The organism is Paraburkholderia sp. Ac-20336, assembly GCF_017105025.1.
In the GTDB taxonomy this organism is placed as follows: Bacteria; Pseudomonadota; Gammaproteobacteria; order Burkholderiales; family Burkholderiaceae; genus Paraburkholderia.
Window position 1 is genome coordinate 287,979 of record NZ_JAAGPS010000001.1, and the last position, 57,671, is coordinate 345,649.

The window sequence follows — 57,671 nt, forward strand, 5'->3', positions numbered from 1 at the left end:
TTGCCGATCAAGGTCAACGACGTCCTGCACGTCAGGTTTCGCGTGAGCAACATGCGCGCGAGCAAGAGCCGTCCGGACTGGGGCATCGTCGTGCTGCCGTCTGAGCTGATCAATCAGGACGGCCAGGTGGTCCAGCGCGGCGAACATCGCCTGATGGTGCCGCGCCGCCCGGGAGCGAACTGATGCAGGCCCGTCCTCTCGAAGGTATTCGCGTCGTCGACTACAGCCACTTTCTCGCCGGTCCCTATGTGGGCCGCTGTCTCGCGGCGCTCGGTGCCGAAGTCATCAAGGTCGAGCGTCCCGGCAGCGGTGACGCCGGCCGGCAGCATGCGACCCTCCTCGACGACCAGCAAAGCGCCTACTTCCTGCAGCTCAATATGGGCAAGCGCGGCGTCAGCGTCGATATGAAAGATGCGCGCGGCAAGGAGTTCATGCGGCGCCTGTGCGATTCGGCCGATGTATTTATCGAAAACTATCGACCCGGCGCGCTGGACAAGCTCGGCCTCGGCTATGCCGCGCTGTCCGAGCGTAATCCGGGCCTCGTGTACTGCTCGATCTCGGCATACGGCCATACAGGACCCGACGCGCATCGCGCGGGCTTTGGCCTGATCGCCGAGGCGAAGAGCGGCATCATGCAGATGATCGGCAATCCCGGCGAGCCGCCCCCGCTGATGCGGATTTCGCTCGGTGACATGTACACGGGCATTCATGCGGTGGCCGCGATCAACGCCGCGTTGCTCGGCCGCGTGAAGAGCGGCCGCGGCCAGCATATCGACATGGCGCTGTACGACACGCTGGTGTCGATGCACGAATACGCGGTGCAGTGCTACACGATGCAGGGCGTGCTGCCCGAGCAGACGGGGCACGACATGCCGACGTCGACGCTGTATGGCGTGTTTCGCGCGGCCGACGGCGATCTCGTGATCGCCGCGCAGGTCGACGATTCGTGGGCGCGCTTCGCTGCGCTCGTCGAACAGCACGGCGGTCCGGCCGGCTTCGGTGCCGACGCGAGATTCCACGCGCTGAACGGACGCAACGCCCATCGCGAGGACATCCTCGCCGTCGTCAAGCCGTGGGTGGCCGCGCGGCCGGTGGCCGAGGTGCTGGCGCTGCTTGACGGAGTCGACGTGCCATGCGCGAAGGTTCAGCGCATCGACGAGGTGGTTGCCGATCCGCAGATCGTCGCACGGGGCATGGTGATCGAACAGGACCATCCGCGCTTCGGAAAACTGCGTCTGCCGAACCTGCCGTTCCGTTTCTCCGACTGCGATACGTCGATCCGCGAAGTCGGCCCGGACCTCGGTCAGCACAATGCTGAAGTTGCACAGTCGCTGGGTTTCGACGCTGCGCAGATCGACGCCATGCAGGCCGACGGCGTGCTGTTTTCGAAGAGGGCTGCATGATGGCTGATTTATATGCGGTGATCGGCCATCCGATCGGACACACGAAATCCCCGCTGATCCACGGCCTGTTTGCGCAGGAGACCGGGCAGGACATCACCTATACGGCGATAGAAGGGCCGCTCGAGCCGGCCGGCGCGTTTGCCGAAACGGTCAGGGCGTTTATCGCCGCGGGCGGCAGGGGCTTGAACGTCACCGCACCGTTCAAGCTGCAAGCCTTCGCGATGGCTGACGAGCGCAGCGAACGCGCGGCGCTTGCCGGTGCCGTGAACGCGATGAAGTTCGAAAACGGCCGGATCGTTGCCGAGAATTTCGACGGCGTCGGCCTCGTGCGCGACATCGAAGTCAATCTGAACCGGCCGATGGCGGGCAAGCGCGTGCTCGTACTGGGCGCGGGTGGCGCGGTGCGCGGCGCCTTGCTGTCGTTTATCGCGGCGCGGCCGGCGGAGCTGGTCGTTGTGAACCGGAACGTAGTGAAGGCCGAGGCGCTGGTGGCGCAAGTCGCAACGAGCTGTCCGTTGATCGCATGCGGTTACCGGGATCTCGATGCGATGGAGCCGTTCGACCTCGTCGTGAACGCGACGTCGGCGAGTCTTGGCGGTCACTTGCCGCCTGTTTCGCCCGGCGTATTCAGTCCGGCTGGTGGCGCGTACGAACTCGCCTATGGGAAAGGGCTCACGCCGTTTCTGCGGCTTGCGCGCGAGGCGGGCGTGCAAGGTATCGCCGACGGTGTCGGCATGCTGGTCGAACAGGCGGCCGAAGCGTTCGAATGGTGGCGCGGCGTTCGTCCGCAGACGCGAGCAGTGATCGACCGGCTGACCGTGCCGCTCGATTGACGCTGATCCGCGCGACGCCGGCTCCATCACGTTTAGCACTGGCGAGCCGGCGCGCGAAAAATGCAGCGAGGGGCGTAGCGAAAAATGCATCGAAAAGCGCTTCGAGGCATGCAACATCACAGGGATTGAATTGAAGCGCCAGATTACGTTCCCCATGACCGCCGAGTTCGGCATTGCGATGATGGTCGCGACGACCGCCACGTTTGCCGCGAGCGATTCGGTGGTCAAGGCCATCGGCGCTTCGGTGCCGCTACTCGCTCTTCTTTTCGGCCGCTACAGCTTTCAGGCCGTCGCCCTCGGCGCCTGGCAGGCGCGGCGCGGTGCCGGGCATTTTCGCAAGGTCGGCGTGCTGAAACTGCAATTCCTGCGCGCCTTTTTTCTCCTCGTCAATTCGGCCTGCACGTTTGCCGGCCTGCGCTATTTGCCGCTTCCGGTCACCACTTCGCTGGCGATGATGGCGCCGCTGATTTCGACGCTGCTGGCGGCCATTCTGCTCAACGAAGACGTAACGAAGAGCAAATGGTCGATGGTCGTTCTGGGCTTTATCGGCATGCTGATCGTCGTGCAGCCGGGCAGCGGCGAATTCAGCTGGGCGGTTGCATTTCCCATTGGTGCAGCCACGACCTTCGCATGTTTTCAGGTCGTATCGAGCCGGCTTTCGACCGCAGGCGACCCGATCACCACCAATCTCATCACCGCCGTGGTCGCGAGTATCGCGCTCGCGGGACTGCTATGGGTCGATCAGGCGGACCTTTTGCCGGCAATCCGCAAAGTGACCGTGGGTAGCTGGCTGATGGTGCTCGCGATGGGCTTTCTTTCGACGCTCGGCCATCTATTGATGCTTCAGGCGTTGCGCCGAACGCCGCTTGCCGTGCTCACGCCATTCGGCTATGCGCAGCTTGCTTTCGCCACGCTATTCAGCTGGGCGTTCTTTGGCAGGGTTCCCAGCGTCTGGACTGCCGTGGGCATGATCGTGATTGCCGTCAGTGGACTAGGCACGATCGTCCTGCATGCGCGTGGTCGTGCGCTGCCGGCATGATCTCTCTTGGCAAGGGCAAGGGCAAGGGCAAGGGCAAGGGCAAGGGCAAGGGCGGCGAGGCGAAGCAGCGTTGCATATCACGTTTGCACAACCGCGGGCAGTGCCGTGCGCGAAGGCGGCGCGGATGCAACGCGCCGGACGTCGAGACCGCTCCACGCGTTACCGCGGGAGCGGTCTCATCCACCCTTAGCGGGCTTGTACCGCCGTCTTCGCGAGCTCCGTTCCGGTGAGCGCTTGCTGCCGGAGCCATTCATACTGTTCCTTCGGGATGGGGACCGCGTTGTCGTCACCGAGGTCTTGCAGCCGTACCCGATAGGTCTCCCTGGCGCTCCATGCAGCCAGCGCGGAAACGACCGTCGCGCCGAACGTCAGCGAGCCGATGAGCATCGGCACATTGTGAGACCCCGGCGGGGCCACTGCCGCGAAAAGGGCGGGGAGCAGCGCGGTGAGGGTCGTGCCGAGATTCTGCGCGATGGCCATCGCCGAGACGCGGAAACGGGTCGGGAAAAGCTCGGGATAGTAGCTCGGGAAGATGGCGTTATAGCCCTGATAGACGACACCCCACATCAGTATCGACATGACGAAGGCAAGCGGCAGATTGTGGATGCTGATGGCGTACAGATATGCAAACGACAGGAGTCCGGATGACAGGGCACCGAAGATCATCGGCATTCTGCGCCCGATGCGATCGGACAGATTGCCGACGAACGGAATGACGATGACCGCCACGATATTGCCGACCACCGGAATCCACAGATACACGCTGGGATGAAACCCGATGCCGTATGAAGGCTGAACGGCATAGGCGGCACCGAAGATCGTCGCGACCACGGGAATCACGTTCATGAACGCCATGAAGAAGACGCGAATCATGTCGGGCCAGCTATATTTGAACGCTTCGAGAATCGGCGCGCGCGCGACCTGGCCGCTTTCGTCTTCCTTGGCGAAGGCTGCCGTTTCTTCGACCTCGCGGCGGATGATGTAACCGGCCAGAAGAACGCCGGCGCTCAACAGGAAGGGGATGCGCCAGCCCCATGAAACGAGCGCATTCTCGGGCATGTAGTACGCGAGCGGCAGAAACACGGCGGCAGCGAGAATCTGGCCCGCCTGTACGCCTTGCAGCGTGAAACTCGCGAAGTAACCACGGTGGCCGAACGGCGCCTGCTCCATGATCATCGAACTGGCGCCCGAAATTTCACCCGCGACGGCGAAACCCTGTACCAGCCGCAGCACGACGAGCAGCGCGGGCGCCAGCAGGCCGACCGATTGATAAGTCGGCAGCAGACCCACGGCCATCGTGGAGAAGCCCATCATAAACATGCAGATCAGCAGTACCGTCTTGCGGCCGTGCGTGTCGCCCCAGTGACCGAGTACGAATGCGCCGATAGGTCGTGCCACGTAGCCGACGCCATAGGTCGCGAGTGAAGCGACGATCGCGATCGTGGGATTGCCCTTGGGGAAGAATATCTGCGGAAAGATCAGGGCGGCGGCTTGTGCGTAGATGAAAAAATCGTAGTACTCGAGCGCCGAGCCGATCCAGCCGCTGGCGGTGGCCTTCTTCGCCTGCTTGCGAGCTTTCGCGTCGGCGGCGTTGTCGCCGGGGCTGCCATGCGATGGCAGTTTGATTTGCATGAGTGTCTCCTGATTCTGGATTGACTGGCACAGCGTCGATGGCTGCGATTCTGGGAGTGGATTGATTCGGCGCCGAGCCCCGGCGCATGGGAATCGCCGCCAACGATACGAGGCGAGGTTCACATGCGCAATGCAATGACTACAATGAGGATATTGCGAGCGACAATAACCTCATGGATCTCACCGAGCTTCCCGATCTGAAACTGCTTCAGCTCTTCGACCTGCTGTATGACGTGCGGAGCGTGACGCGTGTCGCCGAGCAACTGGGGCAAAGCCAGCCGACAGTCAGCATCTGGCTCGGACGCTTGCGCGATCATTTGCGCGATCCCCTGTTTATCCGCACGCCGGGCGGTATGACGCCGACTCCACAGGCGGATGCATTGATCGGCCCGTGCCGCGAAATCCTGGAGTCGCTTCGGCGGTTTGCCGCATGGGAGATCGCCTTCGATCCCGCCACTGCCAAGCGGCGCTTTCGCATCTGCATGACCGACGCAAGCCATGTCACGCTGCTTCCCCGAATCCTCGCGTACGTGCGGGATCAGGCGCCGGGCATCCGCCTCGAAGCGGCAAGGATCGACGGCAATACCGAGCGGGCATTGGAGTCGGGAGAGGCCGATCTTGCGATCGGGTATGTGCCCTGGCTCGGCGCTGGGATGTACCAGCAGCAACTGTATAACCAGGACTGGGTATGCCTGACGAACCGTAATCATCCGCGGGTGCGGACCCGGCTCAGTCTCAGGCAATACCGTGCCGAGGGGCATGTGGTGATAGCGGCCGGCACGGGGGCGCAGCTGCTGGAGCAGGCGTTGCTGCGCGAGAACATCGACCGCGACGTCGTACTTGAACTGCCGGGCTTTTTGGGGTTGGGCTCGATCATCAGGACGACCGATCTGATTGCCACGCTGCCGCGCAACATCGGCGAAACGCTTGCCGAGATGAACGACATCGCGATTCATTCATGCCCGTTTGCGGTCGATGGCTTTGCGGTCCGTCAACACTGGCATGCCAAGTACCATCACGAAGCGGGCAATCGCTGGTTGCGCGGCGTGGTAGCGGAGTTATTTGGCGGAACGCGATGATTTCGACGGCGTTCCACCGAGGCTGGGACGCCGCGCGAGTTCGAGCGGGGTTGCGACCGCGCGGTTATCCGCCGCGCTGCCTTCTCGTGGCATATGGCATTGGTGCGGCCGCAGACACCTGCGCCTTTGCGCGTCAACTTTCGCCGGCATAAGTGTAAGTCCCGCTTTCCTGCTGATCTCCCTGCCTGATCGCGACTGATCGGGCGGAGCCCCCCTCTCATCACCGCGATGCCAGGTGTTGTATCGACCACAACATGGAAACTACTTATTTTTTTCCGATTGCTTGTCAGACAGAATACTATCATTCTACATCCGATCAGCTAGGTATTTGAGCTATAGGAGTCTGTCCGATGCGTCGCCGTACCTTCCTGGCAGCCACCAGCGCTGCCACCGCCGGGATGCTGTTCATGCAGAGCGGCCGGGCCGCCGTGGATACTTCGACCAAACCGGTCAGCGGCGGCACGCTGCGCGTGGCGTTTGCGTCGGACACGAAGACGCTCGATCCGACGTTTTCGGTCAATTTCTCCGAGCGCCAGCCGCTCTACCTCATCTACAACACCTTGCTGTCGATCAACCCCGACGCGTCCATCGGCCCGGAACTCGCCGAGCGCTGGGACACGCTCGACGGCGGCAAGCGTCTCGTGCTGCATCTGCGCAAAGGTGTGACGTTCCATGACGGCACGCCGTTCGACGCCGCCGCGGTCAAGGACAATCTTGACCGGCGGCTCGATCCTGCGGTCGGCTCGCCATTGCGGCCGCAACTGACGCTGATTCTCGACAGCGTGGAAGTGAACGATCCGCAGACTGTCACGCTGCATCTGAAATCGCCGAGCCCGGCGTTGCTCGGCATGCTCGCGCAGCGCGAAGGCTTCATGGCGTCGCCGACGGCGATGAAAAAATACGGCAAGGACTTTGCGACACACCCGGTCGGCACCGGCCCGTTCGTGTTCAAGGAGTGGATTCCGGGCAACTCGCTGAGCGTCGACAGGAATCCGAAGTACTGGGAGCCCGGCAAGCCGTATCTCGATCGCGTCGTATTCAGCGATACGTCCAATCCGATCATCGCGATGCAGCGCTTGCGCACCGGCGAGGTCGACTACATCTCGGCGCTATCGCCGATCGACATCCGCCCGATCGAAAACCAGCCCGGCATCGTGCTCGACGCGGGCCCGGCGAGCCGCTGGTATGCGCTGCAATGGCAGGTCGACCGGCCGCCGTTCAACAACCCATTGGTGCGCCAGGCGGTGGCGTATGCGATCGACCGCAAACGCATGGTCGAGATACTGATGAATGGCAAGGCGCCGATCGCCGAGTCGATCGCGCCGCCGGGCGCGTGGTGGTATGACCCCACGGTGAAGTCGTATCCGTACGATCCGGCCAAGGCGAAGGCGCTGCTTGCGCAAGCGGGCGTCACCAACCTTTCGGTCAGCCTGTCGACGCCGCAGATCATGCTGATGCAGCAGATCAACCAGCTCGTTCAGGAGCAGCTGAAGGCGGTCGGCATTGCGGTGCGGCTCGATCCTATTGCGCAAAGCGACTGGTATCCGCGTCTCTCGCAGGGGCTCATCAACTTCAGCCCGATCCGATGGTCGCAGCGTCCCGATCCGGACGGCCTGTTTCCGCTGCTGCTCGGCAGCACCGGCGCGCAGAACACGACGAAGTACCACAACCCTGACGTCGACAAACTGTTGCAGCAGGCACGCGACGCCTCCGATCAGGCGACGCGCAGGAGGCTCTACGGTCAGGTCGAGGCGATTGTCACGCGCGATCTGCCGTACGTGCCGCTGTTCTTTTCGATTGAATACGCAGCGATGCGCAACAACGTGCACAACCACGTGTGGTTGCCCGACGAGATTCCACGTTTCCGCAACATGTGGAAGTCGCCGGCGTAGCGCGGCGACGCCGAACAGGCCGGGGCGGGCAGGGAGCGCCGGCCGGCGGCGCGGTACGGCAAGCGCATCGTAGCATCGGTCCCGCGCGGATGAGCCAAAGCCGGGCGGGCGTGACGGACTGACGACGTATCTCTCCTGTGTGGGGAGAGGCATCGTCGCGCCTGCATATCGATTAGGTATCCATATGTTGTGATGGATGATGCATAGGTGATCCCAAGCTCCTTCCTATTGGTGAGACAAAATGAAAAAGATTTCCCTGGCAGTCCTGCTTCTCGCGGGCGGTTCCGGCGCGGCGATGGCGCAGAGCAGCGTCACGCTATACGGTATCGTCGATGAAGGTTTGATGTTCAACAACAACGCGCGTACCGGGCAGCAGTTCGCGCTCGCGAGCGGCAGCGAATCGGGTAGCCGCTGGGGCATGCGCGGCGCCGAGGACCTGGGCGGCGGACTGTCCGCGGTCTTTACGCTCGAAGGCGGCTTCAGTTCATCGACCGGCGCGCTCGGGCAGAACGGCGATCTCTTCGGTCGCCAGGCCTACGTCGGGCTGGCGGCGCCGACGTGGGGGCAGGTGCTGCTCGGACGTCAGTATCTGAGCGGCTATGACTACGTCGGCGCGTTGACCGCGGCCGCGCAGTGGGCGCTCGGCGGCGCGGGTTTCGGCGCGCATCCGGCTGATCTGGACAATCTCGACGGCACGTACCGGGTGAACAACGCGGTCAAATACAAGTCGCCGAGCTTCGGCGGCTTTTCGTTCGGCGGCACTTATTCGTTCGGCGGCGTGGCCGGCGACTTCTCGCGCAACCAGATCTACTCGCTCGCGGCCGGCTACAGCATGGGGCCGTTGACCGCTGCTGCCCAATACACGCACGCAAGCAACCCCAATTATTCGCTGTGGGGCAATAAGGCCAATGACAGCAGCACGGGTTCGAACATGTCGGGTCCGGTGATTTCCGGTCTTGCCACCGCCGGTTCGCAGGATGTCGCCGCGGTGGGCGTGAATTACAAGATCGGCGATGCGACCCTCGGCGCCATCTATAGCCACGCGTCTTTCAACAATCTCGGCACCCTGGCGGTCGCGGGCGCGAGCAACGGGCTGCGTGGCACGGCGGTATTCAACATCATCGAAGCGAACGCGAAGTACATGTTGACGCCCGCGCTGCAACTCGGCGCGTCGTACACGTACACGGCGGCGGGCAGCCTGCGCGGACTCTCGGGCGCGCGCTATCAGCAGGTCAATCTCGGCGTCGATTACAACCTCTCGAAGCGCACCGATCTATACCTGGTCGGCATCTATCAGCAGGCATCGGGACACGACTCGACCGGCGCCAACGCAGTCGCGCAGATCGCTTTCGCGACGCAGTCGTCCACGAACCGGCAGGTCGTCGCGGTCGCGGGCATCCGGCACAAGTTCTGAGCCTTGCCGCCTTTCGCGCGCGGCGCCTGCCGTCGCGCGCGAATGCGGACGATCGCCGGCGCCGATCTGCCATCGGCAATTGCCGGTGGCGCCGGCTAAAACACGGCAACTAGGAACGCATTGGAAGATGGTATACAATAAGACATCGCTCGATCAACGTGCCGAGCACTTCATTTCAGCAACGCGAAAGGACTTGTAATGCCGATGGAGTTGCCCCCCTTTCTGGAAGCCGCCGCGACGCAACTGGCTGGCGCTGGTGCCGCGGAGAAGATCATCGGTTATATGCGGCCCGCCGAGTCGATCATGCAGGGTCCGTTGATGGGTGCGATGAAGGCGTCGCGCGTGAGCTTTGCCTATGTGCTCGCGCGCCGCATGATCGACGAGCGCTGGCGCATTGCGCTCGAAACCTGCGAGGCGGACGCAAACGGGCAAGGCCGCCTCGTCTACCGCATCAGCGCACGCGGAATCGACTTCACCTATATCGCGCGCGCATACGAATGGGACGGCAAGGAGAAGGTGGGGCGCCGCTCCGATGGCGCAAACCGCGACATGTTCGGCGCACTGTTTGTCGGAACACCGAACGCGGCGCGCATCGAGCGCGAATTCGCCACGTTCGATCTGAAAAACGTCGAGACGATGCGCACGGATGCCATGGTGCTCGGCTGGACCCCGGCCAATCGCAGCGCGCGCATTTTCGATCACGTCGTCGATGCACTCGTGGCCGGTCATCAGCCGGAGCCGGGCCTGATCGGCAGCGCCTCGGCCTATCTGCTGCGCAACGGTGGATTTCAGGGCAGCGGCCGCAACGGATCGATCTCGTATCAGGGCATCGCCGCCGACCACCCGCTGTGCCATCCCTTCTTCGCGGATCTCTTCGGTCTCTACATGGTTCGGCAGGTGTCGATCGATCTGGTCAACGCGATCGCCCGAGCGCGTAATCCGCGCGCCGCGCAACTCTCCGAAGAGGTTGCGCGTTATCTCGCGGTCGGCAACTCGTCGGGGCAGGGCATGTGCGTGGCGTTGCAGCGTTGGCCGCATTGGGTGTCGACGTGGCTGACCGTGCGCGAAGCCGCCCTCGCATACGCGAAGTCGATGCCCGTCGATGCGGCGAGCCGCGAGCGTCTCGTCAGCCTGGTCGCCCGTGTGGCCGCGTACTGCGACACGGTCCAGGTTCAGTCTGAAGATTATGTCGTGCCGAACAAGGTCATCGCGGCGAACTTGCGCACCATCGTCGGCTGGCTCGATGGGTCCCGGGCTTTTTCTCTCTGGAACGATTTCGCGCAGGCCGCGTCGGCATTCGATGCCGAAACGCAGGAGCAACTGAACTCCGCGCTGATCGATTTGTACCCCGACGTATCGGACCGTTTCGCCGATTACCTCGTGATCGGCGCGGCGCGCGAGCGCGGCGTCGTCGCCGAGATGACGGTCGGCGAGTTGCGCGGCCTGTTGCGCAAGAACTATGCGTGGGCGCTGCGCTACGACACACTGCTGTCGAAGACGCGTCAGCATTTCTGGTATCACTCCGTCGACAACGGCGAGCAACGGCGCGGCGAACGCGTGCTCGATCCTGGCGAGGAGTACGAATCGTTCGTCGATCACATTGGCATCGTGCAGCGCCTCGCCTGCGTCGTTGCGAGCTACGCGGACGATGAACTGGTCGGCGAGCTGATGTTCGCGCATCCGGATCTGGAGATGGCCGTGTCGCGCGTGCAGTATCTCGATGGCCTTCCCTATGCGGAGATTCGCGACAACCTGATCCACAAGGATTTTGTCCCGGCGCAACTGATCCGCTTTTTCCTCGCGTCGCTCGGCATCGAATGCTCGACGCCGCTGTCGATTCGCTATGTGCGAGGCGTCTTCTTCCAGGGGGTTCCGCTGCCGGCCGAAATCGCCGAGGGCACGACGCGCGACTGGCGCTACCCGGCCGAGCCCGCCACCCAGACAGAGATGCTGTCATGACCGAGCCGACCTACACCTCAGCCGCGGTATCGGAAATCACGCGCGTCGCCTGGTGGAGTCTGCGCGCGTTCGGTTGCCCGCTCGGCGCGGTCGAAGCCATGGCGCGCGTGCTGACCTGTTCCGAAGTGCTCGACGGCGATACGCTTGCCGCGCTGCGTCGCAACGAAGCCGCGTTGCTCGCGGCATTCGCGAGCGATGAACCGCGCTTCGATCGCACGAGCGAAACGAGCGGCGTTATCGACGCAGCGGGCCGTTCGATGCTCGATATCGGACCCCGGGCGGTCGATCTGATCACCGGGCTCGCGAGGCGCAGGCGCGGCGCCGTGCGTATCACCGTGAACCACCTCGCGGACGAGATCGGCCTGGCCGGTACGGCGACGATCGCCGCGCAGCGGGGCATCGGGCTTCTATTGACGAATGGCGACCCGCATGGCGCATGGCGGTTCTATACTGCCACGAGCGGCGGCGCGATAACGTCGCTGACCAGCGATCCTGGCGGCGCCGCGATTCATGACCTGATGGTTCTGCTGCACGAAGTCGGCGACGTGCCATCCGCCGCGGCCTTGCTGGCAGCCGATGCAACCGGTGCTGGAACCTCGGCCCTCGAACTCATCGCATTTCCTTTCGTCGCGAGAGACGATCTCGCCGAGCTTGCGGCGCGTCGTTCCGGCATGGTTTGCAAGGATGTGAGCGGTGCGTTGAGACGGGCCTATGCGCACGGAGTCGACGTCGCTACCGCCGACCTCAGGTTCCTGTACGAACTCGAGACACGTACCTGGGCGCCCTCGTCGGAGCGCTCGCGGGCCCAGGCGGGCTTCCAGGCTGCGAGTCCGACACCGTGATCGTAAGACAGTCGTTTTGAGGAGATCAGGATTGGATATCGAACGATTCAATACCGGCGAACGCCGCCGTCGTGATGTGCTGGGCGATGCCTATGTCGATCAGTCGCTCAAGAGTGCTGACGATTTCAACCGGCCGTTCCAGGAGCTCGTCACGGAGTATTGCTGGGGCACGTGCTGGGGCGACCCGACGCTCGTGCCGCGTGAGCGTAGTCTGCTCAATCTCGGCATGATCGCTGCGCTCGGCAAGATGCACGAGTTCGAGCTGCATGTGCGCGGGGCGCTCAAGAACGGCCTGAGCCACGAGGAACTGCGCGCGGCGCTGATCCAGATCGCGGTGTATTGCGGCATCCCCGTCGGTGTCGACTGTTTTCGCGTGGCGCGCAAGGTGCTGGCCGAACTCGCCGCCGCCTCTCAACCTGCTGCTGATCCCAAGGAATGACGATGCCGTTTTCGATTCGCAAAATCGTGGTCTACAAGGAAGCGACCTTCATTGAAGGCGACAAGGCGCTTGCTACGCCCGTTACGCTTGTCGGCGTTGCGGCGGTGATTCGCAATCCGTGGTTCGGGCGCGGCTTCGTCGAGGATCTGTCGCCGGAGCAGCGCGATGGCTGCGGCGAACTCGGCAAGGTGATGGTGGCACGCATGCTCGAAGAGATCGGCGGCAAGCAGGCGATCGAAGCCTACGGCAAGAGCGCGGTAGTCGGTGGAGGCGGAGAAATCGAACACGCGTCCGCCGTGATTCACAACCTGCGCTTCGGCAATCACTATCGCCATGCGGTCGAAGCGGAGAGCTTTCTGTCGTTCACCAACAAGCGCGGTGGACTGAACACGTCGCTGCAGGTGCCGATCAAGCACATTCACGACGGCGCCGCGCGTTCGCACTTCATCACCCTGGAGTTCGCCATTCCCGACGCACCGAATCCCGATGAGATCGTGATCGTGCTTGGCGCGTCGACAGCCGGACGACCGCACGCGCGTATCGGAGACCGGCATCAGGACATGCAGGAGATCGAGCGCGAGAACGCGGCGCATTGAAACCGGCAGGCGCGAGAAAGGCGGCAGTGCCACGGCATGAGGCGGCATGGGCCGCCGCCGCATCACTCCGCGTAGGTCCGGTGGCGCTGTGCTGCTGTCAGCGGCACAGCGCGTGGAGCGTGTCTAGCGATTCGCTTGCCCGTCCTTGAGCAGGGCCGTCGCCGACTGCGCCGATCGCTCGATGAGCGCGCGTATCGTCAAGGCAGCGGCATTGCCGTCGCGCTTCTTGAGCGCCTTGAAAATCTCGCCCATGAGTTCGACCGTTCCGTGACGGCGTTCCACTGGCGAGCGCCGCGTCGTGGTCGCGCGCAGCAAACTGATGCGGGCGCCGAGAAGCTGCATGACGTGCTTGGCGGTCTCGTTGCGCGCGCCTTGATAGAGGATCGCGTAAAAGCGATTCGAAGCGGCGAGGAACGCTTCGTCGTTTTCGACCGGCGTATTCTTCAGCGCATTGAAGGTGTCTTCGAGTTCGGCGAGGTCCTCACTGGTCGCGCGCTGGGCAAAATGCAATGCCGCTTCGGAATCGAGCGCCGCCCGTATTTCATAGATTTCCGTGGCGATTTCGGGCGTCAGAGTTGCAACCACGACGCCCTTGGTATCGAGGCTCTCGACCAGACGCTCCGATTCGAGATTGCGCAACGCCTCGCGGATACTGCTGCGGCTGACGCCGGTCTGTTCGCATAGATCGCGCTCGATCAGCTTCTGGCCCGGCGCGAGCCGTCCCGCAATGATCGCTTCACGCAGAACGTTTAGCGTCTTCATGCGGATCGTCTCGTTTTTGGCGACGCTCAAGCCTACTTGTTGGGCAACCGTTGCGTCTTCTGTCATCGTTCCACCCTATGTTTGAATGCGGGCCGTCATGTGCGGCCCGTGCTGGGTTTTATTCCGGCTGCAGAAACTCGAGCAGCAAGCCGGCAATCAGGTCCGGTGCTTCGAGCAGCACGCTATGACGCAGCTCCGGCAGGATGCGAAGCTGCGATCCGGCGATTTTCTCATGTAACAGGCGCGACATCCGTGGCGACGAGCCGGGGTCGTTCTCGCCGGTCATCACGAGCGTCGGTACGCTGATGCGATCGAATGCGATGCCGCGATCCGCTGCCGCAAACACGCGATACGCGGCCGCGTACGACCGATGATCGTTCTTCACCAGTTGTTCGAGACGGTACGCGACGCGTTGCGGGTTGGCCGCCTTGAACGCCGGCGTGAACCAGCGATCTTCCGCCGCCGCGACGACCGCCGCGATGCCCTCGCGGTCGATCTGGTCGGCGCGTTTCAGCACGCGCGCGCGTTCCTCGTCGGTGCGCTCCGCGACCGAGCTGATGAGCACCAGCCGGTTCAGACGCGCCGAGTTTTCCACCGCGTATTTCTGCGCGATGAGGCCGCCGAGAGAAAAGCCCACCAGATGCGTTTTTTGCACACCGACAGCATCGAGCAGCGCATCGACATCGGAGACGAAGTCATCGAGCGAGCAGCGCGTGATCAGGCTCGATGCGCCGTGGCCGCGCAAGTCCGCGCGTAGCACCGTGAAGTGCGCCTCGAGCTGGCTCGCGATCGCGTCCCAGCTTGCGTGATCCGCGCCGATGCCGTGTATCAGCGTGACAAATGGTCCGGACCCCTGAATCTTGTACGCAAGCTCCAGGCCGTCGGCAGAAACATATTTTTCCACTTGCATCGTCTCCGTTAATCTGTTGGTATACGAGATACTAGCTGACAAAAAATATTTCGACTAGACTGACCTCAACATCTGGCGAATACGGAGACCTCCATCCATGGAGTACGCAAGATTAGGCCGCTCGAGCCTGCGCATTTCCCGCCTTGGCTTCGGCGCGATGGGTATCGGCAACCCGGGGTGGCGCAAGTGGGTGCTCGAAGAAGACGCAGCACGGCCGATCCTGCGCGCGGCGGTCGAGGCGGGCATCAATTTCGTCGATACCTGCGATTTCTATTCGGCGGGTGCCAGCGAGACCGTGCTCGGCAATGTGCTATGGGATTACGCATCCCGCGACGAGATCGTGCTGGCCACCAAGCTCGGTAATCCGATGGGCACGCATCCGAATGCGCGCGGCTACTCTCGCAAGCACATCTTCAGCGCGGTCGATGCGTCGCTGAAGCGCCTGAAGACCGATTACGTCGATCTGCTGCAAACGCATATCTGGCAACCGGACACGGACCTCGAAGAACTCGTCGTCGCCTTCGACGATCTCGTGAAGAGCGGCAAGGTACGCTACGTCGGCGCCACGACCATGCCCGCCTGGGCTTTCGTGCAATGCGTGAATCTCGCGAAACAGATGGGACGTACGCCGTTTGTGTCGATGCAGTGCGAGTACAACGTCTGTCATCGCGAAGCCGAGCGCGAACTGATACCGTTCTGCCGCGCCTACGATATCGCGCTGGTCCCATTCAGTCCGCTCGCGCGCGGCTTCCTGTGCGCGGACCGGCGCGATGCGCGCAACGCGACCGCGCGACATGATTCGGATGACTACACACTGAAGCACTATCACCGCCCGGGCGATTTCGCGGCACTCGAATGCGTCGCGAAGATCGCCGCGAAGCGCGGAGTCGAACCGAGTCAGGTCGCGCTGGCGTGGGCGCTCGCGCAGCCTGGCATCATCTCGCCGATCTTCGGCGCGACGCAGGTTGAGCACGTCGCGAGCGCGGTCGCCGCACTCGATCTGAAGCTCGACGAGGAGGAACTGCGAGCGCTCGCCGGCACCTACGAAACGCGTCCGCTCGGCGCGAAAAGCCACTGAGGCAGCCGCTGCGCGTTTCCCCTCATTTGCTGCACATTCTCAAGGCATGCCAATGAATCAGCAAACCGAAAGTTTCGCGATGTATATCGACGGCGAATTCGTACAGGCCGAGGACGGTCGTACCTTCGAAAGCGTCAATCCGTGGACCGGCCGCGCATGGGCGACGATTCCCGACGCGAGCGCCGCCGATGTCGATCGCGCCGTGCGGGCCGCGCATCGCGCGTTCACGAGCGGCCCGTGGCCGAAGATGACGCCGAACGAACGCGCCGCGCTGCTGCAGAAGCTCGCCGACAAGCTCGTCGAACACAAGGACCGGCTCGGTTATGTCGAGACGCAGGACACGGGCAAGCTGCTGAAGGAAACGACCTGGCAGGCCGCGCACACGGCACGTGCGTATACGTATTTCGCCGGTCTCGCCGACAAGCTGCAAGGCGACATTCCGCCGTCCGCGCCGAACATGCTCAATCTCGTGCTGCACGAGCCGGTTGGTGTTGTCGCGGCGATCATTCCGTGGAATTCGCAACTGCAATTGTCTGCCTACAAGATCGCGCCGGCGCTTGCGACCGGCAACACGATCGTCGTCAAGGCTTCCGAAGATGCCTCGACACCGCTGCTCACGCTCGCGAGGCTCGCGCATGAAGTGGGCTTCCCGCCGGGCGTCATCAACTTCGTATCGGGCCGCGCGAATCCGTGCGCGATCACGCTGACGAGTCATCCGCTCGTGCGCCGCATCGCCTTCACCGGTGGTGTCGAGACCGCACGCAAGCTGATTCCGAACTCCGCGCATAACATCGCGAAGCTCTCGCTCGAACTGGGCGGCAAGTCGCCCGTAATCGTGTTCGACGACGCCGATCTCGACAGTTGCGTCAACGGTATCGTGGCCGGTATTTTCGGCGCGAGCGGACAGAGTTGCGCGGCGGGCTCGCGACTGATCGCGCACGAATCGATTCACGACGCGCTCGTCGAGCGTCTGGTCGAACGGGTGAAGACGATCGCGATCGGCGACCCGATGGAGGCCTCGACCAACATGGGGCCGCTTGCAACGGAGCGGCAGGTCGCCCGCATCGAGACGCTGCTCGCGCAATCGGTCGAGCAGGGCGCGCAGGTCGTCGCCGGCGGCAAGCGTGTTGCGGGGCTGCCGCATAACCAGTGCTTCCAGCCGACGATCGCGCTATGCGATCGCGGCGATTATCCGGTCGTGCGCCAGGAATTGTTCGGTCCCGTGCTGTCGGTGCTGAAGTTCCGCACCGACGACGAAGCGATCGGCATCGCTAACGATAGCGACTATGCCTTCGCCGGCGGCATCTTCAGCCGCGACTTTCCACGCGCGATGCGTACCGCGCGTGCGGTGCAGGCGGGCCGCCTGTGGATCAACACCTATCGCGTCACCGGCGTGAATGTGCCGTTCGGCGGATTCAAGCAGAGCGGCTACGGTCGCGAAGCCGGTATCGACGCGCTCAAGGACTACACTGAAACGAAGGCGGTAATGATCGAAGTCGGGGGCGAGGCGCTCGCCGATCCGTTCGTGATGCGCTAGGCGCAGCCATACGCGCAGCGGCGTTCGCGTACGTGTAGGTGCCATACAGGGACATTCTCTTATGCTGACAGTCATAGGCAGGCGGCTCGTCTGGGCCGCGCCCAATCTGATCTTCGTGACCGTATTGCTGTTCTTTAGCGTCGCGGTGTTCTTCGGCAACCCGGCCGCGTTGATGCTCGGCCAGGATGCGACCCCGCAGGCCGTTGCCGAACTGAGCCATCAGATGGGCTTCGACCGGCCCGTGGTCACGCAATATCTGAGCTGGATGGGCCACGCCTTGTCCGGCGACCTGGGGCGCTCGTACACGACGCATCAGACCGTCGCCGAGATGCTGATGCGTTCGTTGCCGGTCACGGTCGAGCTGGCCGTGCTGTCGATCCTGCTTGCAACCGTGGTCTCGGTGGGGCTGAGCAGCCTGACCGTCGGCCAGCGTGTGATCGGCACGTTCGTCACCGTGCTGTCGATCATCGGCATGACGGTGCCGAACTTCATGCTCGGCATGGTCGCGATCTTCATCTTCTCCGTGAAGCTCGGCTGGCTGCCGTCGGTGGGTTGGGTGCCTTGGGACCACGGTCTTCTCACGCACCTCCAGCATCTGATCCTGCCGACCATCACGCTTGCCGCGTACTACTTCGGCGCGTTCACGCTCGTCTATCGCGCCGAATACCAGGCGGTGCGAGAGCGTCTCTTCGTTCGTGTCGCGCGAGCGAAGGGGCTGTCCGAACACCGCGTGTCATTCCGCCATATTCTGCCCAATTCGATCCTGCCGGTGATTACGTACATCGGCATCAGTCTCGGACAACTGATGGGCGGAGCGGTCGTGACCGAAACGCTCTTTTCGATGCCCGGCATCGGCCAGTTGTTCGTCACGTCGATCCTGTCGCGCGATTATCCGGTGATGCTCGCGATCGGCATGTTCATCATCGTCGCGGTGATCCTGATGAATCTGCTCGCCGACGTCGTGTATACGCTGATCAATCCTCAGATCCGGCTGAACTAGGAGCTATTCATGCGCGAAATCCTGATGCGTCCCAAGGTGCAGATCGGCGCGTTCATCCTGCTCGTCATGATCGCGATTTCGCTATGTGCGCCGCTTATCGCGCCGCATGATCCGACCGCGAGCAGCGTGATGTTTCTCGCGCCTCCCGGCGCGGACAACCTGCTCGGCACCGACGAGCTCGGCCGCGACATTCTTTCGCGGCTGATTTACGGCGGACAATCTTCGCTGATCGTCGGTATCGGCGCGGCGGTGATGGCCGCCATCATCGGCATTCCGGTCGGGCTCGTAGCGGGTTATCTCGGCGGGCGCGTGGACCTGTTCGCGACGCAGATCATCGACATTTTCATCGCGCTGCCTGGTCTGATCCTCGCGCTCATCATCACCGCGATGGTGGGCCCCACGTTATTCAATCTCGTGCTGGTGCTCGGCTTCGTCAGTTGGCCGCGGATCGCGCGGCTGGTGCGCGGGCAGACGCTCGCGCTGCGCGAGTCGGTGTTCGTCGAGGCGTCGAAGGCAGTCGGCGCGCGCGCCGACTGGATCATGCTCAAGCATGTGTGGCCGAACACGATGCGCATCGTTGCCGCGCAGTTCGCGCTGACCGTCGCGTATTCGATTTTCACTTCGGCCAGCCTGTCGTTTCTCGGCCTTGGCATGCCGCCGCCGACCCCCGACTGGGGCGCCATGGTGCGCTCCGGCTTCGACTATCTCGCGATGAATCCCGGTATGAGCCTCGCGCCCGGCGCGGCGGTTGCGGCGACCGTGTTCGGCTTCTACCTGATCGGAACCAGCATCAAATGACGACCACGTTCGAAGATTCACGCGTTCTCTCGGTCGAGCATCTGTCCGTATCGTTCGATACGGGCAAACGCAATACACCGCCGGTCACGGTCGTACGCGACGTGTCGTTCTCGATCGGCAAGGGCGAGATCGTGGCGATCGTCGGCGAATCCGGCTGCGGTAAATCGACGACCGGCCTCGCGCTGCTCGGCCTGAATCCGGGCAGCAACGCGTCGGTGAAAGGCTCGATCAATCTGGCGAAGAAGGGCGGGCAGACCGTCGATATCGTCGGGTTGCGCGAGCGCGAATTGCGGCGCGTGCGTGGCAACGACGTGGCCATGATCTTCCAGGAGCCGATGTCGTCGCTCAATCCGTTGTACACGATCGGCGCGCAGATCGAGGAAGCGCTCAGCGTGCATCGCAGGATGTCGTCGAAGGAACGCGCGGCCGAGGCGCTGCGGCTCGTTTCGATGCTTGGCATTCCGAGTCCCGCCAAATGTCTGAATAGCTATCCGCATCAACTGTCGGGCGGCATGCGGCAGCGGGTCATGATTGCGATTGCGCTGTCCTGCCACCCGGGGCTGCTGATCGCCGACGAGCCGACCACCGCGCTCGACGTCACCGTGCAGGCGCAGATCGTCGAGCGGATGAAGCAGTTGCAGCAGGAAACGCAGATGGCGATCCTGTTCGTCACGCATGACCTCTCGCTGGTCGCGGAAATCGCCAACCGCGCGCTGGTGATGTACGCGGGGCAAATCGTCGAGGCGGGTCCTGTTAGCGATCTGTTCAACCAGCCGCTGATGCCTTACACGCAGGCGTTGATGCGTTCCCGTCCACGTCTTGGCGACGTGCGTCATCGCATCAAGCCGATTCCGGGCGGCGCGCCCAATCCGGCCGCGCTGCCGGCCGGCTGCACGTTTCACAAGCGTTGCGAGCATGCCGTCGCGGGGCGCTGCGATACGCAGGTGCCGTCCCTCGAAACGACCGATGACGGGCTTCGCCAGGTGCGCTGCCTGCGTTGGCGGGAATTGCGGCAAGTACCGCAATGCGCGCCCGTATTGCAAGGACAACCATCATGACGCCGACTTCCACGCAACCGCTGATCAGCGTCAGTCATTTGCGCAAGCTCTACGACATTCGCCGTGGCCTGTTCTCGAAGCTGGTCGGTCACGTGCATGCGGTCAACGACGTGTCGTTCGACATCGCGCCAGGCGAGACGCTTGGCCTTGCCGGCGAATCGGGTTCAGGCAAGACGACGATCGGCCGCTCGGTGTTACGGCTGATCGAACCGACCGACGGTGCGATCCGCTTCGACGGCAAGGACGTGATGGCGCTCAACGCGGCCGGACTGCGGGATTACCGGAAGAGCGCGCAGATCATCTTTCAGGACCCGTTTGCCTCGATCAATCCACGGATGAAGATTCGTGACGTGATCGCCGAGCCGTTGCGCGTGCAAAAGATTCATGCGACCGAACGCGACGTCGATCGGCGCGTCAGCGAACTGCTGGATCTCGTGTCGCTGTCCGACGACTACAAGGACCGGAGTCCTACCGCGTTATCCGGCGGTCAGCGGCAACGTGTCGTCATTGCGCGGGCGCTCGCGGTCAATCCGAAGTTCATCGTGGCCGACGAGCCGATCTCCGCGCTCGACGTGTCGATCCAGGCGCAGATCGTGAGCCTGCTCGACGAGCTGAAGCAGCGGCTGGGCCTCGCGATGCTGTTCATTTCGCACGATCTTGCCGTGATGGAATATCTGTCGGATCGTATTGCGGTCGTCTACCTCGGGCAGATCATGGAGATCGGCCCGGCGAGAGCAATTACGCAAACGCCGAAGCATCCGTACACCGAGGCGCTAATTTCCGCGGTGCCTGACGACCGGCCCGACATGAGACGCAAGCGTGTCGTGCTGCAAGGCGACGTGGCCGATCCGGTGTCGCCGCCAAGCGGCTGCGTGTTCCGCACACGCTGCATTTACGCGAAACCGGAATGCGCGCAACAACGTCCGGTGCTGCGCGAAATTGCGCCGTTGCATTTCAAGGCGTGTATTCGCGACGACGTGTTGTAGGCGCGGTTCTGGTTTCGTTGGCGGGGCTACGCCCGGTACTCACATGTGTTGCAAGCGGCGCAGGCGGAACGCGAGTTCAAGGCTGAATCGAGTCTCTGCGTCGTCGACGTCTTTGCCCAGCACCTCACGAATACGCTCCATCCGATAGCGAATCGTCGTCACATGTACTTTCAGTTCATCAGCGCATTTTTGTAGCCTGCAACCCGAGTCCAGATAAGCTTCGAGTGTCTTCAGCAGATCGCCGCGATTCTGGGCGTCATACTGATCGAGCGCACCGAGCGTGTTGGCGACGAAAACGTCGACCTGCGAGGAAGACAACGCGGAGAACACGAGTCCATAAGGGCCGAAGTCCTCTTCGTGAACGACACCGCTACGTGCGAAACGATCGGAAAGCCGGAACGCGCGCTGGCACGCCTGCCATGCCGGCGCGTAATCATGCGGAGCATGGCATACGGGACCCGGCGCGATGACGCAAGCGCTGCCGGTCAGCCGGTCGGCGAGTTCCAGTGAGCGCCGCATCAGGTCGCGGCGCCGCGCTTCCGGAATGCCCTCGGCTTCGGAGATGAGCGCCATCAGCAACGTTCCCGCGGGAACAACGGTGATGTTGGCGGACCAGGCGTTCGCGAGAGCGGACGAGATCGCACGATGATTGCCGCGCAGTATTTGCCGCGCGCTTTCAGCGTCTCCCCGGATGCCGATCAGCACAAGCCGGTTCGGTGTGCCGAGCGGTAGGCCGCAATGCGCTGCCCGCGACAGCAGGTCGTCGTCGAGGTCGCGCCCCGAGAGCAGGTCGTCGAGGATTTTCGACTGGGACTCCGTGCGCTCCTTGAAGCGGATGACGGTACGCATCAGCATGACCGACAGCGCAAACGCGACTTGCCGGATCAGCAGCTCATCCACCGGATCGAAGCGTTCTTCATCGGTCAGCAGATAGAGTGCGCCGGCCTGCTGGCCGTCGACGCGCAGCACCTCGCGCCGATGCACAGGCGTGGATGTGGGGCTTGTCGAATCGTCGGATGTTTTTGCTTGCCACTGCGCTTCGTCGTTCAACTCGATTCGCAGCATCTCCGCGAGCGCGTTAGCGTATTGCGGATCAGCGGCGCGTTGTCCTTTCATCAAGGCCTGAGCGGGCCGGTCGACCACCGCGATCGGACAATCGAGCAGCGATTCGACGGCGGACAGTACCGCGGTTGGCGCTTCGTCGGACAGAACGCGGCGCATCAGTTCGCTAACCGAATCGATTGTGTGTTTGACGCGCGTGGACAGTACCGTTTCCTCGCGCAGGCGCTGGGCCTTGCCGACCGCGATCGCCGCGAGCTGTGCAATCGCCTTGAGGAAGGCGAGTTCGTCATTGTCTACGTTGAGGATCTCTCGCGACTGCACGGCAAGGATCATCCGTCGCTCGTACTGATCGGTTGCCGGTAGCGGCAGGATCGCTACGGTGTGGTAGTGGCGGGCCAGCGCGTCTTGCTGGTAATGCAAATAATCGGAGCGCTGCGCATCCGGAATGATGAGCGGCCGCTGCTCGTCGAGCACCTTCCTGACCGGACTGGTCGCCAGTTCCCAGCGCGTCGAGGCGCTTGACGGATCGACGAGGAACGGGTCGAAGCGTGCCATCAGAACCGACAGTCCCGCGTTTTCGTCGACGCTCATGATCGAACACATGTCCCATGTCGTGTAACGACAGGTGGCATTGGTGATGCTATCAAGCAACGTGCCTAGATCGCTGCTCTCGTTGACCAGTTTCGCGATGTCGGCGAGGCGTGAGAAATGAGCTTGGGATGACTTGACAGCGATTGAAGCTGGAAAAGTGTTGTCCATGCAGCGGATCGTACTGTGACAAATTTTCAGTTTCAACTTTTCATAGTGCCCGTGCATTGGTGTTAACGATCAGGTGCTTTCATTTCTTTGCCGCGTTTCGTCGAAAGCTCGAATTCGCCACTCGAAAATACTATTTTCCCTAGATGGCAGATCGAAAAGTGACGACCCAGAATGTTTTCACTGAAGGAGACATTCTCGATGAATACGTCACAAGAGAGAGAGGCAAGCCCGTTGGATGTACAAGGGCTACGGAAAGCTTTCGGCAGCTTCGTGACGGGCGTGACCGTCGTTTCGGCTATCGACGACCAGGGCCACTACCGAGGTCTGACCGCCAACTCGTTCACCTCGGTGTCGCTCGATCCGCCTCTGGTGCTGGTGTGTATCGACAACAAGGCGACGACCTGCCCCGTATTCGAGCAGGCATCGAGCTTCGCCGTGAATGTTCTCGCGGCAGGGCAGCGAGACGTTTCGAATACGTTCGCGTCGCGCGCTCCGGACAAGTTTCACGGTGTGCCGACGCACGTTGCCACAACCGGCGCACCGCTGCTCGAAGGCGCGATCGCATGGTTCGATTGCGCGAAAGAACAGTTCGTCACCGCTGGCGATCACACGATGCTGATCGGCCGTGTGCTCGATTTCGGCCATACGGGCGGCGTTCCGCTCGCCTATTGCCGCGGCAGCTACATTGATTTCGGTCTCGAACAGAAGGCGGTCGGTGCCGGCAAATCGTTGAACTACGGCTGTGTTGCGAATCTCGGCGACGCGGTGCTGATGGTCCGTGATCCGCTCAAGGGAAGCTGGACGATCCCGACCGCAGGACACGGCACGGACCAGCACGCACCGGGCGGTCTGCCGGATCTTGTCGCGAAACTTGGCGCAACGGTCGAACTGTCGTTCCTCTACTCGGTGTTCGAGAATGCCGGCGAGAGCTTTATCGTCTATCGCGGCACACTCGCGGATGAGCCGCAATTGACCAAAAGTGCCGCTCTGTTCACGCAGGAAACGATGCCGTGGGATCAGATCGGTTCTTCCCAGACTCGCAATATGCTGCGCCGCTACTTCCTCGAACGCGCCGATGCGCGCTTCGGCATCTATATGGATAGCGCCGACGGCGGCAAGGTCGCGATGCTCGACGGTGCGCTCAAACCTTTCAATCAACTCGATATGGGATCTTGAATGGTATCGATCAGTGTCGAAAGTCTGACTGGCACGCGCACTCGCAACTGGATCGATGGCGCGTGGCACGAACCCGCGAGCGGGACCTATCTCGACAGCTTCAATCCGTTCACCGGCGAGGCCTGGTATCAGATCGCCGATTCGAATGCGGACGATGTCGGGCAAGCGGTTCAGGCCGCCGAACGTGCGCTGCATGATCCCGCGTGGCGGGGGATCACGCAGACCGATCGCGCGAACCTGCTGCGCAAGCTCGCGGAGTTGATCCGCGCCAACGTCGATCGTCTTGCGCGGCTCGAAGTGCACGACAACGGCAAGCTGCTGAAGGAAATGCGCGCGCAAATCGGTATCTTGCCGGATCAATTCCACTATTTCGCGGGCGCGGCAGACAAGCTCGAAGGAACCACCATTCCGGTGAATCGGCGTGACGTGCTTGCCTATACGTCGCGCGAGCCGATCGGCGTCGTCGGTGTGATCGTGCCATGGAATTCGCCGCTCTATCAGCTGAGCTGGACACTCGCGCCCGCGCTGGCCTGCGGCAATACCGTAGTCGTCAAACCGTCCGAACATACGTCGGCTTCTGCCTTGGCGCTGGCTGAACTGATCAAGGAAGCGGGCATTCCCGACGGTGTTTTTAACGTCGTAACGGGTTTGGGCGCGAGTGCGGGAGAAGCATTGACGCGTGATGCCCGCGTGGCGAAGGTCGCGTTCACCGGCAGTACCGCGAGCGGCCGCAAGGTTGCACATGCGGCTGCGGATCACTTTGCGCAATGCAATCTGGAGCTCGGCGGCAAGTCGCCCAATTGTGTGTTCGACGATGCGCCCTTCGAGCGGGCACTCGATGGCGTCGTTGCGGGAATCTTCGCGGCGGGCGGGCAGACATGCGTGGCGGGGTCGCGGATCTACGTACAGCGGACCATCTTCAATGCGTTCCGCGACGCGCTTATCGAACGAGCCCGTGCCGTGAAACTCGGCGATCCACTCATGGACGATACGCAGATGGGGCCGGTCGCAGTCAAATCCCAGCTAGAAAAGATCGGATCGATGGTGTCGCATGCCACGCAGCAGGGCGCGCGCCTGCTCGCGGGGGGTAAGCGTGCCGCCGCGCCGCTCGATCAGGGCTGGTTTTACGAACCCACACTGCTCGATCAGGTCGCGCCGTCGATGGAAATCGTTCAGGAAGAAGTATTTGGCCCAGTGGGCGTGATACAGCCGTTCGAAGACGAGCGCGACCTTGCGAGACTGGCTAACGCGACGCGCTACGGGCTGACAGCGGGAGTATGGACTCGCGACATAGACAGGGCGATGCGATTTGCGCGCGATGTCGAAGCGGGCACGATCTGGGTCAATACCTATCGCGCGGCGTCATTTACCACGCCGATGGGCGGTTTCAAGGAGAGCGGCTACGGTAAGCACTACGGCCTCGAGTCGATGCGCGAGTACTCGCGTGCGAAAAGCGTAGTCGTCGACTATTCCGGCAATACGCCGAATCCATTCGTCATGCGCGTAAGCGGCTGAGCGGCAATCGGATTGATACGTCAAAAAAGGCGCGAAAGTGAAATTTTCAATTGTACTGAACATGGATCGCTTTTCCGAAGACCTGTCGATGCGAGAGGTTTGGCGTCGCGTCGACGAAATGGCGGGGCTGGCCGACGAAGGGGGATTCGACATGATCTTCACGGCCGAACACCATACGATCGAAGCGACCATTGCACCGAACCCATTCCAGGTACTGGCTGCATGGTCGCGCACCGTCAAGCGGGCGCGTCTCGGTACGGGGGTACTGTCGGCTTCATACTGGCACCCGATCCGGCTTGCTGGGGAAGCGGCCCTTTGCGACATCATCACCGACGGCAGACTCGAAATTGGCATTGGCCGCGGTTCGTATCAATACGAATTCGACCGCATGAAAGACGGCATGCCGCAGCAGGAGGGTGTCGCCTATATGAAAGAGATCATCCCGGTGGTGCGGGAGCTATGGAAGGGCGACTACGCGCACGACGGCAAGTACTTTCAGTTTCCCGCCGCCACTTCGGTGCCCAAGCCATTGCAGCGCGAGGTGCCGATGTGGTGTGCAGCACGCGATCCGGCTTCTTTCGATTGGGCGGTCAAAAACGGTCTTTCGATCATGGCGACGCCGTTGCACGCACCGTTCTCGGAAGTCGAGAATCTGGTCAGCCGTTTTGAAAATACGCTTGAGAACAATCCCGGTATCAAGCGGCCGAAACTCATGATGCTGCGTCGTACCGCGGTCTACGAAGACGCGAAGGACTGGCAGGTGCCGGTTGAATCGCTGACTAACTACGGCCGCTATTTCGAGAATCTTTTGAAGAATCTCGGTAAGGTAAAAAATGGATTTTGCGAACCGGTCGGTTATGAAACCGTGTCGAATCGTTCCGACTATGCCCCTGAGTCCTTGCGCGAAAACATGATGTTCGGCACGCCGGACGAAGTCGTCAAAAAACTCAAGGCGTATGAGGCACTCGGGATCGACTACTTCATGTACGGCGCCTTTTTCGGCATGCCATACGATCGTGTCAAGCGATCTATCGAGTTGTTCTGCAAGGACGTGCTTCCGCATTTCAACGAGGCCAGATAATTCGAGAACTTACGCGTTGCAAGCCATGCCAGGAGGTTTTTGTGAAGAATGAAATGGATAACGTAGCGCCGGTTCGGGCCTGTGCGAAAGACGCAGTAGCGTCGATTCGTCGCCGTCGCGTATTGCAGGGAGTGGGCGCACTCGCGGCAGGCGCGCTCCTGAATCCGCTGGCGCGAGCGCAAGCCGGGCGCTTCGACGGGAAGCAACTGGTCTACGTCAGCTGGGGTGGCGTCTACCAGGACTTTCAGAAGAAGTCGTATTGTGATCCGTTCGCGAAGGAGACCGGTGCCCGGATCATTCAGGATGGTCCAGTCAACGAGGCAAAGATTCGCTCGATGGTCGCCGCGGGCGGGAATCCCGACTGGAACGTGATCGACGTGACCGACACGTTCCTGTTCAACGGCACCGCGCATAACCTCTTCGAAAAGCTCGATTTCAGCATCGTGAACAAGTCGATGGTCGAGCCCGCGTACGTGACGGATTACGGCATTGGCACCTGTGCATGGAGCTACAACGTTGCCTACAACACGAAGGCCTTCGGCGTGGGGAAAGGCCCCAAAACGTGGGCGGACCTGTTCGACGTCAAGCGCTTCCCGGGCAAGCGGATGTTCCGCAATCGCGTCTATGCGACGCTCGAAATCGCTTTGCTTGCCGATGGCGTCGATCCAGCGAAGCTTTACCCGCTCGACGTCAATCGCGCGCTCAAGAAGCTCGATACGATCAAAGATCATATTACGTGGTGGACTACGCCTTCGCAGTCGCAGCAACTGATTGTCGACGGCGCGGTCAGTTGTGGCGTCATCCAGAATGGCCGCGCGTACGACGCGTCGAGAAAAGGCGCGCCGATTGCGATCGAATGGGCACAGAATCTGCAATCCGTCGACTACCTCGTCATATTGAAGGGCACGAAAAACCTCGATGTGGCGATGCACCTCGTGAACCGATCGATTCAGCCCGACGCGCAGGCGATGTTCTCGAACAACACCGCGTATTCGCCGGTTAATCCCGCTGCCTTCTCGAAGATCGACAAGGCCATCTCGCCATGGCTCGCGACGCAGAAGGACAATGTTGCCAAGGGCGTGATATTGAATGCAGCCTGGTGGCAGGACAAGCTCGAAGCCCTCGACGCGAGCTGGAACGCGTGGCGGCTGTCGTGAGGCTCGTGCGGCGCAGTGATTGGCTGGGCGTACCCGCAGTACTGCTGGTTCTGGGGATGTTCGCCTGGCCGGTCGTGTCGTTTCTGGCAAAAAGTGTCACCGATCCTCATGTCGGGCTGCAAAACTTCGTGTCGGTCGCGACCGACAGCGTGTACGCCAAAGTACTGTTGAATACCGTCGTGATTAGCGCGACCACGACGATATTCACGCTGCTGCTCGGTTATCCGGTTGCTTATACGATTGCACGTGCTTCGGGGCGGCGCCGGCGTCTGATGATCTTCGTCGTTCTGATCCCATTCTGGACGAGTCTGCTTGTGCGGACATTTTCGTGGATGATCCTGCTGCAGCCGCACGGCGTCATCAATTCGCTGCTGTTGGCGAGCGGTTTGATCGAGCACCCGCTCGAACTGATTTTCAACCGCACTGGCCTCTTCATCGCGATGGTCCAGATGCAACTGCCGTTCCTGATTTTCCCGCTCTTTAATGTGTTGTCGAAGATAGACGACGCTTATATGCGAGCCTCGGCAAACCTTGGTGCTTCGCCTTTCACCACATTCTGGCGCGTGTATTTCCCGCTTTCGATGCCGGGCATCGTCGCCGGTTCGATGCTGGTATTCGTTACGTCGCTCGGCTATTTCGTCACTCCCGCACTGCTCGGCGGACTACGCGACATGATGGTTGCGCAATTGATCGACGAACAGGTCGCGGATATCGGCACGTGGGGCGTGCCGGCGGCGCTGTCCGTGATCCTGCTATGCGGCACCGCGATGATCTTCCTGATCATCAAACGCGCGACGGGCGCCACCCGCAAAGGAGCACGCCGATGAAACCGGGTTGCATCTGGCGGACGTTGCGCGGCGCTGTGTGTTTGTTAGTCGCACTGTATATGCTGGTGCCGATTGCGATCGTCGTGGTGATTTCGTTTTCGTCGGGGCAGTTTCTCTCGTTTCCCCCGCCGGGCTTCTCGCTGCAATGGTATCGCGCGTTGAACGACCCGGCCTGGACATCGTCGCTCGCCACGAGCGTGGAAGTCATGATACCGGCCGCTTTGCTGTCGACGTGTCTGAGCCTTGGGGCCGCGTTGATGCTGCGGCGGGAAGGGTTGCCCGGCGCGCCTTTGATACGCGGAATCCTTTTGTCTCCTCTCGTGATTCCCGTAATCATTACCGGTGCCGCGTTTTATAGCGTGTTCAGGCCGCTTGGCCTGCACGGCACGGTCCTGGGACTGATCGTTGCGCATACGGTCTTGTGCATACCCTATGCGCTAACGACTATCACGTCGTCACTGGCGATGGTCGACTGGCGAATCGCGCAGGCGTCCGCGAGTCTCGGCGCGAGGCCCTTTACGACGTTCCGCAGAGTGACCTTTCCATCGATTTCGTCCGGCGTGATCTCAAGCTTCCTCTTCTCGCTGGTGGTGTCCTTCGACGAAGTGGTGGTGTCGATGTTCGTTAGCGGGCCCGATGCGCGACCCGTGACGGTTCAGATGTGGTCCAACATTCGTGGCGACGTCGATCCGACCATCGCCGCGCTGGCATCCGTTCTATTTGTGTTCGCGCTGCTTATCCTGTTGCTAGAGGCAATTTTCGGTCGCGGGGAGGCCACGGAACAATGAAGCACAACGACAAGCAAACGCTGCTCAAGATATCCGGCTTGCAGAAGCACTATGGATCGACTGCGGCGATCGCCGATGTCTCGCTGGAATTGCGCGAAGGCGAGCTCCTGACGTTCCTCGGTCCGTCAGGCTCGGGCAAGACAACCGTGTTGATGTCCATTGCCGGTTTCGTTCAGCCGTCCGCGGGCAGCATCGATCTGGCAGGAAAGCCTTTGTTGCCGCTTGAACCGTACCAGCGCAATATCGGCATGGTGTTCCAGAGCTATGCGCTGTTTCCGCACATGACGGTCGCGAAGAACGTCGCCTATCCGCTCAGCATTCGCCGAATGCCGAAGGCTCAGATCGAGGAAAAGGTCGCACGCGTGCTCGAACTCGTCGGTCTGCCTCAACATGCCAACCGCTTGCCGTCCGAACTGTCCGGTGGACAGCAGCAGCGCGTCGCGCTTGCTCGCGCCATTGTGTTCGAACCTCGTCTTCTGCTCATGGACGAGCCGCTCGCGGCGCTCGACAAGAAGCTGCGCGCGAAGATGCAAATGGAGATCATGCGCTTGCATCGGGAGCTGGGTGTGTCGATCATCTATGTGACGCACGATCAGGAGGAGGCGCTCGTCATGAGCGATCGCATTGCGGTGTTCAATCACGGCCGCATTGACCAGATCGGTACGCCGAGCGAGTTATACGATGCGCCGAAAACCCGTTTTGTCGCGGACTTCATCGGTGAATCGAATCTCTTCGACGGAAAAATACAGACGATCGGCGCCGACGGCGTGTGGTGCGCACTGCCTTGCGGCGCGACCATCAGGCTCGCGGAAGCCAATGCCGCGCGAAAGGATGGATCGATCGTTGTTGCGGTGCGTCCCGAGCGTATTCGCGTACACCACGCCTCGCATGAACCTGCGTGCGAAAACGTGCTGCCGGCGGTCGTGAGCGACGTCGCCTATCTCGGGCAGGCACGTAAATATCTGGTCAGGACCGCCACGGGAACCGAAATTGTCGCGCTCGAGCAACTCGCTGTTCAGGGGCAGCGTACGTTCGAGATCGGCGAGCCGGTTGTCGTGTCGTGGCGGGCATCCGATACCCGGGAGGTCAATTCATGAGTCATGCTGAGGGTCTCAACGTCAAACGCAGCGGCTCGGGCCGTAAAGTGGTATTCGTGCATGGCGTCGGTGCCGATCTGGAGAGCTGGCAAGGCACGCTATCGTGTCTTCAGACCCGTGTCGAAGCGTTGACATTCGACTTGCGGGGTCATGGGGAATCGGTAAAGACACACGGAGAATATTCGCTGGAGATGTTCTCCGCCGATCTTCTCGCGATTGTCGACGAAGCCGGTTGGGCATGCTTCGATCTTGTCGGCTTTTCATTGGGCGGGCTGATCGCACAGCGCTTTGCGCTCGATTATCCCGATCGGGTGCGGACGCTGGCCATCATCAGTTCGGTCGGCGGCCGCACGGATGAAGAGAAAGCGCGCGTGTTGGCACGCGCCGAAACGCTCGCGAGGGAAGGTGCGCGAGCACATATGGAGGCATCGGTTCCGCGCTGGTTCACGGACGAGTTCAAGCTCGCGCATCCGGAAGTCGTGGCGGCCCGCATGGCCCGCAGCCTGGCAAACGATCCCGTTTGCTATGCCGCCGCCTACAAGGTCCTGGCAACCGGGGACCTGGCTGACGAGTTGAGCAAACTGCATCTGCCCGCCATCGTCATGACGGGCGAAGCAGATGCGGGATCGACGCCACGCATGGCACAGCTGATGGCGCAACAACTGCGTGCGCCCTGTGTGATCTTTCCGCGCCTCAAGCACAGCGTGCTACTCGAAGCGCCGGATCAGGTCGCATTACAAATCGATTCTTTTTTGCAGCGTCATCCGGCTTGACACCCGGCAACGCTGCTGCCCCTGTTCGCACGAATCAACAACGGCATTTTCCAATTGACCAATAGGAGCAATCGTGACTTTTCAAGTACGCAAGGTCGTCGTATACAAGGACACGACATGTCGGGAAGGCGGCCGTCACCTCGACCGGCCAATCACGATGGTTGGCGTGGCGGCGGTGATTCGCAATCCATGGGCAGGACGTGGCTATGTGGAGGATCTCTCGCCCGAGCAGCGCGCTGGCTGTGGTCCGCTCGGCACCATGATGGTCGAGCGGGTGCTCGCCGAATTGAAAGTCGAAGAGATCGAAGCATACGGTAAGGCGGCCGTGGTCGGTGCAGCCGGCGAAATCGAACATGCTTCGGCGGTGATTCACAATCTGCGTTTCGGCAATCAATATCGGAATGCTCTGAAGGCAGAAAGTTATCTGACGTTCACGAACAAGCGCGGAGGTCTTGGAACGTCGCTGCAGATTCCGATGAAGCACCTGCACGACGGTTCGGCGCGCTCGCATTTCATCACGTTGGAGATGTCGATTCCGGATGCGCCGTGCCCGGATGAAATTGTCATCGTACTGGGTGCATCGACCGGCGGCCGGGCGCATCCGCGTATCGGCAACCGGCATCTCGACACGATGGAAATCGAGGAGGAGGCCAAGCGGGCTGCGGGCGTCTAGGCCGCCTTTCGGGCTATGTTGCTCGACGTGGTGGTGCTCCGGTGCGATCTGTCAGGCTGTCGGGAAGAACAGGTAAAAAGTCGATCGAGCATGACGCGAAAGCCGGACACCGCATCCTCACGCGCCGATATCCCCGATCGGCGAACGTCATCTTGTGCCGGGTGGCTGGCGGGCGCAGAGCGCGCGAGGTGGGACCCACTACCGACATGCGTCTATTGCCTGACGCAGAGGCCTTCGACGAAGAAGCCATTGCCGTTGACTTCGTCGAGGTAGTAGAGGTTCGTCGACGAAACCGGCAGGAACATCATCGCGCTCTGCACCGTGCTGCCATTGCTCGTGGTGCGTAGCAGTCCGGCCATCAATCCGTTCACGCCGTTTGTCAGTGTGGGCGTCGAGGACGAAGACGCCGCATTGAACGTCGCGTTGAAGTTCAGCGTGAACGGGGACGCGTACTGGCCGGATGGCGTGAGCGTCGTGCCCGCAATCGTCACGCGATTCGTCACGATGTTGCCGAGCAACTGGTTGTTGTCGCTGGTGTTCGGTTCCGAGCACAGCCACGTGCCGTCGTAGGTCCCGCTCGCCAGTGCCTGCGCCGTCTGGAACACCCACGAACCGGTGCGGAACGTGCCCTCGCTGTTCGTACCGGCCTGATCGAGCATCAGCGTGAGGTTGCCGCCGCTCGTGCTTGCAAAGAGGCGGCCGAACGACTTGCCGTTCAAGGTCATGTCGAACGCGCCCGGATACGTGGCCTGGTCGGGATCGACGGTGATCGAGCCGGTGTCGGCGATGCTCGCGTCGCTGTCGTCCATGCAGTTCGCGCTGTAGGCGGCGCTCGGGCACGCGCGGAACGTGCCGTCGGCGTTGATCTGCATCTGGCCGGTGTCGGCGTCCTGTGAGCCGACCGGTACGCCGGCGGCCGTGTAGTCGCCCGAGAGTTTGATGAAGCTGTAGGTGCCCGCGAGGCCGGCGACCGTGGTGACGCCGTTGTTCGATGCGGCAATCTGGCCCGAGAGCGTTTGCGATCCGCTGCCTGCCGCCACGTTCGGCACGTTGCTGAGCTGGCCGCTCAGGACGCCGTGGTTGCCGCTGTCGGCCGTGACCGCGAACTGCATGCCGACGGCGTTCGCGCCCGCGGCCAGTGCGGCCGGCACCGTGCCGCTTGCCGCGAACGAGGTGACGACGTAGTTGCCGGTCGTCAGCGTGTAGTTGCCCACGAGCTTGCCGGCGAGCCCGAACTGCGAATTGATGAAGGTCGTCGTGATCTGGCCTTTGGCGGGCGCGTCGATCTGCACGGAGATCGTGTCGCCGAAGCTGACCGTGCCGATATACGTCTGCTGCGCGGCAAGCGGCTGTGCCTGCGCTGCCTGCGAACCCCCGCCCGATTGGCTAGAGCCGTTGCCGCCGCTGCTGCCGTTGCTTGTACTGTTGCCGGTGCTTCCACTGCCCCCGCTACCCCCGCCGCAAGCCGACAACACTGCGCATACCCCAATGCAAACCAGCGTCTTTTTCATGATGAATCCCGATTCCGATTATTTGAGTTATGAAATTTTATTTTTCCGCCGATGATGACTTCACCGGGCGATTCCGCTATTCGATTTTTATCGGCCCGCAAACGTAAAACAGCCATGAATCACACTGCAAATTTCCCTTGAATTTTCCTTGGATGGGCGGCCAATCTATTGCATATACAGGCGGTCAATAGCGGGTTGCCCATTCCTTTTAGGAGGAAATACTCTTTACGGGCCGTCGATGTGGCATTCTCCCGGGAGTGCGCCGGGGGACGCATGATCAAAATTGATCATGTGAATGAAACGGGGCTGTCGCACACTGAACGCAAATCAGAAAAAAGAATATCCGAAGCCGAGTGACAGCTGATGGCAACACGTGAAGTCATGACCGGCAAGCCGGAAACGTTGGACGAGATGATCGTGCGTTTCTACGACGCGATCCTCGACCCGAGCGCGCTGCTCCGTGCGCTGACGGAATTCGATCACTGGATCGGCAGCCGTCTGGCGCATATGGTCGGCTGGGACGCGCGTACGCAGAGCGCGCCCGTCAACCTGATGACGCGTGCCGAATACATGCATGCGGGCGAAGCCTACGCGGAGTACTACGGCAAGATCGACCCGCGCCGGGCCGTGGTGCTGAATCAGCCGGTGGGGTGCGTGTTCCGGTGCGCGGACTATTTCGACAACCGCTACGTGGATCGCAGCGAGTTCTATCAGGATCTTCTGATTCCCAACGGCATGCGCTATATCCTCGGTGGCTGCGTCTACCGTGAGGACGCGCTCGATATCTACCTGGTGTTCAATCACGCGGTTGGCCAGCCGTCGTTCTCGGCGCAGCAGGTCGAGGCTGTCGGCCGACTGATGCCGCATCTGCAGAAAACGCTAAAACTCATGCTGCGCAGCGAGTCGCTGCGTGCCGGGATCGTCGCGGGTGAAATGGCGCTCGAGTCGATGGATCAGGCGATCGTCGTGCTCAATCCGGCCAACGAGGTCGTGTTCTGCAACCGCAGCGCCGAAGTCCTCTTCAAGGCGCGGCGCGTCCTGCGCGTGTCGGGCCGCCGCGTCGAGTCGGCGAGCTTCTGGAACGACACGCTTTCCGGCGCGATGGGCCGCGTGCGCGAGAGCGGCAAGCCCGAAAGCGTGCCCGTGGGCGTGGGCGCGCAGACGCGCTATCTCACGGTGCTTGCGTTGCCGCGCGCGCTGGGCGCCGGGCGCGGTCTCACCCTCGCGAGCGCCGACCTCATGATCGTCGTGACCGAAGCAGAGCGCAGCGCCGCGGCTTCCGAACGTCAGTTATCCCAGTTGTTCGGCTTGACGGCTGCCGAGGCGCGTCTCGCGCATGGCCTCGCAAAGGGACTTTCGCTCGACGAATATGCGAATGCGTGCGGCGTGACGATTACGACGGCACGCAATCAGCTACGCGCGGTACTCGGTAAGGCGGGCTATCGTAGACAGCAGGACCTGGTTCGTGCACTCGCGGGTTTGCCGGCGATCGCCGGGATGCAGGTTCGCGAATGAATACGAGTACCGCGCGAGTACAGCACGCGTGTTCATTCGCATCATCGATTTCTCTTTCCTGTTCGGTCTTTATTCCTAGTCGACACACGGGCCCGAGGTCGGGGCCTGAGCGGGTACCTGATAGCCGTCGTTGAGTGTTTTCAGGAAACACACGAGATCGGCAATGTTTTGCTGGGTCAGCTGGGGTTGCGAATGGAATTGACGAGCCAATGCACCATCCGAAGCCGTTGCTCCACCCTGAGACGTTTGTCCCTGTCCCATGGGCAGTTCCTCATCAACGTTGCCCTGGAATTGCGGGGGCAGGTCGTTGAATACCTGTATTTGAGCCCCCGGCACATAGGAGGGAACCAGAGCCCAGCCAGGGGCCGCTACCGGCTTGCCCGAACCGCCAGTCGAGGGATACCAGTATTCAGGATTCGTATCCCGGGTGTTGTAGAAGTTCAGTACCTGTTCGATCGAATGAAATACGCCGTTGTGGAAGAACGTGGAGCGCGTGGTGACGTTACGCAGGGTTGGAACTTTGAATGCCCCACAGTACGGATCATCTTGCCCGGCCTGTGGCAGGTGAATCGTCGTATCGGGACCGCAGAGCCCCATATCGTAGTACTGGGGATTGCTGTTGGCCGGGATCGCGGGATTACGCGGGGCGCCCAGGGTCTGGTACGTGAAGTCGGTCATCAGACCCGAGGCGCCACCGAAGTTCGCACCGGCATAGTGACAGGCCGCGCAACCCGCGCCGGTCACCGTGTTGTTGAACAGAGCGAGACCTCTTTTCTCAGCCGCGGTGAATACGCCGCCGGTCTTGTGCCCCTGTACCAGATCCCATTTACTCGTATAGGGGTGGAAGCTCGGATCTTCGACCTGGAAAGCCTGCAGGGCGTCGCCGGCATCGGAGAACGCCTGTTCTACGTTGGCGAATACGTCGGAACCGTAAACGGTCCTGAATGCCGCAGCACTGGGTCCGCTCTGGATCGCAGTCACCACAGCGGACTGGGAGGCGTTCGCCATTTCAATCGGGTTCAACAGCGGGAACGCGGCTTGAGCAGACAACGACGGTGCCCGCCCATCGAGCATGAAGCCGCCACCCGGGGCCGAACCGGTAATGCCATCCGGATTCATGGCCTGATCCGAATAGGCGGGCGTCATGTCCTTATAGCGAAGACTCGGAACCGCACGGACTCCCGACTGTGTGGCGTCCGAGCCCAACTGGACAGCCAGATTGTTGGGCGGCCCATAAGCAAAGGCCGGATCGTGGCACGAGGCGCACGACATATTGCCATTCTTCGATAGCGAGCGATCGAAGAATAGAGCCTTACCTAGCTGCGCCTTGGCGCTCAACTGGGGTGCCGACGGCTGGGCCGGGTTACTCGGCGTCGACGCTCCGGAAGGCGCAGAGGCCCCATTCGGTGCCCCGGCATTCGATGAATCTCCGCCACCGGAACACGCGGCGAGTACTGAACTCAGGAGAAGTACAAGAAAGACAGGAGTAAAAGAGGGAACGCGCATTGAGGTGTAGGCGTAAAAGAGCCGGGTGCACCCAAGTAGGGACCCGGCTTTAGGGTTCAGACCAGACTGCGCCTGGTGGGCAATTCAGGCTGCGGTTGCCACCGGGTGAATTTGCCCGGCTTGTTGTCGAATACAGCGCAGTGGCCGCGCTCGACAGCGACGGATGCCAGCCGCCCGCAGCAGCTGGTCGAACCCGATTTGTCTTCGTCAAACATCACGGCGATAGGGTTTGCCGAGGCAAACCGTCCGCGAGTCAGCTTCGCAATTAGTTCAGCGTGACCCGCTGCCGCGCCCACGAGAACGGACCATAGGCATCGATGCCATTCGGTGCGTTCTTCGTCGGATCGAACGTGAACTTCGTCCATTCCATCGGCGTGGTTTGACCGTGAACGATAATGCGGTGGAAGTTCGGCACGTTGTAACTCGTGCCCACCGGGTTCAGCACGTAGGGGTCGAACGAGCAGGGCGTAGCCGCGGTGAACGGGGTCGATGCGTCATAGACCTGAGTAACGGGCTTGACGTTTTCGTGGACGCACGCCTGATTCGGCATCAGCGGATTGTCGGACTGGTACAGGTGCGAGTCCCCGTTGATGACCACGACGGGCTTGCCGAATTCAGCGGTACGGCGAGCAATGATGTCCACGTACGGTGCATATTGCGACAGACGGGGATTGTCGCCGAGGTTTTCCGAGTCCCACATGTCGGCCTGTTCGGCGATGACCAGTGCCGTTGCCTTCTGTGCTTCGGCCTGGTCGAATGCGTTGTTCAGCCAATCCTTGGTCGCCTGCGTACGGTTCGCGACTTCCGTCGCCTGTTGCGCAGTCATATTCGCCGTGTCCGGCGTTTCCGGCTTCTTGCCCGAGAACCACACGTCGGTCCCGTTGTTCGAGCCGCCCGGAATGTTGACGGTAGCGAACACCACGCCCTGGTTCGCCCACCATACGTTTTCGACAAACTGCTTGTCTGTATCGGTTGTCCCTTCCTGGGCCTGGCTGTGAACCTGGAGCGTACCCGAACCCAGTGTCGAGCCCGCGGCGGGGAAGAACAGCTGGCGAATCAGGTTCAGGTTATCCACGGGATTGCCAGCCTTATTGGAGCCCGTGCTGTAGCTCGGCTGAGGCGTTCCGGCGACGTTGCCCAGCAGCGGGTCTGTATCGGAGTAGAAGCCGGCGATTTCCTTCGGTACCTGGCAGTCTTCCCATTCGTTGTCACCCGGCGTATAGACGAGGGGCAGCGTGAACTGCGAGAAGAAGCTTTGAATAGCCCGGTCGTAGACTGCCGTGCAGTTCTCCGAGCCCGAATGCAAGTCACCGACGTGGAAGGCAACGCTCACATCTTTATCGCTCGCGATAGCCGACAGGTATTGCGGCAGGTGCTTGAATTCGTACAGATCGTCGCCGGGAGCTGCGCCCGCGGTCGGATTGGGATTGCCGTAGGGCACATCGCCGAACAGTGCAAGCGAGAATGCCTTGGCAGCGGGGGCCGACGGCTGGCTTGCGCCTTGGGGAGCGCTTGCACCGGTGGCGGGGCTGTTGCCATTGTCATTGTCGTCGGAGCCGCCGCATGCACTGATAGCCAGACTGGCGAGCAGGGCAGCGCCGAAAGCGAGGGAGCAAATCTTGGGGGACGTTTTCATTATTGATGTGAATGTAAGTTTGCCTACGAAAGCAATACAAAGTCTTACATTCGTGAATGACATAATTATTACGAATGTCTAACGGGTGATGGGTTCGTTGCTCGGAGCCTGATATCAGGCGCTCTAGGCATTCAGATTCATTACAACCCGATGCGTGTCGTTACCGCATATGAATTCGCGCGATTACGTGAAATACTGCGCCGTCCTGATGGACATGCTGTGGGATGAAAGTCGGTCAGCCCAATGTTCAGATTCTGTTCGAGCGGATGGGGGCGGGTTGGCGCGGGTGGTGGCTAATGGAGTAGTGCAGCCATAGCGTTGACAGGTTCTCAACGCGATGAGCGGCAGATTGTGGCCGGGAGCACCAGGTCCGAAAACGTTCTATAGCGCTGACGCGGGAGTAGTCAACGGCCGTTTTCCGGCGAGGTCGGGGATGCGCATTGTCGGCCATGAAGCGTCGTTCAGCATCGCTGGGGTTTTGTCATTCGGACGACCGCTTGAGTGTTATTTCGGCCGGAAGTCTTTCATTGCCACCGCCAGCAACGGGGCGACTGCTGTCTATGGTTCTGGTTAATGCTTTTGCGCGATGTCCTGCGCGAAGCGCGTAGCCGAAGCGGCGATCATCACTCGCAAGAATTGTCTAGCGGCGGATGCTGCTCAAGTTTGGCGATCTTATGCCGACAAACAGTCTGTAATTCCATTCCACAAATCGATCTCGTTGCCCGGAACACCCGAATGCAGAGACAACTACTTCCGATTCTTATCGTCAGCGCAAGCACAGCTCTTTTCGGCGGATGCGCGGCCACGCTGCAAACCCAGGACAATTCGTCGTCGGGTGAAAGGACCGCAGAAGCTAGCATCGTCGTGCCGCCTGCTTCGACCCATACAGTTGTACTGCGTATGACCGGATCGAAAGTAGCCACGGACTCGTCCGACTGGCCTCGGGTGCAGGCGGAATGGCGGGAAGCCATGCAAGGTGCCTCGACCCCGGCAGGACTGACCTTCATCGACGAAACGGCGGGAATGGCAACGCGGAGCGGCGCCGGCACAGTCGTTGATGTCTATGTCGACGACTACCACTTCGTCTCGCAAGGTGCCCGGATCGCATTTGGAATCATGACAGGCAATGCCTTCATGCGAGCCAAGGTGACTTTCCGCGATCTGCAGACTGACCAGGTATTCGGGGAGCGCTCCTACAACACGAAGTCTTCGGCATGGGAGGGCATCTTCGCACCGACTACCGACAGGCAGACTCGTGCCATCGTGGCTGATATCGTCAAGCAGATTAATCCACGTTAGCGCATCGCGTAACTGCCGCCCTCGGGAAAAGCCGGTGTCGTCGATTCGCGAGCTCGTGTCATTTCCCTGTGCGCAGCACAGGTGCTAGCTGGGGTGCACGCCCGGATGGCGGATCAACGATCCGCTGAAGCGCGGCATCTCATTGCGAGGATCAAGCGCATTCCGCAGCCCGCCTCCGGCGAAGTCGAAGCTCGTCTTGGCAGACGTGAGCGCGAGGCCGCGTGCAATCGCGACCTGCCTGGGACCGTTCCTCAACAGCGGACGCAGTGCCGCCATGCCGCAAGCTTGCGCAGCGGAAACTTAGCGCGCGCTCGTTGAGCCGTCCATCTTCTGCAAGCCGGTTTCGCGCGCGTAGTCACACACTGATTTGCACACAGACGCCCCCTTGCCTGGACGCCAGGCGCGGCTCCGGTAACCGAACCCAGCTTCATACCGGCCGTGAACGTCAAAGGATCTTGGCGGCGGCAACGGGTCGAGGCCGTGTGAAAACGCAAAAGTACTCCGTCCTCTGATGTCGCTTTACCCTCCCCGAGCTGCGGTCAAGCCACTACAGCGCGATCTGAAGGGCCGATTTTTATGAACACCGCATTCGACATGCGTTTTCACACACCCCGGCCACAAACGGCTGTTCGATACCTGCTCAATTCGTTGACAACGGCACGAACCCTAACGTTAGACTGACCAACGCGCGCCGTGAGTTCGATCTCCGGCACGTGAGATCCCAACGACCTGTTGGGCCGTCAATTTTAAAGCGCTATTCGTAAATCATGAACCAACGCTCGATGGCAGGTGTTATAGCTGTACTAAAACAAAGCACCACGAGACCTGAAGTAGGAGACGGGCCGGGACTCGAAGACCACGTCCGCAATGTCTATCAGACTTTGCTTGATCTTGAACTTGAGAACGCTGTCGTTGGGCGTGGAGTCAGTTTACGAGGATCAAGGGGGAGTGTTTACCAGATAGACGTGTACTACGAATTTGAAATTGCTGGTGTGCGGCACCGGGTTGCGATCGAATGCAAGAACACCACCCGCCCTATGGAAAGGGACGATGTTCTGGCGTTCGCGATGAAAGTGCATGATTGCCAAGGCTTGGTCGGCATCATCGTTTCAGCCAACGGTTATCAAAGCGGGGCCGTTGACTCCGCCAACGAAAATGGCCTGAAAGTGCTGTCGGTTGAAGAGCTTCCGTCCATAGGGCAACTTCTTGCGTTACGCCTGGATGATGTTGTGATGCCTGGCCCCGAGGTGAAAGGCGAACCATTCTGGACGTTGTACGACCCTGAGACGAAAGAACCCTATTCCTTTGCACAAGGGGATGAGCTCTTTGGAGCGCTGTTCATCTCGCGCGCACACGCTGAGGAGTATGCGAGGGTGTGTCATTTGACGCCTCGGTGGACTGTGCGGGGGCTGGGAATGCGACATCTTGGCGCCTATATCCTGACCGCCGACGCAATGCGAGGGCGATATCTCATCGTACAGCCACACACCGAAAATGCTATCTGGATAAACGGTTTTGCATTTGCGGAAATCGGACGCAAGCGTCTGATTTCTGAGTTCTACTCAGGTAGTCCGTTGCCCGTCACTCCGATGGTTATGCCGGGACGACGAAAGCGGCGTTGAAGCCGGTTTCGGTGGCGTACAGCAGGCTATCCATCTGTTGAAGTTCCGAATGTACCGTTGTCGGAAGCAGTAGCAGCTAAGCGTGGCGGGGCTACTACTTTGCGATGTGGTTTTGTAGCCGAAGGCGATTATCTCCCGATCGCTATCGGTGATAGTCAAGCCGCACTCGCGCCGGATCGCGGTAATCGAGATCGCCCGGTGCGGCGCGTTTCGTTTCATCGAACTGGCGAACACGTCCGAGGCGAGCAATACGCCCCGCGACTGACGGCGCTGCACTCGCTGGACGCAACCGAACGCGCGAGCGTCCGCTTTGTGGAAGGGAGAGCGGCCGAGAAGGGGCGACTGCTGTCTGGCGCGGCCGGTCTATGCCCAGCCACGCCCGGCGGTCTGTGTTGGACCGGAGGCGGCCAGTTTTTGCCGTTTACTAGCCGCATTTCGCGGCCTTCAGACGACAGCGTCGCGGTCAATAGCGGATGCACACGGGGATGCCTTGCCTGATCGCCTGGTTGACGGCGTTCTGCGCTACTTTGAGCGTAGTTACTACCTGGAACGCGTCCAGGCCGATAACGTGGTGGTTGATTACTGTGGCGGCAAGTCAGGTTGCGAGATTCCAGATCGCTCGCTTCGACGGCTAACTGGCGCGACTGCACATGCGGAATTTTGTGGTCGACGCCTTTCAAAGCTAGTCGTCTCCGGAACAGTCGTCTTCAAACTGACGCAAGGCTGGCTCAATAGTCAATACGAGAATTTGAGCGCAGGTATCCGGCGGACTGGAGAAATGATGATCGCAATAGGTGGCCTGTTGCTGCTCTGGCGTCGAAGCCGTAGGTAGCGTCGGATCAAGTCAAAAAACATCAGCTCTTCAGCATCGATCCGCAGAATGTCCGTTGCCCCGCCGGGTCTGCCGTAGCGAAACTATGGGTATGAGTGGCTGCAAAGGGTCTACTACAGCCGACCGTACCGCATCGCGCAGTAGCCGGCGAGCTTGAGCCGCTCAGATGCTTTGCTTGAACGGCTGTTTCTTGACCGATCGCGGCCATCCGGGATGCCACTTGCCACAAGAAAGAGGTATCGGTAGCGCTCGATCGTTCTTCTAGTTCAGACGTTGCCAGATCGAAATCGGTATATCTCCATTCGGTCGAGGAGTGACCCGGTAGCTCAGCTTGCCGTCTTTAAGCTCGTAGCTTCGCTTCTGCTGCGCTCCCTCCCAGTTGGGGAAAGAGGCGTTTTGAATATGGAAAGTCAAAGTTCCGCCAGCCTGATCGACGCTGATCGTGCCGAAGTGCGTGCTCGATCCCATGACGGCGGCTTTGTACTCGGTTGGTGTTCCTGCTCCCTTGTCGCCGGAAGCAAATTGAGGGCGTTCTGCCTTGAAAATTTGCAGCGAGTAATGTCCCTGCGCGTCGATGAGCAGCAGCCCCTTGGGGGCGGCGCCGTAGTCCGATGCTCGCGAGCCATCGGGATGTTGGACATCTGCTGCCACCAAAGTCCAGCTGCCCACTAGTGAAGGATCGAAAGCGGTTGCGTCGGCTCGTGCAACAGCCGTCCACAATAGGCACACCGATAAAACGGCGACCGGAATGCCTCGTTTAAGAATTATCTGGCGTCTCATACAGTTCTCCGTGATTTGGCTCTCAACCCGTTTTGTATCGAGGCTTGCTCGCAATGTTCACGGCCTGCCCATAGCGATCAAACTCCGCCGTTGATAATAGCCGGACGAATATGTAATGAATGCAATAATTCGGCATCGTCTCTTTAGAAAAACTGAACTGTGCCTACGCCCAACCTCAATATGGACGCTCTGAGGACGCTCTTGGCGACTCAGCAACTGGGAAGTCTGAACCGCGCTGCTGAGCGCGTAGGCCGTTCGCAATCGGCCGTGAGTCAGCAGATGCGCAAGCTTGAGGAACAAGTCGGACAGCCGCTATTCCGCCGGCAAGGACGAGGCTTGGTCCTGACGGAATCCGGCGATCTGATCCTTTCATATGCGCGCCGCATTTTGGATCTCAACGATGAAGCTGTTCGAGCCGTTCGAGGGGCTTCTGTTGAGGGTCTCGTGCGCTTCGGCCTACCGGGCGATTTCGCAGAGACCTGGCTTCCGGTTGCTCTGGGACAATTCAAGAAGGCACATCCTGCGGTTCGTGTGGAAGTTGCCGTCGAGCGAAACGGTGTGTTGCTTGAGCGACTGGACCGAGAGGAACTCGATCTCGTGCTGGTCATGGGATATGGCAGTCGTTCAGACGCTGAACACCTCGCCACGTTGCAAATGACATGGATCGGAGCGGTTGGAATCGACACTGCCCTGAGTCCCGGCCGTCCGTTGGACCTGGCCTTATACAATCCGCCGTGTTTTTTCCGTCGCGCCGGCATTGAAGCCCTTGATCGCGCAAATATTTCCTGGAGACTGGCGTATACCACGGCCAGCCTCCAGAGTCTTTGGTCAGGTGTGGCAGCGGGTCTTGGCATCACGTTGAGAACGGCGGCCGGAATACCATCGTCCCTACGACGACTCGATGAGAAAGACGGCCTTCCGCCTCTGCCGACTGTCGAACTCTGCCTGCACTCCGGGCTCCGGGACATTCCACCTGCCTTGGCTCAGTTGAAGCGCGCCGTGATTGAGAATGCGACAGCTAACCTCCTTCCATCAGCTACGGAACATGCTCGTCGACAGTCTGCTCGATAAGCCGATTAAGCTTCTCCGGCATTGGACCGCAAGCCGGTTTCTGCCATGATGCTCTATCATGCCAAACAGAATTGCAGGGAGCATCTCATCGATTCACCCCTCACCCCTCACCCCTCACCCCTCACCCCTCACTCCTCACTCCCCCCGACACGCGGCACAAATCCCATTGATCTCCGTATGACGATGCGTGATCTCGTATTGCGCCGCTTTCGCCGCATGCGTCAACGCGCCATCGAGACAAGCCACATCCACGGGCTTTACCGCGCCACAGGTATTGCATACGAGAAAAGCCACATGTTGCGTTGGAGCCCTCGGCGCGATGACGAAGGTATTGGTCGACGCGATGCGCGTCACGACGCCCGCGGAAATCAGAAAGTGGAGCGCGCGATACACCGATGGGGGCGCATCGTGCCGACCAATACCCGGCAGCTCGTTAATGAGTTCATATGCCGAAGCACGGCCGCCGCGCTTCACCAGAAGGCCGAGCACATCCCGGCGCAAAGCGGTGAGCCGGTGACCATCGGCCATGCAGCGTGCCACCAGTGCGTCCATTGCCGGCAGGCTAACAAATCCAGTCATTTGCGAATCTAACCACGTTGCCTCCTCAAACTTTACCAATGTAATGATACGTTATATCATTTCACAAATTCAAAAAGGAATCGAAGTCGTCCTGTGAGGGGACATGATTCGATGTCTTTTGGATAGGGGGCCAGGTATCGACATGTAATGTTATGTTATAACGTTTCGTATCGATGCCTGGTAGCTTTCGACCACACTCCATAAAAACCGTGCAAAACCACCTCCCGACGACACGCCTCGTCCGCTTTTCTCCGCTTACCCTCGCTTTGTGTGCCGCCTTTGCACATGCCCAGTCGAGCAACGTTTCACGGGACGCATCAGCCGGTGCAATCCCGGGCGGCTCTCTCGCGCCCGTATTCGTGACGGCCAATCCGCTGGGCGACACAGACCTGATTGCCCCGGCTACGGCGTTGTACGGCGACGCGCTGACCCTTCGTCAGTCGAACTCGCTCGGTGAAACCCTCAACGGCCTGCCCGGTGTGTCGACCACGACATATGGCCCGATGGTCGGACGGCCGATCATCCGGGGGATGGACGGGGACCGGATCCGGATTCTGCAGAACGGCGTGGCCGCGTGGGACGCATCGTCGCTGTCATATGACCACGCGGTGCCCCAGGAACCCATGACTATCGAGCGGGTGGAAATCGTGCGCGGACCGGCGGCGTTGCTTTATGGCGGCAATGCGATTGGCGGTGTCGTGAACACGATCGACAACCGGATTCCGCGCGAGCCGGTCAAGGGTGTCAACGGCGAGGTGGACGCAAGCTATGGCGGAGCCAACCGTGCTCGCGCCGGCGCGGCACAGGTCGAAGGGGGCAATGGTCAATTCGCTTTCCACGTCGATGCATTCGATCGGCAAACCAGCAACGAGCGCATTCCCGGCTATGCCCATTCGGCACAGCAACGTGTGCTCGATGGACCCGATGCCGAACAGGCCTACGGCACCATTCCGAATAGCGATGGACGATGGTCCGGCGGCGCGGTGGGCGGCGCTTACACGTGGGCAGACGGTTACGCGGGTCTGTCATACAACGGCTATGAAGCCAACTACGGTTCGGTGGCCGAGGACGACGTCCGGCTTCGCATGCATCAGGATCATGTGGCATTCGCATCCGAGGTCCGTAATCTGCAAGGTCCCTTCTCGCAGTTGAAGTTCGACTTCGGTTACACGGATTACGAACACAAGGAAATCGATAACGGCGAAACGGGAACCACCTTCCGGAACCACGGCTATGAGGCTCGAATCGAGGCGCGTCATCACAAAATAGGCCCGCTCGAAGGCGTAGTCGGCGTGCAGATAAGCCAGAACACCTTTTCTGCGCTTGGCGATGAAGCGCTCGTGCCCACGACCCAGACAACGAACGTCGCGCTGTTCGGCCTCGAAGAATGGAACGTTACCAATGCGCTGAAACTCAGCGCCGGCGCCCGCTACGAGTATGTGAAGCAGGACCCGACGGCGGCCGGCAACGAAAAATTCGAGAGCGCGACAGGACGCAATTTCAATGCCGTCAGTGCATCGCTGGGTGCGCTATACAAGCTCTCGCCGATCTGGTCGGTCGCGGGCGATGTTGCGTACACCGAACGTGCTCCCGCGCTTTACGAGCTGTATGCGAACGGGCCTCATGACGCGACGGGGCAATACCTGATTGGCGACCCCGAAGCGCAGAAAGAAAAAGCGGTATCGACGGATCTTTCGCTGCGTTTTGCCAGCGGGCCGAACAAGGGAAGCGTCGGCGTTTTCTACAGTCGATTCAAGAATTACCTGACCGAATTCAACACCGGACGGCTTGTTGACGACGATGACAATGTGGTTCCGCCGGGAACCGACGACGCACTGAACGAAGCCGTCTACAAGGGCGTGCGCGCGGAATTTTACGGCATTGAACTCGACGGCAAATGGCGCGTGTTCGAGAAAGGCGCGCATCAGGTGGATGTGGAACTGGTTGGCGACTATACGCATGCGCGAAACATGGACAACGACGAGCCGTTGCCGCGCATTTCGCCGCTGCGTGCCACCTTTTCGGTGGACTACGGGTACGGCCCCTTTGGCGCGCGCGCGGAAGTACAGCACGCATGGGGTCAACACCGCGTACCCGAAAATGATCTGCCGACGACGAGCTACACGAAGCTGGATCTGATCCTGACGTACAAGTTTCATGTCGGCACCACGAACTGGCTGGCCTATGTTCGTGGCGACAACCTGACGAATCAGGAAATCCGCTACGCGAGTTCGGTTGTCCGCGACATCGCTCCACAAGGCGCGCGCAGCGTCATGGTCGGTTTGCGCAGCACGTTCTAACGCATGATCCGGGCTTGCGCCGGCGACACGTCCAGCGCAAGCCGTTTGCACCGGCAAGGCCGACGCTATTACACACGAGGAGCATCTCTATGGACCACCGATTGCCCGTGACCGTTCTCTCCGGCTTTCTGGGCGCAGGCAAGACAACGCTGCTCAACCACATCCTGAACAACCGCGAAGGCCGCAGAGTTGCTGTCATCGTCAACGATATGAGCGAGGTGAACATCGATGCGGCGCTTGTCCGCGACGGTGGTGCCGAGCTTTCGCGAACCGATGAGAAGCTTGTGGAGATGAGCAACGGATGTATCTGCTGCACCCTGCGTGAAGATCTGTTGCTGGAGGTGAGCCGTCTCGCGAGGGAAGGCCGCTTCGACCAGCTCGTGATCGAATCGACCGGCATTTCCGAGCCGTTGCCGGTTGCGGAAACCTTTACGTTTGCCGACGAAGACGGCAAAAGCCTGGCCGATGTCGCGCGGCTCGACACGATGGTGACCGTCGTCGACGCATGCAATTTTCTGCGTGACTACAGCTCGCGGGATAGCCTCGAATCGCGCGGAGAATCTTTGGGCGCGGAGGACAACAGGACCGTTGTCGATCTGCTGATCGAACAGGTCGAGTTTTGCGACGTGATCGTGCTGAACAAGGTGGATCTGGTCAAAGTGGCGGACCTTGAACGGCTCACGGCGATTTTGCGCAGCCTCAACCCGCGGGCGAAAATCGAAATGTCGACGTTCGGTCGTGTCGCGCTCGATCGGGTACTGGATACCCAGCTGTTCGACTTCGAGGAAGCCGCCAGAGCACCTGGCTGGCTGAAGGAACTGCGCGGCGAACATACGCCGGAAACCGAAGAGTATGGAATCCGCAGCTTCGTATGGCGCGCGCGCAGGCCGATGAATCCGGAGCGGTTCTGGAATCTGATCAACAGCGAATGGCCGGGCGTGGTCCGCTCCAAGGGATTCTTCTGGCTTGCAAGCCGTCCCTCTCATGCCGGTTCCTGGTCGCAGGCGGGCGCGGTTTGCCGCCATGGTTTAGCGGGACGCTGGTGGGCCGCCGTACCGAAAGCGGACTGGCCGACGGACGCCGAATCGCTTGCCTTCATCAATGCGAACTGGACGCCCGAGGTCGGCGATGCGAGACAGGAACTGGTACTGATCGGTATCGATATCGACGAACCCGGCATGCGCCAACGGCTTGACGCCTGTCTGCTCACGGACGCGGAGATGGCCGATGGACCTCAAGCATGGATCGGGTATGCGGACCCGTTTCCGGAGTGGGGCGTTCGCGTGCCGGAGACAGTTTGACCTGCGAAGCGAAAATCTATTACGGCACGGCGTCGACCACAACCCGGTACAATCCACCCGCCATGTCCGGAAGCTGGTGCAAATCCAGCGCGGTCGCGCCACTGTGATCGGCCTTCGCGCCGAAAGTCAGACCTGGTCATCGGCTCATTCCAACCGTACTTGCGGGGCGCGAAACCCCAGGAGAAATCAGCATGACTGCACTGGTCAGCGTGCGGCGCACAGGTGCCCGCCATTCATCGTTCGGCCATTCCCGCGCGTGTCGGGCAACGTCGATCACCACGTCTGAACGCACGTCGATCCGCTAGCCGCCGACGTTTTCCGCTCTCCGGGTTTGCCGCCCGCATCGCATCGATGCGGGCGCACGCGCGCCCGTCGCGAGCGCGCCACATCACAATAACGAATCACAAAAAAATGGACGCATCCGCACCGCTTTTCCGCGCGCGGCGCTTCGCCCTGCGTAGCGCTATCGCCTGCACCTGGCTCGTCAACACGACGCCGGTTTTCGCCGATACCAGCAGCACCTCGCCCGCCACCGATTCATCTCCGCAGACGGCCACCTTGCCCGCCGTGCGTGTCACCGGCACCGCCGGGAACAACGCAAACTCGAACGTTCCGGACCTCACGACGCCGCTCACGACGGGCAGCCGCCTGGGCCTCTCGAGTCTCGATACGGCTGCAAGCGTTGAAGCGATCGGCAGCACGCAACTGACCGAGCGCGGCGACAACAACGTGACGCAAGCCGTCACGCGGGCCGCCGGTTTCGCGACCGACGCGGCACCGGGCAACGGCGGCACGTCGCTGTCCGTGCGCGGCTTCAGCGGTCCCGAATCGGTCACGACGCTCTACGACGGCGTGCGCATGTACGCGGGCGCGGGCACCGTGTCGTTTCCCTTTGATACGTGGTCGGCCGAACGCATCGAAGTGTTGCGCGGACCGGCCTCGGTGCTTTACGGAGAAGGCGGTATCGGCGGTGTCATCAATATCGTGCCGAAGGCGCCGCAGCGCGACTACGCGACGACAATCGAGCTCGGCGCCGGCACTTACGGCAAGAAGCGCGTCGCGCTCGACACCACGGGCGCGCTGGGTCCGATGCTCTCGTACCGCTTCTATATCGCCGACGACCGCGACAACGGCTGGCTGCCGCGCGGCGATTCGCACACGACGGCGCTCGGCGGCGCGTTGCGTCTCGACGTGAATCCGCGCCTGTCGTTCACGCTCGATTACGACTACGGCCGCCAGCTTCCCGCGCGCTACTTCGGCGTGCCCGTTATGGACGGCGCACTCGATCCCGCACTGGCACGCCAGAACTACAACGTCGGCAACGCGTCGATCTCGTACTACGACCAGTGGACGCGCCTCTCCGCCCGATGGAATGCCGCGCCCGGCATCACGCTGCGCAATCAGTTTTACTATCTGCTGACCAACCGCCACTGGCACGACAGCGAAAGCTACGAGCTGCTCGGCGACGGCAACGTGCTGCGCTCCGACTACATCGAAATCCTGCACCGCGAACAGCAGGTTGGCGATTCGCTCGACGCGACCTTCGATGGCCGGCTGCTCGGACGTCAGAACCGGCTCGTCGTCGGCGCGGACTTCAATGTGATTTCGTTCCTCGATACGAGCAACTCGCCGTATGACGGCGCCTCGATCGTGCCGGCATTCGGCTTCGATCCGGGCGTGTTCGCCAGCCCCGACCCGACCGTGCCGCAGTTCCAGACCACGACGCACCAGGCGTCCGTTTTCGCGGAAAACCGGCTCGAACTGACGGATCGGCTCGCGTGGGTCTCCGGCCTGCGCTACGACCATCTCGACTACCACCGCGATACCTTCGCGACGGTCAACGGACCGGCCTCGTCGTTTGACCGGACCTTTGCGCATACCGGCTGGCGCACGGGGCTGGTGTTCTCGCTGACACCCGATTTCTCGGTCTATGCGCAGTACACGACGGGCGCCGACGGCGTGGGCTCGCTCGTCACGCTCTCGAAGTCGAGCAGTCAGTTTTCGCTCGCAAGCGGCACGCAGTGGGAAGCCGGCGTCAAGCAGCAGTTACTGGACGGACGCGCGTGGTGGACGCTCGCGTTCTACCAGATCGTCAAGCACGACCTGCTCAGCACCGATCCGTCGAATCCCGATCTCACGCAGCAGGTCGGCAAGCAGTCGTCGCGCGGCGTCGAGTGGACCGGCGCGCTGCAACTGGGCGGCGGGGTGTCGGTCAACGCAAACGCCTCGCTGCTGCGCGCGCGTTACGACGACTTCAACGAGGACGTGAATGGCCAGAGCCTCTCGCGCTCGGGCAACGTGCCGTACAACATTCCCGAGCAGACCGCGAACCTGTGGCTCGACTGGGCGTTCGCGCCGGGCTGGCGCGCTGGCGCGGGCCTGCACTACGTGGGCCGCCGTTATGGCGACAACGCGAATACCGCGCCGATTCCGAGCTACACGTTGTTCGACGCCTCGGCGTCGTGGCGCGCCACGCGCAACCTTACGCTGGCGCTCTATCTGCGCAATCTCACGAACCGCACGTATGTGGTCACGACGCAGAACGACGGTGGCGAGTGGCTGCTCGGCGCGCCGCGTTCGGGCTGGGTCACGGCGACGCTGAACTTCTAGAGTCGCGAACCATGTCGTCATTGAGTATCGACGGACTCGAGTGGTCGCCGCGCGACGGCGATGCCGCGAGGCGCGAGCATGCGCTGCTGCGCTCGATTGTCCTCGACGTCAGGCCCGGCGAATTCGTCGGACTGATCGGGCCGAACGGCAGCGGCAAGACGAGCCTGCTGCGCTGTGCGTTTCGTTACGCGAAGCCGCAGCGCGGCACGGTCACGTTCGACGGCGAGGATGTCTGGGCGCACCCGGCACGCTGGAGCGCGCAGCGCATCGCGGTGCTGCTGCAGGATGCGCCCGACGACTTCGGCTTGAGCGTGGAGGAGGTCGTCGCGATGGGACGCATGCCGCACAAGCGCGCGCTCGAAGGCGAAACGCCGGACGACCGCGCCCGGATAGCGCGTGCGCTTGACGACGTCGGTCTTGCCGATCTGCGCGCGCGGCCGTTCGCGACGCTCTCGGGCGGCGAGCGCCAACGCGCGCTGCTTGCGCGCGCGCTCGTGCAGCAGCCGGCCGTGCTGATGCTCGACGAGCCGACCAATCATCTCGATCCGCGCCATCAGCTTGAACTGCTCGCGCTGGTGAAGCGCCAGCGGATCGCGACGCTCGCGACGATTCACGACCTCAATCTTGCCGCCGCGTTCTGCGACCGGCTGTTCGTCATCCATGCGGGCGAGATCGTCGCGTACGGCACCCCCGAAACCGTGCTCACCGAGACACTGCTCAGGCGCGTTTATGGCATTGACGCACTCGTCGATCGCCACCCCATCAATCACTGTCCGCGCATTACCCTGATTGCGGCGCATACGGGATCGCAACGATGAAAACGACACGACTGCGCGCCGTGCTTGGCGCATGGCTGTTCGCGGGCGCGAGTGCTGCGGCGCATGGGGGCCACTATCCGGTGACCGTGCATAGCTGCAACCGCGACGTCACCTTCACCAGAGCGCCAACGCGCGCGGTGAGCAACGACGTCAATCTCACGGAGATGCTGCTCGCGCTCGGCGTGCGATCGCATATGGCGGGTTATACGGGCATCAGCGGCTGGAAGAGCGCCGATGCCGCGTTTGCGGGAGAACTGAACGGCCTGCCCGAACTCGCGCAACGTTATCCGTCGCTCGAAACGCTCGTGGCCGCGCAGGCCGACCTCTATGTCGCGGGCTGGAATTACGGCATGCGCGTGGGCGGCCCGATTACGCCCGCGACGCTCGCGCCATTCGGCATTGCGACCTACGAACTCTCCGAATCGTGCGGGCATGTGATGCCACGTCCCGCCGCCTCGCTCGACGACGTCTACAACGATCTGCGCAATCTCGGCGCGATCTTCGATGCCGATGCGCAGGCCCAAAGCGTGATCGCGTCCATGCAGACACGCATCGCCGATGTCGCTCGCGCGTTGAACGGAACGCATGATCGCCCGCGCGTGTTCGTCTACGACAGCGGCGAGGACAAGCCCTTTACCGCCGGCAAGCTCGCGATGCCGACCGCGTTGATTCGCGCGGCAGGCGGACGCAATGTGATGGACGACGTGGCCCAGAGCTGGGCGCAGGTGAGCTGGGAAAGCGTGGTGGCGCGCGATCCGCAAGTGATCGTGATCGTCGACTATGGCGCGGTGACGGCGGCCCAGAAAGAGGCGTTCCTGCTTGCGTCGCCCGCGCTCGCGAACGTCGCGGCGATTCGCGAGCGGCGTTTTATCGTGGTGCCCTATGACGCGGCCACGCCCGGCGTGCGGAACGCGGAAGCGATCGGGACGATCGCGCGCGGTTTGCATCCCGAAGCCTTTGCGCGGCCGCCGCGCGTTTCACGATGAGCGCGACAGGCCGACGCGCGCGCGTGCTGCCGTTCGCGTTGCTCGCGATCGTGCTGGCGGTGTCGATCGTGCTCGCGGTCGGCCTCGGCTCAACACGCATCGCGGCGGGCGACGTCATGCGCACGATCGCCGCACATGCTGTTGGCCGCACGCATCCGGCCGACATGAACGACGCCATCGTCTGGATGATCCGCGTGCCGCGTGTGCTGCTCGGCGCATTGGTCGGCGCGGCGCTCGCGGTCGCGGGGGCGGTCTTGCAGGCCGCGACCTCGAACCGGCTTGCGGATCCGCATCTGCTCGGCGTGAGCGCGGGTGCGAGCGTCGGTGCGGTGGCGGCGACGTTGTGGATCGGGGCGGCGTGGGGCGTGCTGACACTGCCGGTTTGCGCCTTCGCCGGCGCGCTCGCGGCAACGGCGCTCGTGATCGCATGCGGCGCGCGCGGCGGGCGAGTCGATGCGCAGCGCTTGCTGCTCGCCGGCGTCGCGATCTCGTTCGTGCTGATGGCCCTCGCGAATCTGCTGCTTTATCTCGGCGATCAACGCGCTGCCTCGTCGGTACTGTTCTGGATGCTCGGCGGGCTCGGGCTTGCGCGCTGGAACCTGCTTGACGTACCGGCGGCGCTCGTCGGCATCAGCCTGATTTTGCTGATCGGCCGCCGCCGCGAACTCGATGCGCTGATGAGCGGCGACGTCGTTGCCGTTACGCTCGGCGTGAACGTGACCCGCCTGCGCCGGGAATTGTTCGTCGTGTGCTCGCTCCTCACGGCGGGGATGGTCGCGGTGAGCGGCGCGATCGGCTTCGTCGGCCTCGTGGCGCCGCATGCGGCGCGCCGGCTGGTCGGCGCAGGGCACGCGCGGCTCTTGCCGACGTCGGCCCTCGTGGGCGCGATCATGCTGGTTTGGGCCGACGTGGCGGCGCGTACGCTGATCTCGCCTGACGATCTGCCTATCGGTGTGGTGACGGGTTTGTTCGGGGGCATCTTCTTCGTGTGGTTAGTGCGTAGTCCGCATTGAGTCGAGAGGGTGGGCTTGTTGTACGGTCTATGCGCTCCACGCATAAATTAATTCCCTAAATGAATTTGCGCGGCCACGCAGATCACGGTCGAATGTCGGGTTCCGGGCGCCGGGGTGCGCCAACGCGGTGAAGCACGCCGCGTATCCGTCTTTCTTCAGAAGAGTAAAAGGAGCCAAAATGAAAACCACGCTTGCAGCCCTGACGCTTGCGTTGCTCGCCGTCTCGTCCGGCAGCGCGATCGCCAAGGACTGGTCGACCATGCGATTCGGCGTCGACGCGAGCTATCCGCCGTTCGAATCGAAGGCCGCCGATGGCAAGCTCGTCGGTTTCGATATCGACCTCGGCAATGAAATCTGCCGTCGTCTGAACGCGAAATGCGTGTGGGTCGAAAACTCGTTCGACGGCATGATCCCGGGGTTGAAGGGGCGTAAATTCGACGGCGTGCTGTCGACCATGTCGATGACGCCCGCGCGTCAGGCGCAGATCGCGTTCTCATCGAAGGTGTTCCGCATTCCGACGCGTCTCGTCGCGAAGAAGGACTCATCGATCGTGCCGACGCCGGAAGCGCTGAAGGGCAAGCGCATCGGCGTCGAACAGGGCTCGATCCAGGAGACCTATGCGAAGACGTATTGGGAACCCGCCGGTGCCGTGATCGTGCCTTATCAGGACCAGGACCTCGTGTACTCGGACTTGCTCGCCGGGCGCATCGACGCGTCGTTGCAGAACGCGGTGCAAGCCGAAATCGGCTTCCTGCGTACGCCGCGCGGCAAGGACTTTGCATTTGCCGGCAATCCGCTTTACGACGCGAAAACGCTCGGCAGCGGAACGGCAATTGGCTTGCGTAAGGAAGATACCGACCTGAAGGAAAAAATCGACAAGGCGATCGCCGATATTCGCGCCGATGGCACGTACGACCGGATCGCGAAGAAGTATTTCGATTTCGACGTGTACGGCCAGTAATCTCGCCGTAGCAACCACGCGCTGTCGATACGGCGCGAAAACATCGCGGGGTCTTGCCTTCACGGGCAAGACCCCGCAGTGCTTATGGCGGACGGCGCACGCATTACCCCCAGCGTATGCCGCTCGAAGCCTCGTATAGGAACGCGTAGCCACGCTACCCATACCGGTCGCGCTTCTCCACCTGGCGCTGCCGCCGCCCGCCATCTACACTGGTTTCATACCCGTCCCGAAACCGGATGCACTGAAGGTTGGGGAGCCTCGACATGAACGGCTATCAGATCACCTTCTTTACCCAGCAGGCGCGCAGCCATCATGGCAAACCGCTCGCCGACTGGCTCGTGCATCTGGCGGGCGAACTCGGTCTGCGCGGTGCGACCGTGATTCCGGCCTGCGAGGGTGTCGGGCAGCATCACCGGATTCATTCCGCGCACTTCTTCGAGCTCGCGGATCAGCCGCTGTCCGTCGTGATGGCGGTCACGGCCGATGAAGCCGGGCGGTTGTTCGAGCGGCTTCGCGCCGAGGGGCTGCATCTGTTCTATGTGAAGACGGCGGTCGAATTCGGCGTCGTCGGCGAGGACGATGAGGGCGATAGGAGCATGCCGAAAACCTGATGCACGCCTGTGCGCCTACGCGACGAAATCGGCCGCCATGTCCGCGTCGGTGCGCGCTTCGAGCCGGCCGCTGCGGCAGGCGGCGCGGAATACCTCGTAGTCTTTCTCCACCTGATCCGCGTAGGCGCGCGAATAAGCGACGAGTGCTTCGGACATCTGATCGCCATTGCCGAGATAGGCCGCGACTTCGGTTGCGAGTCCGCCCGCTTTCGCGTGAGCGCGCGCGAGCACCCAGCCGCACATGCCCGCGTATTGGCGGAACGTGTCTTTCGCAAACAGTTCGAGCGTGGCCGAAATCTTCATGTCGCGTAACTGGCGGCCGTAGATCGCGCGCCCGAACGGGCCGGTGGTCCAGCCGAGGAACGGATCGCTCGCGCCCTGCATGAGCCGTTGTCCATCGACGACGCGCTGGCCCTGATGCTTCGGCCCCGGCGCCTTGAAGTAGCGCGTCACGACCGAGGTGGACGCTTCCTTGAACTGGATGAAGAGCGGCTTCTCGTGCTGATCGACCATCAGCAGGATCAGGCAGCGCGTGCCCACGCTGCCGACGCCGACGACCTTGAACGCCATGTCGTGCATCGAGAAGTGATCGAGCAGCGTGCGCCGCACCGTGCCGAGCGATTTCAGGTAGTGCTTGTAGATCGGCGCCATCAACGTGCGCCAGTCGCCGAGGCCGAGCCAGTCGTCCTCGTGCGTGAAAAGCGTACTCTTGCCGTGCACGTGGAACACGGTCGGCGGCACGTCGCGAATCTGCCAGATGTCGTCGCGGCGGTTCGCGAGCTTCGGCAGGATCGTTTCATGCGTGCGGCGCGATGCTCTGGCGATGCTGTTGCGGATGCGTTGCCGCGCATCCTCGGTCGGCGAGATTTCCTCGAGACGCGCGAACGTGATGAGCTCGTACCACAGTTCGAGCGGACTCATGTCCGAGTAGCGTGCGGTCCAGTGCTGATAGCTTTGCACGCAATGCGCGACGACTTCGTCGGCGAGCTTGTCGCCGTGGCCGAGATGGCGGACGGCGATATAGAGGCTCGCCGCGAGACGCTTCAGGTCCCACTCCCACGGACCGACGGCGGTTTCGTCGAAGTCGTTGATGTCGAACACGAGCGCGCGCTCGGGTGTCGCGAAGCCGCCGAAATTCATCAGGTGGCAGTCGCCGCAAATCTGGAAATGAAAGCCGCTGTTCGCGGTCGCCGCGAGATCATGCGCCTGGATGATCGCGCTGCCGCGATAGAACGTGAACGGCGATTCGAGCATGCGTCCGTAGCGCAGCGGCACGAGAGCTTCGACGCGGCCTCGGCTGCTTTCGCGCAGCAGGCGGACCGGATCGCGATCGACCTTGCCGATCCCGGCGTGGGCGCTGCGTGGGGCGTTCTTGCGTGCGTTGCGGCCGGTCGCGCTACGCTGCGCGAGCGATTCGAATGGCGTCATCGTTGGCCCTTGGAAATGCAGCGTTATTCAGTTCGTGTGCACACGACGAAAACCTTGCCTGCACGCCAGCCGCCGAGTTTACCAAACCGTTGCAAAGTCGCTCGGCGCGGTACATGAAGGCAGCAGCGACGTGCCTCTAACCTGTTGGGACTCTAGCGTGTCCGCGCCGTTATTTCCATAGAGGACTGCTCTTGCACATGTACCGGCTTGCGGTGGCCGGCACATGCGCCGGGCGGTTATGCCGAGAGCTTCTGCATTTCCGCGAACAGATCGGCCTTGCCTTCGAAGCCGATGCCGGGCAACTCGGGCATCGTGATGTAGCCGTTCTCGACCTTCACGCCGTCGGGGAAGCCGCCATACGGCTGGAACAGATCGGGATACGACTCGTTGCCGCCGAGGCCGAGACCCGCCGCGATGTTGAGCGACATCTGGTGGCCGCCGTGCGGGATGCAGCGGCTCGCGGACCAGCCATGCTGATGCAGCATCTCGAGCGTGCGCAGATATTCGACGAGGCCATAGCTCAGCGCACAGTCGAATTGCAGCCAGTCGCGATCGGCACGCATGCCGCCGTAGCGAATCAGGTTGCGCGCGTCCTGCATCGAAAACAGGTTCTCGCCGGTCGCCATCGGTTTGTCGTAGTAGTTGCGCAGCGTCGCCTGCAATTCGAAGTCGAGCGGATCGCCGGCTTCCTCGTACCAGAACAGATCGTATTGCGAGAGCGCCTTGGCGTATTGAATCGCCGTGTCGAGATCGAAGCGGCCGTTTGCGTCGACGGCGAGTTTCTGGCCGTCTTGCAGTACGCTCAGGATGGAGTCGATACGGCGCAGGTCTTCGTCGAGCGACGCGCCGCCGATCTTCTTCTTCACGACCGTATAGCCACGGTCGATATAACTGCGCATTTCGTCCTTCAGCTTGCTGTGGTCCTGGCCCGGATAGTAGTAGCCGCCCGCGGCGTAGACGAACACCTTGCGATCGGGCTGGCCGTTGCCGTAGCGGTCGGCGAGCAGCTGGAACAGGGGCTTGCCTGCGATCTTCGCGACCGCGTCCCACACGGCCATGTCGATCGTGCCGATGGCGACTGAGCGCTCGCCGTGACCGCCCGGTTTTTCGTTCGTGAACATCGTCGC

At 61.6% G+C, this 57,671-nt stretch carries 49 protein-coding genes and 1 riboswitch (2 of these 50 cut by a window edge); of the genes, 38 read left to right on the top strand and 11 right to left on the bottom strand.

What is annotated here, in order from left to right; all coding sequences use genetic code 11:
- From GXB81_RS01260 to GXB81_RS01275, 4 genes are all read left to right on the top strand, one after another.
- Positions 1-183, top strand: partial view of a MaoC family dehydratase gene (locus GXB81_RS01260; protein ID WP_167281381.1) — the 3' portion only. Its footprint begins 279 nt before the window's first position; the window shows 183 of its 462 coding nt (coding positions 280-462); its start codon lies beyond the left edge, outside the window; its stop codon occupies positions 181-183.
- Positions 183-1,403 (top strand): CoA transferase, encoded by a 1,221-nt coding sequence (locus GXB81_RS01265; RefSeq protein ID WP_167281379.1) that lies wholly within the window; start codon positions 183-185, stop codon positions 1,401-1,403. Before GXB81_RS01260 ends, GXB81_RS01265 begins: the two co-directional genes overlap by 1 nt.
- Positions 1,403-2,236 carry a shikimate dehydrogenase gene (gene aroE / locus GXB81_RS01270; protein WP_167037998.1) on the top strand — a complete coding sequence of 278 codons (834 nt, stop codon included), beginning with the start codon at positions 1,403-1,405 and terminating at the stop codon, positions 2,234-2,236. The genes GXB81_RS01265 and aroE overlap by 1 nt, the downstream gene beginning before the upstream one ends.
- Positions 2,237-2,366: 130 nt before the next feature.
- Positions 2,367-3,275 (top strand): DMT family transporter, encoded by a 909-nt coding sequence (locus tag GXB81_RS01275; RefSeq protein ID WP_345890997.1) that lies wholly within the window; start codon positions 2,367-2,369, stop codon positions 3,273-3,275.
- 186 nt (positions 3,276-3,461) lie between these two features.
- Here GXB81_RS01275 and GXB81_RS01280 read toward each other — a convergent pair whose 3' ends face one another.
- A complete protein-coding gene (locus GXB81_RS01280) occupies positions 3,462-4,907 on the bottom strand; it encodes an MFS transporter (protein ID WP_205988085.1) in 1,446 nt (481 codons plus the stop codon).
- Positions 4,908-5,080: 173 nt separating this feature from the next.
- Between GXB81_RS01280 and GXB81_RS01285 the strand changes: the two genes are divergently transcribed.
- From GXB81_RS01285 to GXB81_RS01315, 7 genes are all read left to right on the top strand, one after another.
- Positions 5,081-5,986: a LysR family transcriptional regulator gene (locus GXB81_RS01285; protein WP_205988160.1), complete on the top strand. Its 906-nt coding sequence runs from the start codon at positions 5,081-5,083 to the stop codon at positions 5,984-5,986.
- Positions 5,987-6,336: 350 nt separating this feature from the next.
- Complete coding sequence (locus GXB81_RS01290; RefSeq protein WP_205988086.1) at positions 6,337-7,878, top strand: ABC transporter substrate-binding protein; 1,542 nt, start codon at positions 6,337-6,339, stop codon at positions 7,876-7,878.
- A 241-nt stretch (positions 7,879-8,119) separates the two neighbouring features.
- Positions 8,120-9,292, top strand: coding sequence for a porin (locus GXB81_RS01295; RefSeq protein ID WP_205988087.1), 1,173 nt, complete (start codon positions 8,120-8,122; stop codon positions 9,290-9,292).
- 204 nt (positions 9,293-9,496) lie between these two features.
- A complete protein-coding gene (locus tag GXB81_RS01300) occupies positions 9,497-11,251 on the top strand; it encodes a hypothetical protein (RefSeq protein WP_205988088.1) in 1,755 nt (584 codons plus the stop codon).
- Positions 11,248-12,093 (top strand): hypothetical protein, encoded by an 846-nt coding sequence (locus GXB81_RS01305; RefSeq protein WP_205988089.1) that lies wholly within the window; start codon positions 11,248-11,250, stop codon positions 12,091-12,093. Before GXB81_RS01300 ends, GXB81_RS01305 begins: the two co-directional genes overlap by 4 nt.
- Positions 12,094-12,124: 31 nt before the next feature.
- Positions 12,125-12,532 (top strand): carboxymuconolactone decarboxylase family protein, encoded by a 408-nt coding sequence (locus GXB81_RS01310; protein ID WP_167037428.1) that lies wholly within the window; start codon positions 12,125-12,127, stop codon positions 12,530-12,532.
- 2 nt (positions 12,533-12,534) lie between these two features.
- A complete protein-coding gene (locus tag GXB81_RS01315; RefSeq protein WP_167037425.1) occupies positions 12,535-13,128 on the top strand; it encodes an amino acid synthesis family protein in 594 nt (197 codons plus the stop codon).
- Between the two features lie 123 nt (positions 13,129-13,251).
- On the opposite strand, the gene GXB81_RS01320 is transcribed toward GXB81_RS01315, so the two are convergent.
- A complete protein-coding gene (locus tag GXB81_RS01320; RefSeq protein WP_167037422.1) occupies positions 13,252-13,890 on the bottom strand; it encodes a GntR family transcriptional regulator in 639 nt (212 codons plus the stop codon).
- A 118-nt stretch (positions 13,891-14,008) separates the two neighbouring features.
- A complete protein-coding gene (locus GXB81_RS01325; RefSeq protein WP_205988090.1) occupies positions 14,009-14,800 on the bottom strand; it encodes an alpha/beta fold hydrolase in 792 nt (263 codons plus the stop codon).
- Between the two features lie 97 nt (positions 14,801-14,897).
- On the opposite strand from GXB81_RS01325, the gene GXB81_RS01330 reads away from it, so the two are divergent.
- From GXB81_RS01330 to GXB81_RS01355, 6 genes are all read left to right on the top strand, one after another.
- Positions 14,898-15,878 (top strand): aldo/keto reductase, encoded by a 981-nt coding sequence (locus tag GXB81_RS01330; protein WP_205988091.1) that lies wholly within the window; start codon positions 14,898-14,900, stop codon positions 15,876-15,878.
- Between the two features lie 52 nt (positions 15,879-15,930).
- Positions 15,931-17,415: an aldehyde dehydrogenase gene (locus GXB81_RS01335; protein ID WP_167037413.1), complete on the top strand. Its 1,485-nt coding sequence runs from the start codon at positions 15,931-15,933 to the stop codon at positions 17,413-17,415.
- A gap of 61 nt (positions 17,416-17,476) precedes the next feature.
- The gene (locus GXB81_RS01340; RefSeq protein WP_167037410.1) at positions 17,477-18,415 is read left to right on the top strand and encodes an ABC transporter permease; all 939 of its coding nucleotides are present in this window, start codon (positions 17,477-17,479) and stop codon (positions 18,413-18,415) included.
- Between the two features lie 9 nt (positions 18,416-18,424).
- Positions 18,425-19,213, top strand: a complete 789-nt coding sequence (locus tag GXB81_RS01345) for an ABC transporter permease (protein ID WP_167037407.1) — start codon at positions 18,425-18,427, stop codon at positions 19,211-19,213.
- Entirely contained in the window at positions 19,210-20,271 is a 1,062-nt protein-coding gene (locus GXB81_RS01350) for an ABC transporter ATP-binding protein (RefSeq protein ID WP_205988092.1), read from the top strand. The genes GXB81_RS01345 and GXB81_RS01350 overlap by 4 nt, the downstream gene beginning before the upstream one ends.
- Positions 20,268-21,257, top strand: coding sequence for an ABC transporter ATP-binding protein (locus GXB81_RS01355; RefSeq protein ID WP_167037401.1), 990 nt, complete (start codon positions 20,268-20,270; stop codon positions 21,255-21,257). The genes GXB81_RS01350 and GXB81_RS01355 overlap by 4 nt, the downstream gene beginning before the upstream one ends.
- Before the next feature lie 39 nt (positions 21,258-21,296).
- Here GXB81_RS01355 and GXB81_RS01360 read toward each other — a convergent pair whose 3' ends face one another.
- Positions 21,297-23,078: a helix-turn-helix domain-containing protein gene (locus tag GXB81_RS01360; RefSeq protein WP_205988093.1), complete on the bottom strand. Its 1,782-nt coding sequence runs from the start codon at positions 23,076-23,078 to the stop codon at positions 21,297-21,299.
- A 198-nt stretch (positions 23,079-23,276) separates the two neighbouring features.
- On the opposite strand from GXB81_RS01360, the gene GXB81_RS01365 reads away from it, so the two are divergent.
- The 9 genes from GXB81_RS01365 to GXB81_RS01405 all read left to right on the top strand — a co-directional run bounded on the left by GXB81_RS01365 (position 23,277) and on the right by GXB81_RS01405 (position 32,165).
- Entirely contained in the window at positions 23,277-24,254 is a 978-nt protein-coding gene (locus tag GXB81_RS01365) for a flavin reductase (protein WP_167037395.1), read from the top strand.
- The gene (locus tag GXB81_RS01370) at positions 24,255-25,769 is read left to right on the top strand and encodes an aldehyde dehydrogenase (protein ID WP_167281360.1); all 1,515 of its coding nucleotides are present in this window, start codon (positions 24,255-24,257) and stop codon (positions 25,767-25,769) included.
- A gap of 37 nt (positions 25,770-25,806) precedes the next feature.
- Positions 25,807-26,850, top strand: coding sequence for an LLM class flavin-dependent oxidoreductase (locus GXB81_RS01375; protein WP_205988094.1), 1,044 nt, complete (start codon positions 25,807-25,809; stop codon positions 26,848-26,850).
- Between the two features lie 53 nt (positions 26,851-26,903).
- A complete protein-coding gene (locus GXB81_RS01380) occupies positions 26,904-28,007 on the top strand; it encodes an ABC transporter substrate-binding protein (protein WP_167037386.1) in 1,104 nt (367 codons plus the stop codon).
- Positions 27,893-28,834, top strand: a complete 942-nt coding sequence (locus GXB81_RS01385; RefSeq protein WP_205988095.1) for an ABC transporter permease — start codon at positions 27,893-27,895, stop codon at positions 28,832-28,834. Before GXB81_RS01380 ends, GXB81_RS01385 begins: the two co-directional genes overlap by 115 nt.
- Positions 28,831-29,622 (top strand): ABC transporter permease, encoded by a 792-nt coding sequence (locus GXB81_RS01390; RefSeq protein WP_205988096.1) that lies wholly within the window; start codon positions 28,831-28,833, stop codon positions 29,620-29,622. Before GXB81_RS01385 ends, GXB81_RS01390 begins: the two co-directional genes overlap by 4 nt.
- Complete coding sequence (locus tag GXB81_RS01395) at positions 29,619-30,719, top strand: ABC transporter ATP-binding protein (protein WP_205988097.1); 1,101 nt, start codon at positions 29,619-29,621, stop codon at positions 30,717-30,719. Before GXB81_RS01390 ends, GXB81_RS01395 begins: the two co-directional genes overlap by 4 nt.
- Positions 30,716-31,492 carry an alpha/beta hydrolase gene (locus GXB81_RS01400; protein WP_205988098.1) on the top strand — a complete coding sequence of 259 codons (777 nt, stop codon included), beginning with the start codon at positions 30,716-30,718 and terminating at the stop codon, positions 31,490-31,492. The genes GXB81_RS01395 and GXB81_RS01400 overlap by 4 nt, the downstream gene beginning before the upstream one ends.
- 73 nt (positions 31,493-31,565) lie before the next feature.
- A complete protein-coding gene (locus GXB81_RS01405) occupies positions 31,566-32,165 on the top strand; it encodes an amino acid synthesis family protein (RefSeq protein ID WP_205988099.1) in 600 nt (199 codons plus the stop codon).
- Between the two features lie 212 nt (positions 32,166-32,377).
- On the opposite strand, the gene GXB81_RS01410 is transcribed toward GXB81_RS01405, so the two are convergent.
- The gene (locus tag GXB81_RS01410; RefSeq protein WP_205988100.1) at positions 32,378-33,676 is read right to left on the bottom strand and encodes a hypothetical protein; all 1,299 of its coding nucleotides are present in this window, start codon (positions 33,674-33,676) and stop codon (positions 32,378-32,380) included.
- A gap of 363 nt (positions 33,677-34,039) precedes the next feature.
- Between GXB81_RS01410 and GXB81_RS01415 the strand changes: the two genes are divergently transcribed.
- Positions 34,040-35,191 carry a hypothetical protein gene (locus GXB81_RS01415; protein ID WP_167281351.1) on the top strand — a complete coding sequence of 384 codons (1,152 nt, stop codon included), beginning with the start codon at positions 34,040-34,042 and terminating at the stop codon, positions 35,189-35,191.
- 75 nt (positions 35,192-35,266) lie between these two features.
- Here the strand turns inward: GXB81_RS01415 and GXB81_RS01420 are convergent, their stop codons facing one another.
- Entirely contained in the window at positions 35,267-36,697 is a 1,431-nt protein-coding gene (locus GXB81_RS01420; protein ID WP_205988101.1) for a cytochrome c peroxidase, read from the bottom strand.
- Between the two features lie 265 nt (positions 36,698-36,962).
- Positions 36,963-38,333: a hypothetical protein gene (locus GXB81_RS01425; protein WP_167281347.1), complete on the bottom strand. Its 1,371-nt coding sequence runs from the start codon at positions 38,331-38,333 to the stop codon at positions 36,963-36,965.
- 735 nt (positions 38,334-39,068) lie between these two features.
- Between GXB81_RS01425 and GXB81_RS01430 the strand changes: the two genes are divergently transcribed.
- A complete protein-coding gene (locus GXB81_RS01430; protein ID WP_205988102.1) occupies positions 39,069-39,632 on the top strand; it encodes a hypothetical protein in 564 nt (187 codons plus the stop codon).
- Between the two features lie 782 nt (positions 39,633-40,414).
- Entirely contained in the window at positions 40,415-41,254 is an 840-nt protein-coding gene (locus GXB81_RS01435) for a restriction endonuclease (protein WP_240158709.1), read from the top strand.
- A gap of 1,093 nt (positions 41,255-42,347) precedes the next feature.
- Here the strand turns inward: GXB81_RS01435 and GXB81_RS01440 are convergent.
- Positions 42,348-42,866, bottom strand: coding sequence for a lipocalin-like domain-containing protein (locus tag GXB81_RS01440; RefSeq protein WP_167281340.1), 519 nt, complete (start codon positions 42,864-42,866; stop codon positions 42,348-42,350).
- 180 nt (positions 42,867-43,046) lie between these two features.
- Here GXB81_RS01440 and GXB81_RS01445 point away from each other — a divergent pair, with 180 nt between their 5' ends.
- Positions 43,047-43,937 carry a LysR substrate-binding domain-containing protein gene (locus GXB81_RS01445; protein WP_167037985.1) on the top strand — a complete coding sequence of 297 codons (891 nt, stop codon included), beginning with the start codon at positions 43,047-43,049 and terminating at the stop codon, positions 43,935-43,937.
- Between the two features lie 135 nt (positions 43,938-44,072).
- On the opposite strand, the gene GXB81_RS01450 is transcribed toward GXB81_RS01445, so the two are convergent.
- Positions 44,073-44,516 carry a Fur family transcriptional regulator gene (locus GXB81_RS01450; RefSeq protein ID WP_205988103.1) on the bottom strand — a complete coding sequence of 148 codons (444 nt, stop codon included), beginning with the start codon at positions 44,514-44,516 and terminating at the stop codon, positions 44,073-44,075.
- A gap of 173 nt (positions 44,517-44,689) precedes the next feature.
- On the opposite strand from GXB81_RS01450, the gene GXB81_RS01455 reads away from it, so the two are divergent.
- From GXB81_RS01455 to GXB81_RS01490, 8 genes are all read left to right on the top strand, one after another.
- Positions 44,690-46,816: a TonB-dependent receptor gene (locus GXB81_RS01455; protein WP_167037348.1), complete on the top strand. Its 2,127-nt coding sequence runs from the start codon at positions 44,690-44,692 to the stop codon at positions 46,814-46,816.
- A gap of 89 nt (positions 46,817-46,905) precedes the next feature.
- Complete coding sequence (zigA, locus tag GXB81_RS01460) at positions 46,906-48,117, top strand: zinc metallochaperone GTPase ZigA (RefSeq protein WP_167037346.1); 1,212 nt, start codon at positions 46,906-46,908, stop codon at positions 48,115-48,117.
- A gap of 68 nt (positions 48,118-48,185) precedes the next feature.
- A riboswitch (cobalamin riboswitch) is annotated at positions 48,186-48,249 on the top strand.
- Between the two features lie 279 nt (positions 48,250-48,528).
- Positions 48,529-50,727: a TonB-dependent receptor gene (locus GXB81_RS01465; protein WP_240158685.1), complete on the top strand. Its 2,199-nt coding sequence runs from the start codon at positions 48,529-48,531 to the stop codon at positions 50,725-50,727.
- 11 nt (positions 50,728-50,738) lie between these two features.
- Positions 50,739-51,545 (top strand): ABC transporter ATP-binding protein, encoded by an 807-nt coding sequence (locus tag GXB81_RS01470; RefSeq protein ID WP_167037340.1) that lies wholly within the window; start codon positions 50,739-50,741, stop codon positions 51,543-51,545.
- Complete coding sequence (locus tag GXB81_RS01475; protein WP_167037338.1) at positions 51,542-52,531, top strand: ABC transporter substrate-binding protein; 990 nt, start codon at positions 51,542-51,544, stop codon at positions 52,529-52,531. The genes GXB81_RS01470 and GXB81_RS01475 overlap by 4 nt, the downstream gene beginning before the upstream one ends.
- The gene (locus GXB81_RS01480) at positions 52,528-53,544 is read left to right on the top strand and encodes an iron ABC transporter permease (RefSeq protein WP_167037336.1); all 1,017 of its coding nucleotides are present in this window, start codon (positions 52,528-52,530) and stop codon (positions 53,542-53,544) included. Before GXB81_RS01475 ends, GXB81_RS01480 begins: the two co-directional genes overlap by 4 nt.
- Positions 53,545-53,722: 178 nt before the next feature.
- Positions 53,723-54,505, top strand: a complete 783-nt coding sequence (locus tag GXB81_RS01485) for an ABC transporter substrate-binding protein (protein WP_167037333.1) — start codon at positions 53,723-53,725, stop codon at positions 54,503-54,505.
- A 263-nt stretch (positions 54,506-54,768) separates the two neighbouring features.
- On the top strand, positions 54,769-55,116 hold the full coding sequence (locus GXB81_RS01490; protein ID WP_167037331.1) for a DUF190 domain-containing protein: 348 nt from the start codon (positions 54,769-54,771) through the stop codon (positions 55,114-55,116).
- Positions 55,117-55,131: 15 nt separating this feature from the next.
- Here GXB81_RS01490 and GXB81_RS01495 read toward each other — a convergent pair whose 3' ends face one another.
- Both GXB81_RS01495 and GXB81_RS01500 read right to left on the bottom strand, forming a co-directional pair.
- Positions 55,132-56,544, bottom strand: a complete 1,413-nt coding sequence (locus GXB81_RS01495) for a DUF2252 domain-containing protein (protein WP_205988104.1) — start codon at positions 56,542-56,544, stop codon at positions 55,132-55,134.
- A gap of 236 nt (positions 56,545-56,780) precedes the next feature.
- On the bottom strand, positions 56,781-57,671 hold the 3' portion of the coding sequence (locus GXB81_RS01500; RefSeq protein ID WP_167037325.1) for a mandelate racemase/muconate lactonizing enzyme family protein. It continues 276 nt past the right edge of the window; only the last 891 of its 1,167 coding nucleotides appear in the window; the start codon falls outside the window, past its right edge; the stop codon is at positions 56,781-56,783.

Bases quoted from the DNA above. Each gene is read 5' to 3' on its own strand.
- GXB81_RS01385 (WP_205988095.1), top strand. From the start codon at position 27,893: ATGGCTCGCGACGCAGAAGGACAATGTTGCCAAGGGCGTGATATTGAA.
- GXB81_RS01485 (WP_167037333.1), top strand. From the start codon at position 53,723: ATGAAAACCACGCTTGCAGCCCTGACGCTTGCGTTGCTCGCCGTCTCG.
- GXB81_RS01380 (WP_167037386.1), top strand. From the start codon at position 26,904: ATGGATAACGTAGCGCCGGTTCGGGCCTGTGCGAAAGACGCAGTAGCG.
- GXB81_RS01315 (WP_167037425.1), top strand. From the start codon at position 12,535: ATGCCGTTTTCGATTCGCAAAATCGTGGTCTACAAGGAAGCGACCTTC.
- GXB81_RS01470 (WP_167037340.1), top strand. From the start codon at position 50,739: ATGTCGTCATTGAGTATCGACGGACTCGAGTGGTCGCCGCGCGACGGC.
- GXB81_RS01415 (WP_167281351.1), top strand. From the start codon at position 34,040: ATGGCAACACGTGAAGTCATGACCGGCAAGCCGGAAACGTTGGACGAG.
- GXB81_RS01355 (WP_167037401.1), top strand. From the start codon at position 20,268: ATGACGCCGACTTCCACGCAACCGCTGATCAGCGTCAGTCATTTGCGC.
- GXB81_RS01360 (WP_205988093.1), bottom strand. From the start codon at position 23,078: ATGGACAACACTTTTCCAGCTTCAATCGCTGTCAAGTCATCCCAAGCT.
- GXB81_RS01420 (WP_205988101.1), bottom strand. From the start codon at position 36,697: ATGCGCGTTCCCTCTTTTACTCCTGTCTTTCTTGTACTTCTCCTGAGT.
- GXB81_RS01440 (WP_167281340.1), bottom strand. From the start codon at position 42,866: ATGAGACGCCAGATAATTCTTAAACGAGGCATTCCGGTCGCCGTTTTA.
- zigA (WP_167037346.1), top strand. From the start codon at position 46,906: ATGGACCACCGATTGCCCGTGACCGTTCTCTCCGGCTTTCTGGGCGCA.
- GXB81_RS01370 (WP_167281360.1), top strand. From the start codon at position 24,255: ATGGTATCGATCAGTGTCGAAAGTCTGACTGGCACGCGCACTCGCAAC.
- GXB81_RS01340 (WP_167037410.1), top strand. From the start codon at position 17,477: ATGCTGACAGTCATAGGCAGGCGGCTCGTCTGGGCCGCGCCCAATCTG.
- GXB81_RS01335 (WP_167037413.1), top strand. From the start codon at position 15,931: ATGAATCAGCAAACCGAAAGTTTCGCGATGTATATCGACGGCGAATTC.
- GXB81_RS01425 (WP_167281347.1), bottom strand. From the start codon at position 38,333: ATGAAAACGTCCCCCAAGATTTGCTCCCTCGCTTTCGGCGCTGCCCTG.
- GXB81_RS01410 (WP_205988100.1), bottom strand. From the start codon at position 33,676: ATGAAAAAGACGCTGGTTTGCATTGGGGTATGCGCAGTGTTGTCGGCT.
- GXB81_RS01305 (WP_205988089.1), top strand. From the start codon at position 11,248: ATGACCGAGCCGACCTACACCTCAGCCGCGGTATCGGAAATCACGCGC.
- GXB81_RS01390 (WP_205988096.1), top strand. From the start codon at position 28,831: ATGAAACCGGGTTGCATCTGGCGGACGTTGCGCGGCGCTGTGTGTTTG.
- aroE (WP_167037998.1), top strand. From the start codon at position 1,403: ATGGCTGATTTATATGCGGTGATCGGCCATCCGATCGGACACACGAAA.
- GXB81_RS01345 (WP_167037407.1), top strand. From the start codon at position 18,425: ATGCGCGAAATCCTGATGCGTCCCAAGGTGCAGATCGGCGCGTTCATC.
- GXB81_RS01430 (WP_205988102.1), top strand. From the start codon at position 39,069: ATGCAGAGACAACTACTTCCGATTCTTATCGTCAGCGCAAGCACAGCT.
- GXB81_RS01295 (WP_205988087.1), top strand. From the start codon at position 8,120: ATGAAAAAGATTTCCCTGGCAGTCCTGCTTCTCGCGGGCGGTTCCGGC.
- GXB81_RS01285 (WP_205988160.1), top strand. From the start codon at position 5,081: ATGGATCTCACCGAGCTTCCCGATCTGAAACTGCTTCAGCTCTTCGAC.
- GXB81_RS01365 (WP_167037395.1), top strand. From the start codon at position 23,277: ATGAATACGTCACAAGAGAGAGAGGCAAGCCCGTTGGATGTACAAGGG.
- GXB81_RS01395 (WP_205988097.1), top strand. From the start codon at position 29,619: ATGAAGCACAACGACAAGCAAACGCTGCTCAAGATATCCGGCTTGCAG.
- GXB81_RS01325 (WP_205988090.1), bottom strand. From the start codon at position 14,800: ATGCAAGTGGAAAAATATGTTTCTGCCGACGGCCTGGAGCTTGCGTAC.
- GXB81_RS01290 (WP_205988086.1), top strand. From the start codon at position 6,337: ATGCGTCGCCGTACCTTCCTGGCAGCCACCAGCGCTGCCACCGCCGGG.
- GXB81_RS01330 (WP_205988091.1), top strand. From the start codon at position 14,898: ATGGAGTACGCAAGATTAGGCCGCTCGAGCCTGCGCATTTCCCGCCTT.
- GXB81_RS01445 (WP_167037985.1), top strand. From the start codon at position 43,047: ATGGACGCTCTGAGGACGCTCTTGGCGACTCAGCAACTGGGAAGTCTG.
- GXB81_RS01480 (WP_167037336.1), top strand. From the start codon at position 52,528: ATGAGCGCGACAGGCCGACGCGCGCGCGTGCTGCCGTTCGCGTTGCTC.
- GXB81_RS01350 (WP_205988092.1), top strand. From the start codon at position 19,210: ATGACGACCACGTTCGAAGATTCACGCGTTCTCTCGGTCGAGCATCTG.
- GXB81_RS01475 (WP_167037338.1), top strand. From the start codon at position 51,542: ATGAAAACGACACGACTGCGCGCCGTGCTTGGCGCATGGCTGTTCGCG.
- GXB81_RS01435 (WP_240158709.1), top strand. From the start codon at position 40,415: ATGGCAGGTGTTATAGCTGTACTAAAACAAAGCACCACGAGACCTGAA.
- GXB81_RS01300 (WP_205988088.1), top strand. From the start codon at position 9,497: ATGGAGTTGCCCCCCTTTCTGGAAGCCGCCGCGACGCAACTGGCTGGC.
- GXB81_RS01465 (WP_240158685.1), top strand. From the start codon at position 48,529: ATGGACGCATCCGCACCGCTTTTCCGCGCGCGGCGCTTCGCCCTGCGT.
- GXB81_RS01280 (WP_205988085.1), bottom strand. From the start codon at position 4,907: ATGCAAATCAAACTGCCATCGCATGGCAGCCCCGGCGACAACGCCGCC.
- GXB81_RS01455 (WP_167037348.1), top strand. From the start codon at position 44,690: ATGCCTGGTAGCTTTCGACCACACTCCATAAAAACCGTGCAAAACCAC.
- GXB81_RS01495 (WP_205988104.1), bottom strand. From the start codon at position 56,544: ATGACGCCATTCGAATCGCTCGCGCAGCGTAGCGCGACCGGCCGCAAC.
- GXB81_RS01450 (WP_205988103.1), bottom strand. From the start codon at position 44,516: ATGACTGGATTTGTTAGCCTGCCGGCAATGGACGCACTGGTGGCACGC.
- GXB81_RS01320 (WP_167037422.1), bottom strand. From the start codon at position 13,890: ATGAAGACGCTAAACGTTCTGCGTGAAGCGATCATTGCGGGACGGCTC.
- GXB81_RS01490 (WP_167037331.1), top strand. From the start codon at position 54,769: ATGAACGGCTATCAGATCACCTTCTTTACCCAGCAGGCGCGCAGCCAT.
- GXB81_RS01265 (WP_167281379.1), top strand. From the start codon at position 183: ATGCAGGCCCGTCCTCTCGAAGGTATTCGCGTCGTCGACTACAGCCAC.
- GXB81_RS01400 (WP_205988098.1), top strand. From the start codon at position 30,716: ATGAGTCATGCTGAGGGTCTCAACGTCAAACGCAGCGGCTCGGGCCGT.